Source organism: Sinorhizobium sp. 22678, from assembly GCF_052044265.1.
Taxonomy (GTDB): Bacteria; Pseudomonadota; Alphaproteobacteria; order Rhizobiales; family Rhizobiaceae; genus Sinorhizobium; species Sinorhizobium meliloti_A.
In genome coordinates, this window is the sequence record NZ_JBQEMS010000021.1 from 55,883 (window position 1) to 101,505 (window position 45,623).

Consider the following 45,623-nt stretch of genomic DNA (forward strand, 5'->3'; position numbering starts at 1 on the left):
CGCCTATACTGCACTGCAGTATACCCTGCCACGACATCGGCTGCGCCGACGTCCCCAAGATATTTTACAAGATCCCTCCCAAGCGGCGGCCGACGGGCCGCGAGCCAAGGTAACGCATGTCCGAAGACGTCCTTTCCGCCGATATCGGCCCCACCCATATAGGCAAGTCCCGCAACAGAGTTTCCGCGGCGGAAATCGCGCTGGCTGTCGGCGGTTTCGGTATCGGTACCGGCGAATTCGCCATTATGGGTCTGTTGCCTCAGGTCGCAGACGACCTCGCGGTGTCGGTGCCGGCGGCCGGCGCCGTCATCAGCGCCTATGCGCTCGGGGTCGTCGTCGGGGCGCCGTTGATCGCGGTGCTTGCGGCGCGGTTCGCCCGTTTTCATGTGCTGCTGGTCCTGATGGCGGTCTTTGCGTTGGGCAATTTCGCGTCCGCATTTGCTCCAAGTTTCCAGCCGCTCGTCGCCGCGCGCTTTTTCGCGGGCCTGCCGCACGGCGCCTATTTCGGCGTGGCGGCACTGGTCGCGGCAGGACTTGCGGCACCGAACCAGCGGGCGCGCGCGGTCGGGCGGGTCATGATGGGGCTGACGATCGCCACCCTTTTCGGCACGCCGCTCGTCGCCTGGTTCGGCCAGGCGCTCGGCTGGCGCAGCGCCTTTGCGATCGTCGGCGGCATCAGCCTTATGACGATGGTCCTGATCTGGCTTCACGTGCCGCGGGACAGGGGCGATCCGCAGGCGACGCCGCTGCGGGAATTGAGCGCGCTGGGAAGCCTCCAGGTCTGGTTGCTGCTGGGCATCTGTGCGATCGGCTGCGGCGGGATGTTCGCCGTCTTCACCTATATCGCACCGGCGCTGACCCAGGTCGCGGGCGTTTCCGTCGCCAATGTACCCGTCATGCTGTCGGTCTTCGGCGCAGGCATGATCCTCGGCAATATCGTGGGTTCGCGGCTCGCCGATTGGTCGCTTACGCGCGCCATCGGCATCGCGCTCGTCTTCAACGTCTTCGCCTACATCCTCTTCTATTTCACCATGACGAGCCCCTGGATGGCGATCGTCAACGTGCTTTTCATCGGCGGTGGCTTCGCCGTCGTTCCGGGCGTCCAGACCCGGCTGATGGACGTCGCCGGAAAGGCGCAGACGCTCGCGGCAGCCCTCAGTCATTCCGCCTTCAATCTCGCCAATGCCCTTGGCGCCTGGCTCGGCGGCATTGCCATCGCCGCCGGCTATGGCTGGACTTCGCCGGGGCTCGTCGGCGCCGTGCTCGGTATCGGCGGTTTCGCCATATTCCTCGCCTCGGTGCTCGTGGATCGCCGGAGAGGGGACGCGTAGCCTGACTGCGTGCGAAACCGCACGCGCTTTCCTCATCCGCTCTAATCTCCCTGTCACGTCCCTTTGCTAGGTGAAAATGCGCGCGTTCCGGCGTAAAGGGCCGATTCGGAGCCGGCCGCCATCATTGCGCCGGAAACCGCGTCCAGCGGAGCGGAACGGGCTGGCAAGGTTGCGGGTTTGTTGTAAGGTTCGAAGAGACGGAGGAGAATTGGTGCAATTGGGCAATCGCGAACGAGAGAATCTACCTGTGGAGCCGCGGCTCTTCGGGCAGCCGGCCCATTCACGCTCCGCCCTCGTCGTGCCGATTTCGGCGGCCCGGTGGCTGCTCGTTCTCATTCTGCTTTGCGGCGTCTATTTCTTCCATGGTTTCCTCGTGCCGGTGCTTGCGGCGGTGGTCATCGGGTTCGCGAGCTGGCCCATCTATTGGCGGCTGCTTCAAGGCGTGAACGGCAACCGCACACTTGCTGCGACGATCGCCATCATTTCCGTCGTCGCCTTTATCGTCGTGCCGATCTCGCTTGTCGCGATCTATGCCGTTGACGAAGTGCGCGATTGGCTCGTCTGGGCGGTTGCGACCAATGCGAACGGCGCCCCGGCGCCTGCCTGGCTGGCGACGATCCCGGCGGTGGGCGCCTGGCTCGGCGAACAATGGGTCAAATATGTCGGTCACCCCGGCGCTCTCGGGGAATTGGTGCAGCTCGTGAGCGGCTCCAATATCGGCAATATCTATCGCGGCGTGCTCGTGGTCGGTGCCTCCGCCTTCCAGTCCTTCCTGACGCTCCTTTTCATGCTGATCACGCTCTTCTTCGTCTATCGTGACGGCCAGTCCTTTTCGAAGCAGCTCGACCATCTTGGCGAACGGATCTTCCCGATGCGCTGGGAGAGGCTGTCGCGCGTGGTGCCTCTTACGATCAGTTCGACGGTCACCGGCATGGGCATCATCGCGATCGGCGAAGGCATCGTGCTCGGCGTCGCCTATTGGCTGGCCGGCGTGCCGTCGCCGGTGACGCTCGGCATCATCACCGGCGTCATGGCGCTCGTTCCGGGCGGCGCTCCGCTCTGCTTCACCCTGGTCTCGGTCTATCTCGTTGCAAGCGGCTCGCCCGTCCACGGCGTCGCGCTGTTCACCTGGGGTACGACGGAGCTCTTCATCGTAGACAAGACATTGCGCCCGAGGCTCGTCGGCGGCCCGATCAAGCTGCCCTTCCTGCCGACGTTTTTCGGCCTGATCGGTGGCGTCAAGACGATGGGGTTTCTCGGTCTCTTCGTCGGCCCGGTCCTGATGGCGCTGCTGGTCGCCATCTGGCGCGAATGGCTTCGCGAGGTGACGAGCCAGCCGGAGCCGACCGTCAACGGTATACCCAGGGTGGATATTTCCGCCAAGTGAGACCGAAGCCGGCCACGCGGCGATATGGCATTTGCATGGAAGTTGTTTTAAGACAGACTGCAATCCTTCATTTGTAGGCCGTACCTCTCGAACATGAGTGTCGCACCCGACGGCGAAGACGCAGACAGGCCGGGCGCGAATCGTCGCCCCATCGCCGCGCGCGACAGCGGCTACGCGCGGCGCTTGACGGCGTTGCTTCTGAAGACTTCGGTCACGCCGAACCAGATCTCGCTTGCAAGCGTCGTCTTTGCCGCGCTGGGGGCAGGGGCCCTCCTTTCCGCAGCCCGCTGGCCGTTCCTTTATCCCGTGGCGCTCGCCGCTATCCAGTTGCGCCTCCTTTGCAATCTTCTCGACGGCATGGTGGCGGTCGAGGGCGGGCGCGGTTCGCCGGTGGGAGCGCTCTACAACGAGTTTCCCGACCGGGCCGCCGACACCTTGCTCATCGTTGCACTCGGCTATGCCGCCGGCGCGGGATGGCTCGGCTGGGCGGGAGCGCTTGCGGCCGCCTTGACGGCCTATGTGCGCGTCTTCGGCGGGTCGCTCGGCCAGGGCCAGGACTTCCGCGGTCCCATGGCGAAACAGCACCGTATGGCGTTGATGAGTCTCGCCTGCGTGCTGGCATTCGCGGAAGCGATTCTGATGACAGAGCGCCTCGTGCTTTACGCCACGGCTTGGATCATCCTTGCCGGCGCGCTCGTCACATGCGCGACCCGCACCAGGGCCATCGTCGCGCGCATTCGGGAAGGCGCGAACCCGTGATCGACCTGGCATTGATCGGCCTCACGCGGTTCATCGTCGGCGGGCAGGCGCACTGGATGGGCTCGCACCCGGAAATGCGCCAGCGCATATATTTCGCCAATCACGCGAGCCATCTCGACACGCTGCTGATCTGGTCGGCGCTGCCGCGTGCGTTGCGCGCGTCGACGCATCCGATCGCCGCGGCGGACTATTGGGGCAGGGGGGCCGTGAGGCGTCATATCGGGCTGAAGGTGCTGAACGGCGTGCTCGTCGAGCGCTCGACGCAGGGGCCGCCCGGAGCGGCTCTCGCGCCCTTGCGCAACGTGCTCTGCGAGGGTGAGTCGCTCATCCTTTTCCCGGAGGGCACGCGCGGCAGCGAACGGTTGCCGGGGCCGTTCAAGAGCGGGCTCTACTGGCTGTCTCAGGAATTTCCCGACGTGGAACTGATCCCGACCTATCTCGACAATCCCTCGCGCGCCTTTCCCAAGGGAACCTTTTTGCCCGTCCCCATCAGCTGCACGGTGCGTTTCGGACCGCCGGTCGCGCGCCACACCGGCGAAGAGAAGGAGGCTTTTCTGGAACGCGCCCGCGCAGCGGTCGCCGCACTTGCGCCGGAACCCATCGGATGAGGCCGCCATGTCCTTGAACGACAAACTCTTTATCCTCTTCGCCGGCATAGTCGCTCTTCTCGGAGCGGCATCGCTGATCGGCTTCGTGCTGTCGCGCCGCGCGACGTCCGAAACGGGGCGGGCGACGATCGACAATCTCAATGCCCGTATCAGGGCATGGTGGGTGATGATCGCCATATTCGCGGTGAGTTTCGCTCTCGGCCGCGGCGTCACGCTCGTGCTCTTTGCTCTCACTTCCTTCTACACGCTGCGCGAGTTCGTCTCGCTGACGCCGACGCGTGCCGCCGATCACCTGCCGCTCGTCGCTTCCTTTTACGTTCTGCTGCCGCTGCAATACTGGCTGATCTCGATCGACTGGTATGCGCTTTTCACCATTCTGATACCGGTCTACGGCTTCCTCCTCCTGCCGAGCCTTTCCGCGCTGAAGGGCGACACGGAGCAGTTCCTGCTGCGCGTCTCGCGCATCCAGTGGGGGCTGATGCTGACGGTCTATTGCATCAGCCACGCACCGGCCCTCCTGGCGCTCGACATCCCCGGCCGGCCGGGCGAAGGCTTTCTGCTGCTCTTCTTCCTCATCACCATCGCGCAGTTCAGCGATGTCATGCAGTATGTCTTCGGCAAGCTTTTCGGCCGGACGAAGATCGCACCGGTCGTCAGCCCGTCGAAAACGGTCGAGGGACTTGCCGGAGGCGGGCTTTCGGCCGTGGCTGCCGGCGCGGCCTTGTGGTGGATAACGCCCTTCACGCCGTTGCAGGCGGCCGCCATGGCCCTCGCCATCGTCGCCATGGGCTTTCTCGGCGGACTGGCGCTCTCGGCCGTGAAGCGCTCGATGGGCGTAAAGGACTGGGGCTCGATGATCAGCGGGCATGGCGGCGTACTCGACCGAATGGATTCGCTGAGCTTCGCGGCACCGGTGTTCTTTCACCTGACGCGATATTTTTACACGTGATGGGTGACGGCGGATCACGGTTTCGTGTTCCTCCATGAGGGAAGGATTGTACCCGTCGAAGAGTCGTTTCTCCTGCCGCGCCGTCGAAAGACTGCTGCGGTCCAACACGCATAAAAAGGAGAAGCCCTTGCGAATTGCGTTTCTGATTGTTCTGACAACGATTCTTGCCACGCCTGCTTCGGCGCAGGACACCGCACTCCATGACCCTTCGATCAGCCGCGATGCCCAGGATGGGGTGATCCGTCTGTACGGTGCAGGCGGTCCGCACACCGCCATCCGGAAAGTCGCGGACGTCTGGACGAAGGAGACCGGCCGCAAGGTCGAAATCACCGCCGGGCCGGAGAAAACATGGTCGAAAAAGGCGCAGGCCGATGCGGACGTCATTTGGGGCACCTCCGAGCAGGCGATGACTGCTTTTCTCGAGACGTATCAAGGATTTTCGTCGGATCAGGTCGCGCCGATTTACCTGCGTCCCGCAGTGATTGCCGTGAAAGCGGGTAATCCCAAGGGGATCGCAAAATTCGAGGACCTTCTGGCGGTCGGGACGAAAATCGTCGTAACCGAGGGGGCTGGCGTCGCCAACACATCGGGGACGGGTGTATGGGAGGACATCGCGGGCCGCCTCGGCCGGCTGGAGGATGTCGCGGCGTTCCGCAGGAACATTGTCGCTTTCGAACATGGTTCGGGCGCGAGCTTCAAGGCGTTCAAAGCGTTGGATGCAGACGCCTGGATCACCTGGCCGAATTGGCCGGTTTCGAACCCCGACACCCTGGAAGCGGTGATGCTGTCGAGCGATCGGGCAATATGGCGCGACTTGAGCGTCGCGCTGGCCCCCGACGCCGATCCCGAAGCAAAAGCGTTTCTGGACTATCTGATCTCCGATGAAGCGCAGAAGATCATGTCCCGCGAAGGCTGGATACGCTGATCTGATTTGCTGTGCCAGCGCGGCCCCCCAGTCGCGACGGCGTGATCATGGACGACCGTCCGCTTAAAAGATCAGCGGCGTCCGCGGGGGCGATCGATAATGCCGGGGCGTGGCTATCTTTCCTGCCGCCACGCTCACGGCTTTCAGCACGGTCGGACGGCCGAAAAGAGATTTCCCTTCTTTGCACATCCTGCGATCACCGCGGCCGGAGAGGCATACAGCAACGGTTAGAAGACGCTTAAGTCAGCAGCCCGTGTATTGCCGAGCTTTCGATAGAGCCATATGTCAGCCAATCAACCGGGCGACCCAGGAGCCGCCCAAAAACACTCTGATCTCTGAAGAAATGGTGCCGCTTACGTGACTCGAACACGTGACCCCATCATTACGAATGATGTGCTCTACCGACTGAGCTAAAGCGGCCCTTGGGGCGGTTCCGCGAACGTCGCGGAACGAATGTGAGGCGCTGATAAACGCAAAGCGGCGAGATTTCAAGCCATCAGTTTCGAGAACTTGAAAATTCCTGGGCCGGCGGCCCTTCGGAATTGGAATCGAAGCCGAGACGTGCGCGTGCGGCGTCGTATTCCTGTTCCAGCCGGTCGATAAGGCGGGCGACGGTGCCGACTTCGCGCACGGCGCCTATCCCCTGGCCGCAGCCCCAGATGTCCTTCCATGCCTTGGCGCCTTCCGTTGCCGTGCCGAAGTCCATCTTGGAGGGATCGGCTTCCGGCAGATTGGCCGGGTCCATCCCGGCGGCAAGGATCGACGGTTTCAGGTAATTGCCGTGTATGCCGGTGAAGTAATTGGAATAAACGATGTCGGCGGCGTTGCTGTCGACGATCATCTGCTTGTAGGCATCGCTCGCGCGGGCCTCTTCCGTGGCGATGAAGGGCGACCCGATATAGGCCATGTCGGCCCCCATCGCTTGCGCAGCGAGCACTGCGCCGCCGGTGGCGATCGCGCCCGAGAGCAGAAGCGGCCCGTCGAACCAGGCGCGGATTTCCTGCACGAGCGCGAAGGGCGAGAGCGTTCCCGCATGGCCGCCAGCGCCTGCCGCGACTGCGATCAGCCCGTCTGCGCCCTTGCGGATCGCGGAATTCGCATGGCGGTTGTTGATGACGTCGTGGAGAACGACACCGCCATAGGAATGGATGGCGGCATTAACCTCCGGCACGGCCCCTAGCGAGGAGATGACGATCGGAACCTTGTACTTGACGCAAAGCATCAGATCCTGTTCGAGCCGGACGTTCGATTTGTGTACGATCTGGTTCACCGCGAAGGGTGCCGCCGGGCGCTCGGGGTGTCTGGCATCGTGGTCGGCCAGTGTCTCGGTGATCTCCGCCAGCCATTCGTCGAGCTGCGATTGCGGGCGGGCGTTGAGCGCCGGAAAGGCGCCGATAATGCCGGCCTTGCATTGTGCGATCGTCAGCCGGGGATGCGAGACGATGAAAAGCGGCGCCCCTACGATCGGCAGCCTCGTTTTCCCTGACAGGATTGGCGGCAACGACATCGAAAAAATCTCCATCCCAACTTTGACGTTCTCGTAAACGTCAAAACTGATAGCAGCAACGGACGCGCTTGCCTACTGCATCGTTCCTGAAGTCCACCGGTCCGCAAGGACATGCAGCAACCGCGAGGGCAATAGCGACCTTTGCGCCTCCGATAAGACGCCGAGACACCGCAAAGCGGTGCGCGCTCCGGCAATTCGGCCACGCTCGCCCATGTTTTACCTGGGGAACACCGGACGAAGCCGCGGCTGCACTTGCGAATTCGCAATGCAGCGGTTACCCAATTCTTAATAAAACCAACGGCGTGTGACGGGAAGAGGCGGGGCTCGTCGCCAGAAAGGCACATCCGGCAGCGTATTGCGGCAACCGGAAGACTTCGCGCAGAAGGATTTGACGTGAGCGGACTTGAGACAGCGATCAGGAATGCGCTGGAAAGAGCGGATCGAAGCAATGCGGAGATCCGGGCGCGCATCTATCAGTCGGCGCGTCAGGCGCTGGAAAACGGTCTGCAGAAGCAGCAGATCGAAGATCCGGAGGTCATCTCCGTGCAACGTCACCGGCTCGAAGCGGTCATCCGCGCGATCGAGATGGAAGAGCGCGCTGCCCTTAAGGAGCGCGCTCAGACTCCGGTGGTGAGCCTTGGCGAGGTGAAGGCGAGGGGCGAGAGGGTAGAGCGCGCTCCCGAAGCGCCAGCACCCGCCGCGCCACGGAGCGAGCCGGCATTGAAGCCGGAGGGAAGCCCCCCTGCACAGGCGGATGGCGGGCTTGGCGCTTTGCGTCCCGAACGCGACGGCTCGCCGGCGGCTTTCAGAGCGGCGGCGGACGAGGGAAGAATAGAACCCGCGCGCAAGCCTGCTCCCGATCCGGGCGTCGCCGACCAGCGACCGCGCAAGCGCAGGCGCAGCCGGTTCTTCTCCTATGCGATGATCGTTGCCACGCTTGCAGCGGCGGCCGGTGTCGCCGTCTGGTGGGTTCAGACGAACGACCTGCTCCGGCCGCCGACGGACACCGGCGTCGCCAATCCGCCCGCGACGGTGGATGCGGAGGATTTCGACGGAGCGGCCGGCCTGCAGACCCTCGGCGCCCAGGAGGGCTTCTCCGGCGATTGGATAGAGGTCTTTGCTCCCGGAGAAACTGCGGCGGTCACGCCGGGGCCGCGCGCCAGCGCGGAACCGTCCGGCGGTGATGCAGGCGAGAGCCTGCGGTTGATTTCGGCAGCGGCCTCCAAGGAGGGCGATGTGGCGATCGAAATTCCCGCGGATGTCCTTGCCCAGCTGTCGGGCAAGTCATCGACACTCGCCCTGACGGTCCAGGCGGCTCCGGGCAAGGCAACCGAATTCTCGGTCGAATGCGATTTCTCGACGCTCGGCGACTGCGGCCGGCACCGCTTCACCGTACACGACGAGCGGGTCGACATGCTGTTGAAGATCAATTTCGAGCGCGGCTCGGCACCCAGCAGCCCTGGAAAACTGGTGATCAACAGCGATCTCAGCGGCGGCGGCAACAGCCTCGATCTCTTTGCGATCCGGGTGCAGCCGGGCGGCTGATCGTCAGCGCGTCGGAATCACCTGAGAAAACCGGAGCCGGAGCCGAGGATCTTCTCGTCGACATCGCCGATCGCCGTCTCGTCCTTGCCGTCATAGTCGAGCTTCGTCAGCATGTGGCGGATCACGTTGATGCGGGAGCGGCGCTTGTCGTTCCCGCGGATGACGGTCCATGGCCCGTGCTCCGTGTGCGTTTCCTTCAGCATACGGTCGCGTTTTCCGGTGTAGTCGTCCCACTTGTTCAGCGCCGCGATGTCCATCGGCGAAAGCTTCCAGATCTTCAATGGGTCGTGGCGCCGGTCATGGAAGCGCTTCAGTTGCATCTCCCGGCCGATATTGATCCAGAACTTGAAGAGATGGATGCCCTCGTTCGCGATCATCTCCTCGAAACGCGGCGTCTCTTCGAGGAATTGCTCGTACTGGTCGGCGGTGCAAAAGCCCATCACCGGTTCGACACCGGCGCGGTTGTACCAGGAGCGGTCGAATAGGACGAACTCGCCGGCGGTCGGGAAGGTTGCGACATAGCGCTGGAAATACCACTGACCCCGTTCGGTCTCCGTCGGTTTCGTCAGTGCGACGACGCGCGCGGAGCGGGGATTCATATTGGCCGTCGTCGCGTGGATCGCACCACCCTTGCCGGCGGCGTCGCGACCCTCGAAGACCGCCATTACGCGCGTGCCGGTCGCCTGCATCCAGAACTGGACCTTGACCAGTTCGATCTGCAACTTCGTCAGCGTTTCTTCGTACTCCTCCCGATCGAGCTTTTTCTTGTAGGGATAATCGTCGGAGCCGAAGGCTTCCTCGTCGATCCATTTCGGCAGGTCCGGATCGTCGATGTCGAAGATGCGGCTTCTGCCGTCAATCTCCAGTTCGACCGCCCGGCTCCCCGGCCTTGCTTCGGCCGGTGCTTCGTGGCGTGCCATCTGTTTCCTCCCGCTCGCTCGATTTCTCCGGAGGAGGCCATAATTACATTGCGGATTCAAGCATGTCGTGAAAATCATGTCATGAAGCAGCGCTATCTCTGCGCCCTTATGGCCGGATTCTGATGGAGGATTTGAGGCGGTTACCCTCACTTCTGCGGCATCCGGGCCGCTGGCTGGATCAGCAGCAGTCGTCGAGGTGCAGGAGGCAGCGAATTGAGGAACGAGGGTATCGTGTTGGATGGCGCGAAGGTGTTCTGGCGCACCCTGCTGCCGAGGTTGAAGGCGGAACGCGGGCTTCTCGGCCTGTCCGTCGTGCTCGCCTTCCTTGCCGCACTGGCGGGCATCCATCCGCTGGCCGTTCTGCCTTTCTGGATCGTGCTCGTCGCGGCCATCCTCAACCGGGGGGCACCGCCCGTCCAGGCAGCGCCGGCAAGCGGCGGCGCTGCCGTGGAAACCAAGGCCGACCCGCTCGCTCCCCTGCTCGACGCGCTCGACATGCCGGTGCTCGTCGTGGCGGCCGACGAGACCGTCGTCTTCCAGAACGTTGCCGCAGAGAAGGCTTTCGGAACCATCCCCCAGGACAGCTATCTTTCCGCCCGCGTCCGTTCGCCCGGCATTCTCGACATGGTGCGCGAGACGATCGCGACAGGCAAAGTCAACCAGATCGAGCATGCGGAACGGCTGCCTTCGGAGGCGGTCTACGTGGTTCGCGTCGCGCCCGCGGACATAGGTTCCGAAGTTTCCGGCCGGCGCATCTTCCTGCTGACGTATCGCGATATCTCGCAGGCCCGCCGCATCGACCGGATGCGCTCCGACTTCGTCGCCAATGCCAGCCATGAGCTGCGCACGCCGCTCGCATCTCTGCGCGGCTTCATCGAGACGCTGCAGGGCCCCGCCCGCGACGACCGGAAGGCCCAGGAGAAATTCTTCGGAATCATGCACGAGCAGGTCACGCGCATGAGCCGGCTCGTGGACGACCTCCTGTCGCTGTCGCGGCTCGAGTTGAAGTCGCACATCGCGCCGGACGATGCCGTCGATCTCGGGCCGCTGCTCGGACACGTGCGCGACAGCCTGGCGCCGCTTGCGGGGGAACTCGACGTGACGATCGCGCTGGAGGTTCCGCAGACGCCGGTTTTCGTCCAGGGGGATCGGGACGAACTGGTGGAGGTCTTCGAAAACCTTATAGAGAACGCCTGCAAATACGGGCAGGAAGGCAAGCAGGTCGATGTCCGGCTGACCGGCGGGAACGGTCATCAGGCGGAGGTGACGGTTACCGACCACGGCCCGGGAATACCTGCCGAGCATGTCCCGCGCATCACCGAGCGCTTCTACCGGGTCAATGTCGAGGCGAGCCGGTCGAAGAAAGGCACCGGCCTGGGCCTCGCCATCGTCAAGCATATCCTCACGCGTCACCGCGCCCGCCTGCTCATCCATTCGGAGGTGGGGAAGGGCACGGTCTTCAAGGTCCGCTTCTGACACACCACGCCGCGCTGAAATATTCCTACGAGGAAATCAGGAAGTATTTTCAGCATGTTAGCCTGTCATAAATGTTTCACCGAATTGACATAAAAGCTGTAGCCATCGGCGGCTAACTAGGGGCGGCCGATGAAACGGCGAAGAGAGCGCTGAACCCTGGCGCACCAACACAAGCCCATTCCGGGAGAACATTCATGAAATCTCTTAAACTCACTGTAGCGGCGCTGGTTGCATCCGCCGCCTTCGCGGGCGTTGCTGCGGCTCGCGACCAGATCCAGGTCGCCGGCTCCTCGACCGTTCTTCCCTATGCCAAGATCGTTGCCGAGAATTTCGGCGAGACCTTCCCCGACTTCAAGACGCCGGTGGTCGAGTCCGGCGGCTCCTCTGCCGGCCTCAAGGAATTCTGCAAGGGCGTGGGTGAAGACACGATCGATATCGCCAACTCTTCCCGCAAGATCAAGGACAGCGAAGTCGAGGCCTGCAAGGCTGCCGGCGTGACCGAGATCCAGGAAGTGAAGATCGGCTATGACGGTATCGTCTTCGCCACCGACGCCGGCAATGCCGACCTCGCCCTGAAGCCGGAGCACATCTACAAGGCGCTCGCTGCCGAAGTCGTCGTCGACGGCAAGCTCGTCGCCAATCCCTACAAGAAGTGGTCGGAAGTCGACGCATCGCTGCCGGACGCCGAAATCGCCGCCTATATTCCGGGCGAAAAGCACGGCACGCGCGAAGTCTTCGAAGAGAAGATCCTTGCCGCCGGCTGCAAGGACACCGGCGCTCAGGACGTCATCAAGGCCGCCGTCAGCGACGAGAAGCAGCAGCACAGCAAGTGCATCGCGGTGCGCAAGGACGGCATGGCCGTCGATATCGACGGCGACTACACCGAGACGCTGGCACGTATCGACTCCAACAAGAACGGCATCGGCGTCTTCGGTCTCTCGTTCTACGAAAACAACGCCGACAAGCTGAAGGTCGCGACCGTCAACGGCGTCGTTCCCTCGACCGAGACGATCGCTTCCGGCGAGTATCCGGTTTCCCGCCCGCTGTTCTTCTACGTCAAGAAGGCTCACATCGGCGTGATCCCGGGCCTCAAGGAATATGTCGAATTCTTCGTCGACGATCAGATGATCGGCCCCGACAGCCCGCTTGCCGAATACGGCCTCGTTGCCGCTCCGGACGCCGAGCGCGAGGAAATCCGCACGTCCTTCGAGGCAGGCAACCTGCTCTGATCATGACAGGCTCCGGCGCTTCTCAGCGCCGGAGCCGCATTCTTCCGAATTTGTCGGGGCTTACGACAAGCCTGTCGCGGAGACGTGCCGATGAGTACTTCGCTCCTTCTCCTGATCATCGCTTTGATCGGTTTCATTGCGTTTCTTGCCGGCCGTGCGCGCTCGTTCGCCCGGTCCGGAGGCAAGCTCGCCAGCCTGCATTCCCTGCCCGGATATCACGGCAGCTACGTCGCCATCTGGGCGATGCTGCCGGCTCTTCTTCTGCTTGCGGTATGGCTCGTCGCAGCTCCGATCTATGTCGATTACTCCGTTCGCTCGTCTCTTCCGGAACCGGTCCAGAACCAGGGGGCAGCCACCGTTCAGCTCGCGCTCGGTCAGGTCAAGTCCGTGGCCGCGGGCTTCGAACGCCTGAATGCGGGCGAGATCGCTGCAATCGAGAACGGTTCGACCAACATGCGGGAAGCCCTGGCCGCCAAGGGCGTGGCGCTTGCCGGCGAGGGCGAGCCTTACATGATCCAGTCCGCCCAGCAGTTCAATGCGATGCGGCAATATAGCCGCTGGCTGATGAGCGCCGTCGTGCTGCTCGTTTCCGTTGCCGGCGGGCTCTACGCGATCCGCAATATCGACGTCCGTTTCCGTGCCCGCAATCGGGTGGAGCGCGTCATGCTCGGCTCGCTCATCTTCGCCTCTTCCATAGCCATTCTGACGACGGTCGGCATCGTCGCCTCGATGCTCTCGGAGGCGGGCCGCTTCTTCACCATGGTATCGCCCTTCGAGTTCTTCTTCGGCACGGTCTGGGATCCGCGCTTCGCTGCGGCCGGAAGCGGCGGCGCCTCCGGCCAGTTCGGCCTGCTGCCGCTCCTTGCCGGCACCCTGTATATCGCCTTCGTGGCGATGCTTTTCGCGGTGCCGATCGGGCTTTTCGCCGCCATCTACATGGCCGAGTATGCGAGCCCGCGGCTGCGTTCCACAGCCAAGCCTCTTCTGGAGGTGCTCGCCGGCATCCCGACGATCGTCTACGGCTTCTTCGCGCTTGTCACCGTCGGGCCTTTCCTGCGCGACATCTCGGCGCAACTGAACGGTCTCGTCACCGGCAACTACCAGAACTTCATTCAGGCCCAGAGCGTCATCACCGCCGGCATCGTCATGGGCATCATGCTCATCCCGTTCGTTTCGTCGTTGTCCGACGACATCATCACCCAGGTGCCGCGGGCGCTGCGTGACGGTTCGCTCGGCCTCGGTGCGACGCGCTCGGAAACGGTGAAGAAGGTGATCCTGCCTGCAGCACTTCCCGGCATCGTCGGGGCGCTGCTTTTGACGGCCTCGCGCGCGGTGGGCGAGACGATGATCGTCGTGCTCGCTGCCGGCGTCGCGGCGCGCATGCAATTGAACCCCCTCGAGCCGATGACCACGGTGACGGTCAAGATCGTGAATCAGCTGACGGGCGACCTCGAGTTCACCTCGCCGCAGACGCTGGTCGCCTTTGCGCTCGGCATCACGCTCTTCGTCATCACGCTCGGCCTCAACATCTACGCGCTCTACATCGTGCGCAAATATCGGGAACAGTACGAATGACCGAATTTGCCTCCCCGACGGTAAGGGTCTCCACCCGACCTGCCGCAAGCCGACGCGATATCGGCATCAAGCGCCGCTATGCCGCGGAGCGCCGCTTCCGTGCCTTCGGAATCAGCGCCATCGCCATCGGTCTGTTCTTCCTCGCGGTTCTCCTCTGGAGCGTCGTTTCGAAGGGCTATACCGCCTTCCAGCAGACGACGATCACGTTGCCGATCGAGTTTTCCGAGAAGGTGATCGATCCGAAGAACGAACGGGCGACCGATCCGAAGCGGCTCTATACCGCCAACTATCCGCTGCTCGTGCGGGAGGCTCTGGTCAAGCAGCTCGGCCTCGATCCGTCGAAGCGGCCGCTGGTGAAGCAGGCGACCGATATGGTCTCCGCCAGCGCCCGGACGCAACTGCGTGACATCGTCGTCGCCGATCCGTCGGTGATCGGCAGGACGGTTCCCGTCACGCTGCTTGCCGAAGCGAACATCGACTCCGCCTTCAAGGGCCAGATCGACCTGTCGGTCGACGAAGCCAAACGCAAGGTGAAGGATGCGCAGGTCGCGTGGATGAACCAGCTTGCCGAGGCCGGCGTGCTCAAGAAGAGCTTCAACACCGGCATCTTCACCTTCGGCGCATCCAGCCGGCCTGAAGCGGCGGGTGTCGGCGTCGCCCTTCTCGGCTCGCTCTACATGATGCTGATCGTGCTCGTGCTGTCGCTGCCGATCGGCGTCGCCGCCTCCATCTATCTCGAGGAGTTCGCGCCGAAAAACCGGCTGACGGACCTGATCGAGGTGAACATCAACAACCTGGCGGCCGTACCTTCCATCGTCTACGGCCTCCTCGGGCTTGCCGTCTTCATCAACTTCGCGGGCATGCCGCGCTCGGCAGCACTCGTCGGCGCCTTCGTGCTGACGCTGATGACGCTACCGACGATCATCATCGCGACCCGGGCGGCCCTGAAGGCAGTGCCGCCGTCGATCCGCTCCGCCGCACTCGGCCTCGGCGCATCGAAGATGCAGACCATCTTCCATCACGTGCTGCCGCTTGCCATGCCCGGCATCCTGACCGGCACGATCATCGGCCTCGCCCATGCGCTGGGCGAAACGGCGCCGCTGCTTCTGATCGGCATGGTCGCCTTCGTGGTCGACTTTCCGGGGTCGCCGCTGGAGCCATCCACGGCGCTGCCGGTACAGATCTACATGTGGGCGAACGAGGCAGAACGTGCCTTCGTCGAGCGTACGTCCGGAGCGATCATCATTCTCCTGATCTTTCTCATCTTCATGAATCTCGGCGCAATTCTCTTGCGGCGTCGCTTTGAGCGTCGCTGGTAGTGGGGTAAGGACTATGAACATCATGTCGGAAGCTGCAGTCGAAAAGGCTCTTGAGCAGAAAATGAATACGGTGCCTTACAAGATGATCGGCAACGATGTGTCGGTCTATTACGGCGAAAAGCGTGCGCTCTTCGACGTCAACCTCAATATCCGCGAGAACACGGTCACGGCGCTGATCGGTCCGTCCGGTTGCGGCAAATCGACGTTTCTGCGCACTTTGAACCGCATGAACGACACGATCGAGAACTGCCGCGTCACGGGCAAGATCACGCTCGACGAGGACGATATCTACGATCCGTCGATCGACGTGGTGGAATTGCGTGCCCGCGTGGGCATGGTGTTCCAGAAACCCAATCCGTTCCCGAAGTCGATCTACGACAATGTCTCCTACGGCCCGCGCATCCATGGCCTGGCACGCACCAAGACCGAGCTCGACGAGGTCGTGGAAACGAGCCTGCAGAAGGCCGGGCTCTGGAACGAGGTGAAGGATCGGCTGCAGGAGCCGGGCACCGGGCTTTCCGGCGGCCAGCAGCAGCGCCTCTGCATCGCCCGCGCCGTTGCCGTCAGCCCGGAAGTCATTCTGATGGACGAGCCCTGCTCGGCGCTTGATCCGATCGCGACCGCGAAAGTCGAGGAACTCATCCACGAATTGCGGGCGAATTTCACGATCGTGATCGTCACCCACTCGATGCAGCAGGCGGCGCGCGTGTCGCAGCGCACGGCCATGTTCCATCTCGGCAATCTCGTCGAGGAGAACGATACCGATAAAATGTTCACCAACCCGGACGATCAGCGCACCCAGGACTACATCATGGGCCGCTTCGGCTGATGGCCGGAGAGGGGCGGAGTTTTTCCGTCCCTCCCGGTCAAGACCGAACGAGGCCCATTCAGAACAGCGCGTCCCCCGAGGAAACGAATATGTCTCACGCACACATCATGTCCGCCTTCGACGAAGAGTTGAAGTATCTCACGCGCCGCATCTCCGAGATGGGCGGTCTCGCCGAGCAGATGGTGGCGGACTCCGTCCGTGCGCTCGTCAATTCCGATCTCGCCCTGGCCCAGAAGGTGATCTCCGACGACACCATTCTGGACGACGCGGAACGGCAGATCGGCGAAAAGGCGATCGTCACCATTGCCAAACGCCAGCCCATGGCCTCGGATTTGCGGGAGATCATGGGTTCGATCCGCATCGCCGCGGACCTGGAGCGCGTGGGCGACCTCGGCAAGAACACCGCAAAGCGGGTGATTGCCGTGGCCGGTTCAGGCATACCGCGCAAGCTTGCGCGCGGCCTCGAACACCTGGCCGAGCTCGCGCTCGTTCAGTTGAAGGAAGTCCTGGACGTCTACGCGTCCCGTTCGCCGGAAAAGGCGAACAGCATTCGCGAACGCGATGAAGAGATCGATGCGATCTACACGTCCCTGTTCCGGGAACTGCTGACCTATATGATGGAAGATCCGCGCAACATCACGCCGTGCACGCATCTTCTCTTCTGCGCCAAGAACATCGAGCGTATCGGCGATCACGCGACCAATATCGCCGAAACGATCTACTATATGGCGACAGGCGCCCAGCCGCAGGGCGAACGGCCGAAGGACGACATGACGTCGACATTGGGTTCCGTGACGGACTGAGATCGCCCGGCATCCGGTGCCTATGCAGAATTGTTCCGGCCGCCTCGGTGCGGCCTACCACCGTGTGCGGCGGCATGACGGCTGTCGTGCGTAGGAAGGAGTCCTACTGAATGTTGCCGAAGATTGCCGTAGTCGAAGACGAGGAAGCCCTGAGCGTTCTCCTGCGCTACAATCTCGAGGCGGAAGGCTTCGAGGTCGATACGATCCTTCGCGGCGACGAGGCGGAGATCCGCCTGCAGGAGCGCCTGCCCGACCTTCTCATCCTCGATTGGATGCTGCCCGGGGTTTCCGGTATCGAGCTCTGCCGCAGGCTGCGCCAGCGGCCGGAAACGGAGCGCCTGCCGATCATCATGCTGACCGCGCGCGGCGAGGAAAGCGAGCGCGTGCGGGGCCTTGCCACCGGCGCCGACGATTACGTCGTCAAGCCCTTCTCGACGCCGGAACTGATGGCGAGGGTCAAGGCGATGCTCAGGCGCGCCAAGCCCGAGGTTCTGTCGACGCTCCTGCGCTGCGGCGATATCGAGCTCGACCGGGAGACGCACCGCGTCCACCGCCGCAGTCGCGAAGTGCGCCTCGGCCCGACGGAGTTCCGGCTGCTGGAATTTCTGATGTCCTCACCGGGGCGCGTCTTCTCCCGTTCACAGCTCCTGGACGGTGTCTGGGGACACGACATCTATGTCGACGAACGGACCGTGGACGTTCATGTCGGGCGGCTGCGCAAGGCACTGAACTTTTCCAACATGCCGGACGTCATCCGGACGGTGCGCGGCGCTGGCTATTCGCTGGAGAGCTGAGGCTGAAGGTCGCTGGCGCCCGTGCCGGCTTGCGGCATGGCAAAGAAAAAGGGGCCTTTCCGGCCCCGATTTTCGTCGTGCATCCAGAGCGGGATGAGCAAGGCGCCTCAGCGCATGCGCCGGCGCTCGGCGGAGGGCTGGTAGGCCAGCCGGGCATGGAAGGTGCAATAGGGAGAGGCTTCCGGGGAGTCGTTGCCGCAGAAGTGGAACTCTTCCTTGAGCGGGTCGCCGATCGGCCACTTGCAGGTGCGTTCGGTAAGCTCCGTGAGCTCCAGCCGCCGCGACATCGGCAGGACGATGTTCCTGTCGATCTGCAGCTCCTGGTCCATTTCCAGGCCGACTGCGAGCTCTTCCTTGAGCGCGGTCGCACCGGCCGTGCGGGTCACGGTGCGGGTTACGGAACGCGCAGCATAGTTCGGTGCGCGCGGGGCAGACGTCGCCCGTTTGGGCCGGGCTGCAGCGGTCGTGCTTCCGCCGGCCTTGGCGCGCCCGGGCAGGCTCAGCCGATGAACCTTTCCGATGACCGCGTTGCGGCTGACGCCGCCCAACTGCGCCGCGATCTGGCTGGCGCTCAAGCCCTCCGACCACAGCTTCTTCAGTTTCTCGACCCGCTCGTCAGTCCAGTTCATCTCTGCACTCCCCGTTCTCGGCGTTGGGATGGCGGAATCCGTCACCGCTCTCCGGGAAAACCCGAAGATTCAACGCGATAATACTTTTGGTGACTAGGTCCGCCGCATGCGTCTAGTAATTGAATGTTAACCTACCGGCAGGGTGACTCCGTGGCAAGAGTCGCCGGAATCGCGCCGAATCGATTTCGCGGTTTTCCCCAACTTGCTGTCGGAGCGTTGCATTTTTGCAAGTCCCAGAGTGCGATTTTTTCGCGCTTCGGAATCGGCATCCGCCAAGCGCCTGCAAACCTTGGTTTTGTTGACATCGCGGTGCGAAATGGGAATAGTGCCTGTCGCCGCCGCAAGGCGGCATTTTTGATTTTTATCGGGCCGAATGGTCCGTGCCGCCGGAATGAAGGAGAGCTCGACATGGCCGCAACCACGCCGCTTTACGACACCTATCTGCGCGCGCCGTTGCGTTTCGAGCGAGGTGAAGGCGTTTGGCTGATCGCCGAAGACGGCACGCGCTATCTCGATTTCGCTGCCGGTGTCGCGGTGAACTCGCTCGGCCATGCCCATCCTCATCTCGTCGAGGCGCTGAAGGCGCAGGCCGACAAGGTCTGGCATCTGTCCAATCTCTACGAGATTTCGGGGCAGGAAAGCCTTGCCCGGAGGCTGACCCAGGTGACCTTCGCCGATCGGGTGTTCTTCACCAATTCCGGTGCGGAAGCGCTCGAATGTGCGATCAAGACGGCGCGGCGCTATCATTTCGCCAAGGGACACGTCGAGAAGTTCCACGTCATCACCTTCGAAGGTGCTTTCCACGGCCGCACGCTCGCAACGATCGCCGCCGGCGGACAGCAGAAATACATCGAGGGCTTCGGGCCGAAGGCGCCGGGCTTCTATCAGGTCCCCTTCGGCGATATCGCGGCGGTCAAGAACGCGATCAATGAAGAAACCGCGGCGATCCTCGTCGAGCCGATCCAGGGCGAGGGCGGCATTCGGTCGGCATCGAAGGAATTCATGCAGGGGCTGCGCGAACTTTGCGACGAGTTCGGCCTGCTTCTGATCCTCGACGAGGTCCAGTCCGGTGTCGGCCGGACCGGCAAGCTCTTCGCTCATGAATGGGCGGGCATCAAACCGGATATCATGGCCGTAGCCAAGGGCATCGGCGGCGGCTTCCCGCTCGGCGCTTGCCTCGCGACGGAAGCGGCGGCCGCCGGCATGGTGGCGGGCACGCACGGTTCGACCTATGGCGGCAACCCGCTCGCAATGGCGGTCGGAAATGCCGTGCTCGACGTCGTTCTCGCCGAAGGCTTCCTCGATCAGGTGCGCGAGGTTGCTCTCGTCTTCCGTCAGGGGCTCGCCTCGCTGAAGGATCGTTTTCCGGACGTGATCGAGGAAATCCGCGGCGACGGGCTGATGCTCGGCATCAAGGCCAAGGTGCCCTCCGCGGACCTTTTGAAGGCGATCCGCGCCGAGAAGCTGCTCGTCGTCCCGGCCGGCGAAAACGTGCTGCGCCTGTTGCCGCCGCTGATCACCACCCCCGCGGAGGCGCGCGAAGGACTGGCACGGCTCGAACGCGCCGCGGAGGCGGTGAGTGGCAAGAGCGGCAACGCCGCGGCTTGAATGCCCCGACGTTTCGAATCGATCCGGCCCGGGCGGGGCCGACAAACGGATTCTACGACAGGAAACAAGGCAGTATGACCAGACACTTCCTCGATCTCTCGGCCATGACGGCCACCGACCTCAGGACCATCATCGACGATGCCCGCGTCCGCAAGTCGGCGACCAAGGCAGGCACTGCCGAGAAGCCGCTTGCCGGCAAGATGCTCGCGATGATCTTCGAGAAGCCGTCCACCCGCACGCGTGTTTCCTTCGATGTCGGCATGCGCCAGCTCGGCGGCGAGACGCTGTTTCTGTCGGGTACGGAAATGCAGCTCGGCCGGGCGGAGACGATCGGCGATACGGCGAAGGTCCTGTCGCGCTATGTCGACGCGATCATGATCCGCACGACCGATCACCGCCGGCTTCTGGAAATGGCGGAGCATGCGACCGTGCCGGTCATCAACGGGCTCACCGACGATACGCACCCGTGCCAGATCATGGCCGATATCATGACTTTCGAGGAGCACCGGGGACCGGTCAAGGGCAAGACGATCGCCTGGACCGGCGACGGCAACAACGTGCTTCACTCGCTGATCGAAGGCTCGGCGCGCTTCGGCTACCGCATGAACATGGCCGTGCCGCTCGGCTCCGAACCGCATGACAAGTTCCTGAACTGGGCGCGCAACAACGGGGCCGAGATCCTGCTCAGCCACGAGGCGGAGCAGGCGGTTGCCGGCGCACACTGCGTCGTCACCGACACCTGGATCTCGATGAACCAGGAACATCGCGCCCGCGGTCACAACGTCTTCCAGCCCTACCAGGTCAACGGCGCACTGATGAAACATGCAGCGCCGGACGCGCTGTTCATGCATTGCCTGCCGGCGCACCGCGGCGAGGAAGTGACCGATGAGGTCATCGACGGCCCGCAGTCGGTGGTCTTCGACGAAGCCGAGAACCGGCTGCACGCACAGAAATCGATCCTCGCCTGGTGCATGGGCGCGGTGTGACGGCTGAAGGCGTTCTCTTGAAATCTGGACGGTGCAACACGATTTAGAGCGGTGAGCGGGGCCTTCCGATCATCAAATCGGCCAGTCGCCCCACGCCGGCTATCCTGCGCTTGGCGCCCTGCGGGGTTCTTTAAGGCAGAGCAAATGCCGGCGGAGAAATTCGTCCATGACGGGATCAAATGGAATGGCGGGCGGTTGTACCGGTGCGCGCCGGTGCACTCGATGCAAGCCGTGTCGGAAATCAAAAGAAACGAGCGGTTTCCATCCGCATCCCGCATGCAGTTTTTGGAATGGGTCATGGCCACATCCCGGATTGAATCGATCCGCGTGACCATGGTCGAGGCAAGGAGCAAGCGATGACAGAGACAGCGCCGGGACTTGGCGAGTTCGATTTTGCCGGTGACGATCACGTCGTGCCCTTTCAGGTCGAGGGACTCGACGTGCGCGGCCGCGCCGTCCAGCTTGGTCCGATGCTCGATGCCATTCTCGAGCGGCACGGTTACCCGCTTCCTGTCGCGCGGCTTGTCGCCGAAACAGTGGTGTTGACGGTCCTGCTCGGCACGTCTCTGAAATTCGAAGGCAAGCTGATCGTTCAGACACAGGGCGATGGACCGGTCGATCTTGTGGTTGCGGATTTCTCGACGCCGGACCGCGTCCGCGCCTATGCGCGCTATGATGAGGAGGCGCTTGCCGACGCCGAAAAGAGCGGGCGCGTCCAGCCTCATGAATTGTTGGGCAACGGCGTCCTCGCCTTCACGATCGACCAGGGTGCGCACACGCAGCGCTACCAAGGCATCGTCGCGCTTGACGGGGCGACGCTCGAGGACATCGCCGGTGCCTATTTCCGCCAGTCGGAGCAGATACCGACCAGGGTGCGCCTCGCCGTTGCCGAGCTTCTCGACAAGGACGAGAACGGCAAGCCGCGGCACCGCTGGCGCGCCGGCGGCATGGTCGCGCAGTTCCTGCCCGACGCGCCGGACAGGATGCGCCAGGCGGATCTGCCGGGCGGCGACGGTGACGAAGGCCACGAGGATTTCTTCGACGAGGACGACCTCTGGGCGGAAGCCAAGGTGATGGTCGAGACGATCGACACCGATGAACTCACCGATCCGACGGTCGGTACCGAGCGATTGCTGTACCGTCTGTTCCATGAGCGCGGCGTGCGCGTCTATGAGCCGCAGGCGGTCTACGATCGCTGCAGCTGCTCGCGCGAGAAGATCAAGGACGTTCTGGTGGGGCTCGGCAACGAGGATATCGAAGCCAGCGTCGAGGACGGCCTGGTCAAGGTGACCTGCGAGTTCTGCTCGACGACCTACCGCTTCGAGGCGAGCGAAGTCCGCCCGCAATAGGGCAGCCGCGTTGAATTGCGCGCTGAATCAATTAAGCGTGCGGACGAGGCCCGGTGAATCGAGCGAGAAGGCGGGAATGGCGACATCGAAAGTCTCCCCGCCTTCCGCCTCCATGCTGTAATGGCCGAACATCACGCCCGAGGGCGTATCCAGCGGGCAGCCGGAGGAGTACTCGTAGGTATCGCCGGGGTTGAGCAGCGGCTGCTCGCCGATCACGCCGGGGCCGCTCACTTCGTCCACCTGACCGTTCTCGTCGGTGATGTGCCAGTAGCGGGTCATCAGCCGGACCGCGCGCCCGGAATGGTTCGCTATGATGATGCGATAGCCCCAGACATAGCGGCTGTCGTCGGGATCCGACTGTTCTTCCAGGTAGTACGGCTCGACCGTCACTTCGATGTCGCGTGTCAGCGCGCGGTACATGTTCAATACCCTGTTTCAAATCCGTACGCGTATTCTACAGCAATATGGTTTCGTCAAGAATAACGGCGAGATTGTGCGAGTGGTATCAAATTTCCCAGGAGGCAGCGGCAATGCTTGACGGCGTGCTTCGCAGGCGGCTCGATCCGGTTCTGGACAGGTTCGGCGCCGCACTGGCCGGCCGCGGGGTCAGCGCCGATGCCGTCACCATCCTCGGCCTTTGCCTTGGCCTTGCGGCAGCCCTGCTCATCGGTCTCGGCGCTTACCTGCCCGCCGCCGCTCTGATCCTTGTGAGCCGGCTCTGCGACGGCCTCGACGGAGCCGTCGCCCGCGCGAGCCGGAAAACGGATTTCGGCGGCTTTCTCGACATCGTTCTCGATTTCACCTTTTACGGGGCCGTCCCACTCGGTTTCATCATCGCAGATCCGGCCGCGAACGGTCTTGCCGGCGGATTTCTGCTCTTCGCCTTCTATGTCAACGGCGCGAGCTTCCTCGCCTATGCCGTGATGGCCGAGAAGTGCGGCCTGACGACCGAGGTGCGCGGTGCGAAGTCGCTCTACTTCACGACGGGGCTCGCAGAGGCGACGGAGACGATCGTCCTTTTTCTGCTGTCGTGCCTGTTGCCCGGGTGGTTCCCCTTGTTCGCAACCGTCTTCGCGCTCGTCTGCCTCTATACCGCGCTGTCGCGGATCGTTCTCGCAAGACTGACGTTTCGGCGAGACTGACGACAAAGCCCGCTGACGCGGGCTTTGTCATGGTGTCGGTCAGGCGTTTACGCCCTTCAGCGCCCTTGCGAAATCCTCGATGAGGTCTTCGCTGTCCTCGATACCGGCCGAGAAGCGCACCGTTCCGGCGGAAATGCCGAGTTCGGCGCGGGCTTCGTCGGTGAGGTTCTTGTGGGTGGTCGTCGCCGGATGGGTGATCAGGCTCTTGGAATCGCCGAGATTGTTGGAGATCCGGATGATTTCAAGCGCGTTCTGCAGGGCGAAGGCTGCTTCCTTGCCGCCCTTGAGCTCGAAGGCGACCAGCGTCGAGCCGCCGCTCATCTGCTTCGCAATGATGTCGGCCTGCGGGTGATCCTTGCGGCCCGGATAGATGACGCGGGCGACCTGCGGCTGCTCCGCGAGGAAATCGGCGATGCGGCGGGCGCTTTCGGTCTGCTGCTTGACGCGGAGCGGCAGCGTCTCGATCCCCTTCAGCAGCGTCCAGGCGTTGAAGGGCGACATGGCCGGGCCGGTGTGACGGAAATAGTCGTGCAGGTTCTCGTCGATCCACTGCTTGTCGGAGAGCACCACGCCGCCGAGGCAGCGCCCCTGGCCGTCGATGTGTTTCGTCGCGGAATAGACGACGACATGGGCGCCAAGCTCCAGCGGTTTCTGGAACAGCGGCGTCGCGAAGACGTTGTCGACCACCACCTTGGCGCCGATCTGATCGGCGAGCTTGGCGACGCCGGCGATGTCGATCACTTCAAGCGTCGGGTTGGTCGGGCTTTCGAGGAAGAAGACCTTGGTGTTCGGACGTACCGCGTCTTCCCAGTTCTTGAGATCGCGACCGTCGACCAGGGTGCACTCGACGCCGTATTTCGGCGCCAGCGTTTCCACGACCCAGCGGCAGGAGCCGAAGAGCGCCCGGGCCGCGACGATGTGGTCGCCCGCCTTCACCTGGCACAGGATTGCCGCGGAAACCGCCGCCATGCCGGAGGCTGTGGCGCGCGCGTCTTCCGCCCCTTCGAGCATGCACATGCGCTTCTCGAACATGTCGTTGGTCGGACTGCCGTAGCGCGCATAGATGAAACCGTCGGTCTCGCCCTTGAACCGGGCCTCCGCCGCTTCGGAGCTGTCGTAGACGAAGCCCTGCGTCAGAAAGATTGCTTCGGAGGTCTCGCCGTACTGGGAGCGGAGCGTTCCGCCGTGGACGAGTTGGGTTGCCGGGCGCCAATTCTTGCTCATGAGAACGTCACTTTCAAAAACAAAAAAACCGGCCGCGAAACGACCGGTTTGACACCCGGCCTTTTTAGCTACTTGTTTAACGTGGCTGCAAGCCGACCGGCCAAATCACCACGGGATAAAGCTCCAATACTGCCTGGCCGCGCTTGCGTCAATTCCCGGAGTTTGGTTTTGTCTGGCAACTGTAAATGAGGATCGGAATGGGGCGCGACACAGGGATTTTGGCCGACCGCGCAATTGCAGCGCTGTATGCCTCGGGACAACTGAAGAGCGAGAAGGCGCTGGATGATGACCAGATTCAGCCGGCCAGCCTCGATCTTCGCCTTGGATCCAAGGCGTTCCGCGTCCGGGCGAGCTTCATGCCCGGCCCTTCGCATCTGGTCGCCGACAAGCTCGACCGGCTCAAGCTGCATGTCGTCGATCTGAGCGAAGGCGCCGTGCTTGAGACCGGCTGCGTCTACATCGTGCCGCTGATGGAAAGCCTGTCGCTGCCGGCAGACATGTCGGCCTCCGCCAATCCGAAGAGCTCGACCGGCCGGCTGGATATCTTCACACGCGTGATTACCGACCGGGCGCAGGAGTTCGACAAGATCCCGGCGGGCTACAGCGGACCGCTCTATCTCGAAATCAGCCCGCGAACCTTTCCGATCGTCGTCAGGCGCGGTTCGCGGCTTTCGCAGATACGCTTCCGCATAGGCCACTCGGTTCTTTCCGAGCAGGAACTGCTGGCCTTGCACGAAAGCGACGTGCTCGTCGCCAGTGACCGGCCGAACGTTTCCGGCGGCGGCATTGCCCTTTCCATCGATCTCAAGGGTACCGGGCCGGACGGCCTGATCGGCTACCGCGGCAAGCATCACACATCGGTGGTCGATGTCGACAAGAAAGCCCAGCATGCCGTTTTCGACTTCTGGGAGCCGCTCTACAGCCGCGGCCGCGACGATCTCGTGCTCGACCCGGACGAGTTCTATATCCTCGTGTCGCGCGAAGCCGTCCATGTGCCGCCGCGCTATGCCGCCGAAATGACACCCTTCGACCCGCTCGTGGGCGAGTTCCGCGTCCATTATGCCGGCTTTTTCGATCCCGGCTTCGGCCATGCGTCGGCCGGCGGCAGCGGCAGCCGGGCGGTGCTCGAGGTCCGCAGCCACGAGGTACCGTTCATTCTGGAGCACGGGCAGATCGTCGGCCGTCTCGTCTACGAGCACATGCTGGAACGTCCGGAGGGACTTTACGGCCTCGATCTCGGCTCCAATTATCAGGCGCAGGGGCTCAAGCTCTCCAAGCATTTTCGCGCCGAGTGAGCATTGTGCTTGACAGATCGCGGCTGTTGAGGAAATTTCCGGTTCTGTCGCGGGTGTAGTTCAGTGGTAGAACGCCAGCTTCCCAAGCTTGATGTCGTCGGTTCGATCCCGATCACCCGCTCCAATTCCTCCTTTCATAGAGGCGCCATAGCGCTGCGGATTCTCTGGGTATTAGTACTGTCGGCCGTTTTCGCCCCGGGGTTGGCTTTGGCACAGCCGAAGGAACTGCCCCGGCTGTTCGATGCCCGCGAACGGATTGCCAAGCCGGACCTCAGCGGCCTTGCCAGGCTTCGTTTCCTGACCACCGTCGACTTCCCGCCCTTCAACTTCATCGACCAGTCGGGCAAGCTGTCGGGCTTCCATGTCGACCTCGCCCGCGAGATATGCCGTGAGCTGGAGATCGAAGCCAAGTGCCAGATCCAGGCAGTGACCTATCCGGAGCTCATGCCGGCCCTCGAACAGGGGCAAGGGGAAGCGATTGCCGCCGGCATTGCCGTGACTTCGGAGCTGAGGCAGCGTTTCGCCTTTTCCCGCGCCTTCATGCAACTGCCCGCCCGCTTCGTCGTCAACACCAAGGCCGCCGGCGCAATCACCGGTCCTGCCGATCTCGCCGGGAAGCCCGTCGGCGTCGTCTCCGACACCACGCATGAGGCAATGCTGAAGGCGTTTTTCCCGAAGCTTGAAGCCAAGAGCTTTCCGGACCGGGACGCGCTGCTCTCCGCGCTTCGCGGGGGAACCGTCGCGGCCGCGTTCTCCGACGGCATGCAATTGTCCTTCTGGGTCTCCGGCAACCTGGCCGGCGGATGCTGCGCCATGCTGGAGGGCTCCTATTTTTCCCAACGCTTCCTGGGCGAGGGACTTACGATCATGAACCGCAAGGCCGAGCCGGCGCTGACCCAGGCGATCGACCACGCTTTGCTGGCACTCTCACGCAGCGGCAGGCTTGAGGAGATCTATCTTCGCTATTTCCCGAACGGGATTTATTGAGGCGGCTCCACTCGCGGCTATGCCCTAGCGACGCCGGAAGGGGAGTATCAGCGACCACAGGAGCTTCACGGGTGCAACGCGCCCGTAGGCCTTCAGCCCGGTCTCGATCGCATCGTCGCCGCGCGATGGATGGGCGACGTAGGTCGAGAACAACCGATCCCAGACCGAAAGATTGAAGCCGTAGTTTGAATCGGTCTCCCGCTTTTCCACGGAATGGTGGATGCGGTGCATGTCGGGCGTGACGATGACCTGGCGCAACCGCCTGTCGGCGCCTTTCGGCAGCCGCAAATTGGCGTGATTGAACATCGCCCCGGCATTGAGCACGATTTCGAACAGGAGAACGGCAAGTGCGGGCGCGCCGAGCAGGATGATAACCGCGCTCTTCCAGATCATCGACAGCAGAATTTCGAGGGGATGAAAGCGAAGGGCCGTGGTGACGTCGACACCGGGATCGGCATGGTGGACGCGGTGGATGCGCCACAGGACAGGTATCTTGTGAAACACGACGTGTTCAAACCAGATGGCGAAGTCCAGCGCGATGAAGGCGATCAGGCCGGCAAGCGGCGGGGTCACGCCAAGAGCCGGGAGCACGCCGTAGCCGCGCCCCTGAGCCCAGATAGCAACGCCGGTAGCGGCAGCGGGAAAGGCGACGCGAAGCAGGAGGGAGGATAGGACGAGAATAGACAGGTTGGTGACCCAGCGGCGTGCCTTCAGTGCCCGCACCAGCTCCGGCCTCTCCAGCCGCGGATGAATAAGCTCGAGCACTGCCAGCGCGGCGAAGGCGGCGGCAAAGGCCGCGAGCCGCCAGACCGGTTCGGCGAGACCGAAATAGAGCATGCATCGATCCCCGTTGCATCGACCCCGCCCGTTCCGTGCCGGAAACGGGCAAGGACCTTTTTTCAGAAGCCTACTTGCGGAAGCGCGCGATGGCTCCGCGCTCGATTGCTGCGCAGGCGAGCTTGTCGAGGCCCAAACGGTCCCGCAGCAGCTGCAACAACCGGATTTCCTCGTTGCGGATACGCTGATCGGCAGCAGCGATCTCGACCGCAAGGGCATAGGCCGTTTCATAGAGCCGCTGCGGCAACGCTTCGCGAACCATTTCGAGCGCCACGTCGAGGCCCTCGGGGGCCGCAAGCTGGGCGGCGCATTCGCGGCCGATATGGATCAGATGGTCTTCGTCGAAACCGTCGAAGGCCGGGAGGAACCGCACGAGCACGCCGATGCGTGCAATCTCGTCGTCGGTCATGTTCCGGTCGACGGCGGACATCATGACCATGACGTGGACAAGGGCTTCGTGCTGGCTGAGACTTGCGGACATCCTGCTTCTTGATCCTTTCATCATCCACATTGGGGCCGCGATACACGACGGGTGCATAGCGGGTTGGGCGGACCTGCAGTGGTGGGTGACAGTTAAGGACTTGCTCCAAGCCTTACAAGTCCGGCGCGGCGTCTTCCGGGGCGATGCTCGCAGCCGGATCGTCGAGCGCGAGAGGCGCTCGGGCAAGATCGCGCGGGTCGTCCCCGAAGAAACCGAGCCTGGCGCCCCGGGCGGCCTCGGCCTTCGCCTCGAGCGCCGTGCCCGGCAGCGGCGTCGCCCAGCCGTTGCCGACGAGCCATTCGGCCACGTCCCGGCCGCCGACGCTGCACCGCGCGTTCAAGGTCTCCGAGGAGCCATCCGCCGCTTCGCAGACGAGTGCGCGGCCCCGCAAAAAGTTGCGGAACGCCGTACGCGCGACCATGCCGCAAGGCCAGCTCCTGCCATTCGCTTCGCAGACCTTGTCGGGCGTTTCGGGTTCGATATCCTTGAGCTGCAGAGTCGTCTCGCCGGACCGGACAAGCCCGGCGGCAAGCGCAACCGGGCGCGGGAAGACGGCGGAAGCGGGCTTTTCCTTTTCCTCAGGCTTTGAAAGCGGCGGTCTCGGTGCGATCCGTTCCAGGGGTTTGGCAATTCCGTCTTCCGGCTGGGCGAAGAGACCCGGCTCGACCGGCCTGGCCGCCACGCGCGAGCCCTTGCCTGGGGCGGCATCCGGTTCGGGGGGAGGAGGAGCGGCTTCGGTCTCGGCGGGAGGCTCCACCGAAATCGGCTCGTCGACCGCTGCTTCCGGCGTTTCGAGCACGAACTCAGGCGTTGCGACGCTGTCGCGGTTGCGGATGATCGCGGCCCCGGCCATCAGAATGCCGGCATAAAGGGCGAGGGCGGCAAGCCCGCCGGCGATGGTGAAGAGCCTCGGCCGCATCGAAGAATCCTATTGGCTGGCCCAGATGATCCGGGCAATCCATTCCACGTCGTTCATCTCGAAATTGCGGTTGGGATGGTCGGGGTTGAGCGAGACGAGTTCGATGCCGCGGGGCGTCTGCCGGGCCAACACCTTCGCCATCACCTCGCCCCCGCGCGTCTTGACCACGACGCGGTCGTTGCGGCGCACCTGCGCGCTCGGGTCGACGATCAGGACATCGCCGTCGCGGTAAAGCGGCAGCATGCTGTCGCCCTGAACCTCCAGAGCGTAGGCACCGCCCTGCCGCCGCTCGGGCGTGGGGAATTCGATCGTGTCCCAGCCCTGGCCGACCGGAAAGCCGCCGTCGTCGAAAAAACCGCCGGCGCCGGCCTGCGCGAAACCGATCAGCGGAATGCCCGGCGCTGCCGATGCTTCCTCCCTTTCGCGGCCGACGGCATTGGGCTCCATCAGCGCCAGGAACTGATCGACGCTCGCCCCCGTGGCATGCAATATCTTCGCGATCGACTCGGTGGAGGGCCATCGGTCGCGCCCGTCGGTGGACTGGCGCTTCGACTTGTTGAACGAGGTGGGGTCCAGGCCGGCCCGCCGTGCAAGGCCCGACGGCGAAAGCCGGTGGCGCTCTGCCAAGGCGTCGATCGCGCGCCAGATGCTGTCATGTGAGAGCATGTCGACCCATCTTCGGAAGGAGAGACGATGCGGGCGGCACAGCAAGCCGTTCCGCGGTCTGCTAATACATTAGCCAAGCGCCCCGCGACCGTAAAGCACAGCGAGGAAAATAGTCCTTCCTATCCGATCAAAGGACGGCATACAGCAGATGCAGCGGACTTCGGGGGTGAACTCTTGAGCAGCTGTGCTAAATAAAACAGCGTCACTCCGGGCCAAGAGGCGTGCTTGCTTGCAAACCTGAGATCGGAACGGCATCTCGTTGCCGCTTTTCTCGCTGCTCTTGCCGGCGTCGCGGTCGAGCATCATCTGCTCGAGGCCGGTCGCGCCGCATCGCTCATCGGTGCGGCCCTGATGGTGGCGGCGATCGTGCTTGCTTCCATGCGGGTCGCCCATCATGCCGAGGTACTTGCCGCCAAAGTGGGTGATCCCTACGGCACGATGATCCTGACGCTTTCGGCGGTGCTGGTCGAGGTCGTCATCCTCGCCATCATGATGACCGGCGAGACCTCGCCGACGCTGGTGCGCGATACGATCTATTCGGCAGTAATGCTCGATATCAACGGGATCCTCGGACTTGCGGCGCTGCTCGGCGGCCTCAAACACGGCGAGCAGCCCTATAACGACGATTCCGCGCGCACTTACAGCGTCATGATTCTCACGGCCATGGGCATTTCCATGCTCGTCCCCGAATTCGTGCCGCAGTCGAAATGGCATTACTATTCCGCCTTCACCATCGGCGCGATGATCGTGCTCTATACGTTGTTCCTGCGCATGCAGGTTGGCGTCCACAGCTACTTCTTCAGTTACAGCTATCCGCGCGCCAAAGCGGGAACCGCGGCAAGCCGGCTCGAGGACGAGCCGGTGCTTCCTTCCGTCGTCGTGCTCATCCTGGGCGTGGTGGTGATCGGCTTTCTCGCCGAAATCATGTCCGGGCTGCTGTCGGCCGGGATCAAGGGCACGGCGGCGCCGCCGGCCCTGGCCGCGATCGTCGTCGCGGCGATCTCCGCTTCGCCCGAGGTCATGACGGCAATGCGCGCCGCGCTCGCCAACCGCATGCAGGCAGTGGTGAACATCGCGCTCGGCGCTTCGCTTTCGACCGTGATCCTGACCGTACCCGTCATGGAGGCGATTGCCCTTTATACGGGCCAACCCTTCATCATGGCCATGTCGCCGGTGCAGACGGTGATGGTTGCGGTGACGCTCATCGCCGCCGCTATCAATCTCAATGACGGTCAGACCAATGCCATCGAAGGCATGACGCATTTCGTGCTGTTCGCCACCTTCATCATGCTGTCAGCCCTCGGGCTTTAGAGCACTTCCAGGAAAAGTGTGTAACGGTTTTCCGTCCGGAAGTGCGTTGGATCAAGAGCACTTCCAGGAAAAGTGTGTAACGGTTTTCCGTCCGGAAGTGCGTTGGGTCAAAGATTAGTGCTCAGGCCGGCTGCTCTTCCATCGCCTTGCGCGCCACAACGCGGTCATAGGCGGCTTGAAGCGTTTGCCGCACGGAGGGTCCCTCCGGTCTGGCCTCGCCGAGGTGTTCGGCGCGCAATTCCCGCATGAAACGCTCCCAGAGCTCGGGGCCGCCCTCCTCCATCAGTTGGGCGCGGATGCTGAGTTCCTCGGTGACCGGCAGGTAGCGCCGGCCCCAGGCGCCGAGATGGGCCATGATCGGCACAAGCGCGATCGCCATTTCCGTCAGGCTGTAGATCGCCTTCTGCTTGTGGCTCGGATCGTCCGCTTTCGTCAGCATGCCGATCTCGACAAGCGTTTTCAGCCGGTCGGCGAGGATGTTGGTGGAAATCCCCTCCTGCGAGCGCAGGAGCTCGCGGAAGTGGCGTTTGCCGCCGAAAATCATGTCGCGAATGATCAGGAGGCTCCATTTGTCGCCGAATACTTCGAGCGAGAGATTGATCGGGCAACCCGAGCGATGGTCATCGGTCATTTTGGTCTCTGCAAAACGCGAGCGGAGCATCCGCTCTAAAACTGCTTGCATTATTGCACCAGTGAAGTTAGCCTGCAACCGCTTTCATTTCGCAACCAGTTTCCCAGCGAGGAGGAAAAGATCATGACCAAAGCTTCTGTCGCCCATGCGGATTTCACCATCGAACGCGTTTTCAATTCACCCCCGGAACAGGTGTTCGAGGCCTTCGCCGATCCTGCTGCGCACGACCGCTGGTTCGTCAAGGCCGACAACTGGCCGGTCGCCGAATATAGCCACGACTTCCGCATCGGCGGCCGGGAAAGCGGCCGGTTCAGCCAGGACGGGAAGGTTTTCTATTTCAATGAAACGATCTATCTCGACATCGTCGAGAACCGGCGGATCGTCTCGGCCTATACCATGGCGAAGGACGAGCAGCGGCTTTCCGCGTCGATCGCCACCGTCGACCTCATACCGGAAGGCACCGGCACACGCGTCGTCTTCACGGAGCAGGGGGCATTCCTGGATGGGCTCGACAAGGTGGAATATCGCCGCGAAGGCTGGGAGCAGCTGATCGGATTTCTGGCGGCCGAGCTCGGTGAGAAGGCTGAAGTGGCCTGAAGCCTTGAATACGTTTCTCTCCGGTCATTCGCGGTTACCGAGAACGACCGGAGAGACAATCTTTGCGCCGTGCGGCTAACCTGGCGGCTTATGCCGCCTTCTGCCCCGCGCCATAAGGATCGAAGCGCCCGTAGAAGGTCTCGCCCTTTTCGGCCATCTCCTTCAGAAGCGGCGTCGGCCGGAAGTGGTCGCCATGGTCGGCCGCGAGCTTTTCGCAGAGCTCGACGAAGGCTTTTGCGCCCATGCCGTCGATGTAAGAGATCGTGCCGCCGGTGTAGGGGGCAAAGCCGAAGCCGAGGATCGAGCCGACATCGGCTTCGCGCGGATCGGTGACGATGCCCTCCTCGATCGTGCGCGCGGCTTCGAGTGCGATCGTCACCAGCAGGCGCTGCTTGAGCACGCCGACCTCGATCTCGCCGGCATCCTTCTGCGGGTAGAGCTCCTTCAGACCCGGCCAGAGATATTTCCTGGCCGGCTTTGCCGGATACTCATAGAAGCCCTTGCCGTTCTTGCGGCCGCGCCGGTCGAGCTCGTCCACCATCTTGTCGATCAGCGCCATGTGTCTGGGATCGACGGCCTTCTCGCCGAGATCGGCGACGGCCGCCTTCAGGATCTTCTGGCTGAGGTCGATCGCCACCTCGTCGTTGAGCGACAGCGGTCCGACCGGCATGCCGGCCATCTTGGCGGCGTTCTCGATCATCGCCGGCGGTACGCCCTCGATCAGCATGTCATAGGCTTCGTGGATATAGCGGAAGACGCAGCGATTGACATAGAAGCCGCGCGTGTCGTTGACGACGATCGGCGTCTTCCTGATCGCCGAGACATAGTCGAGCGCGGCCGCGAGTGCACGGTCTCCGGTCTCCTTGCCGAGGATCACCTCCGTCAGCATCATTTTCTCGACCGGCGAGAAGAAATGGATGCCGATGAACCGGTCCGGCCGTTTGGAATTCCTGGCGAGGCCGGTGATCGGCAGCGTCGAAGTGTTGGAGGCGAAGATCGCGTCCTCGGCGATCACCGCTTCGACCTTCTCGATCACGTCCTTCTTGACCTGCCGGTCCTCGAAGACCGCCTCGATGACGAGGCCGGCATCCTTGAGATCGCCGTAGTCCGCCGAAGGTGTGATGCGCGAAAGCAGCGCTTCGCCTTCCTCTTTGGTCAAGCGTCCCTTGCCGATCGCGTCCTTGACCAGGCCTTCCGAATGCGTCCTGCCCTTTTCGGCAGCTTCCATGTCGCGGTCGATGAGGGTGACGGGGATGCCGCCTGCCGCGGTTACATAGGCGATCGAGGCGCCCATGAAACCGGCGCCGACGACGCCGATTTTCTTGAGCTCGGTCTTCGGTACGCCGGCCGGCCGGCGCGCGCCCTTGCCGAGTTCCTGCATCGAGACGAACAGCGACCGGATCATCGAAAAGGCTTCGGTCGTCTGCAGGATTTCGGTGAAATAGCGCTGCTCGATCTTCAAGGCCGTATCGAAGGGAACCTGCAGCCCCTCATAGACGCATTTCAGGATCGCGATCGCGCCGGGGTAATTGCCATAGGTCTCGCGGCGCAGGATGCCGGAGGCGGCCGGCCAGAGCTGCGCGGAGGCGGGCGTCCAGATGCCGCCGCCCGGGAGCTTGAAGCCCTTCTCGTCCCAGGGCTGCACCGGCTTCAGGCCGTTCTTGATCATCGCCTTGGCGGCCTCCATCAGTTTGTCCGGGTCGACCACCTCGTGAACGAGCCCCATGGCCTTTGCTCGCGCCGGCGTAAGCGAGGAGCCGGTCGTCATCATCTGCAACGCGTCCTGCGTATTGGTCAGCCGTGGAACGCGCTGGGTGCCGCCGGCACCCGGGAAAATGCCGACCTTGACCTCGGGAAGCGCGATCTTCACCGATTTCGCATTGGAGGCGACACGGCCGTGGCACGCGAGCGACATCTCGAAGGCGCCGCCCATGCAGGTGCCGTTGATGGCCGAGACCCAGGGCTTGCCCGAGGTTTCGAGCTTGCGGAAGAGACCCGTCATCCGGCCGACGAGGTCGAAGAGTCTCCGGGCCGCGTTGTCCGGGTCCTTCTTCTTCTCCTCCGCCTGGAAAGTGAACATCGACTTGATCATCGAAAGGTCGGCGCCGCCGGAGAAGGAGGATTTGCCGGAGGTGACGACCACGCCCTTGACGGCAGGATCCGCCGTCGTCTGATCGATGATGGCGTCGAGTTCCGTCATCACCTCTTCGGTGAAGACGTTCATCGACTTGTCGGGCATGTCCCAGGTGACCAGCGCGATGCCGTCGGCGTCGGTTTCGATCTTGAAGTTCGTGTAAGACATATTCTCTCTCCCGGGATCGGATCAGACGCGTTCGATGATCGTGGCGGTGCCCATGCCGGCGCCGATGCAGAGCGTCACCAGCGCCGTGTTGAGGTCGCGGCGCTCCAGCTCGTCGAGCACGGTGCCGAGGATCATCGCCCCGGTCGCGCCGAGCGGATGGCCCATGGCGATCGCGCCGCCATTGACGTTGATCTTGTCGTGCGGGATGTCGAAAGCCTGGCAGTAGCGCAGCACGACGGCCGCGAAGGCCTCATTGAGCTCGAAAAGATCGATGTCGGAGAGCTTCATGTCCGCCCGCTTGAGGAGCTTCTCGGTGACGTCGACCGGCCCGGTCAGCATCAGGGCCGGGTCGGAGCCGATATTGGCGAAGGCGCGGATGCGGGCGCGGGGTTTGAGCCCCATGGCTTCGCCGCCGGCCTTGGAGCCGATGAGCACGGCCGCGGCGCCATCGACGATGCCGGAGGAATTGCCGGCGTGGTGGACGTATTTGATGCGCTCGATCTCCGGATGCGCCTGGATGCCGACGGCCTCGAAGCCGCCCATCTCGCCGGGCATCTGGAAGGAAGGGTTTAGCGAGGCAAGTGCCTGCATGTCCGTGCCGGGGCGCATATGCTCGTCGCGGTCGAGGATGACGAGGCCGTTCTGGTCCTTGACCGGGACGACCGAGTTCTTGAAATAGCCCTTCTCCCATGCATTGGCGGCGCGCTTCTGGCTTTCCACCGCATAGGCGTCGACGTCGTCGCGCGAGAAACCGTATTTCGTGGCGATCAGGTCGGCGGAAACGCCCTGCGGCATGAAATAGGCGGGCAGGTTGACCGAGGGGTCCATGAACCAGGCGCCGCCCGACATGCCGAGGCCGACGCGGGACATCGACTCCACGCCGCCGGCGATCACGATATCGTCCGCTCCTTGGGCGATCTTCGCGGCGCCGAAATTGACGGCGTCGAGGCCGGAGGCGCAGAAGCGGGAGATCTGCATGCCGGGCGCACGCGTCGAATAACCCGCCTCGAAGGCTGCGGCTTTCGGGATGACCGCACCCGCATCCATGACCGGGTCGACGCAACCCATGATGACGTCGTCGACCGTCGAAGTGTCGAGCCCGTTGCGATCGCGCACGGCCTCGAGCACCTTGGCGGCGAGCCGGACGGAGGGCACCTCGTGCAGCGCACCGTCCTTCTTGCCACGGCCGCGCGGCGTGCGCACGTGGTCGTAAACGAAGACTTTCGTCATCTCTTGATCTCCCTTTCGGCGGCGTTTCCTCGGGCCGCGCATTATCAATCGGAGCGGGATTCGGGCGGAAAGGCCGCTTCTCGCTTTCGATCCGGCTCCAGTCTGAAATCAGAACGCGGCCGCGTCCAGCGCCATCATCGTGTCGGCGCCCGTTTCGATGCGGATCTTGCGCAGCGCCGTTTCAGGCAGGATGCGCTCCATGAAGAACCTCGCCGTGATCAGCTTGTTCTTGAGATAGTCCGCGCGCTGCGTTTCGCCAGCGGCAAGCTTCTCCTCCGCCGTCTTCGCCATCTTCGCCCACATATAGCCGAGGACGACGAGGCCGAAGAGATGCATGTAGTCGGTGGAGCCGGCTCCGGCATTGTCGGGTTTGGCCATGGCGTTCTGCATGAACCACATGGTCGCGGCCTGCAGGTCGTTCAGCCCTTTCTTAAGGGCCTTGGTGTAGCCGGAGAGCTTTTCGTCGCCGCGGTTCTCCTCGCAGAAGTCGCCGATCTCCTTGAACAGAGCCATGACGGCGCGGCCGCCGTTCATCGCGAGCTTGCGACCGACCAGGTCGAGCGCCTGGATGCCGTTGGCACCCTCGTAGATCATGGCGATGCGGGCATCGCGCACGTACTGGCTCATGCCGTGCTCTTCGATATAGCCGTGGCCGCCGAATACCTGCTGCGCCATCACCGCGTGATCGAAGCCCTTGTCCGTCAGCACGCCCTTGAGGATGGGCGTCATCAGGCTGAGGATGTCGTCCGCCGCCTGGCGCTCCTCTTCGCTGTCCGAACGATGGGCGATGTCCGACTTCAGTGCCGTCCAGAGCGTGAAGGCGCGGCCGCCTTCGTTGAAGGCCTTGATCGTCATCAGCGTGCGGCGGATGTCCGGATGGACGATGATCGGATCGGCCTTCTTGTCCGGCGCCTTGGGGCCGGACAGGGAGCGGCCCTGGATGCGCTCGCGCGCGTAGCTCGCAGCATTCTGATAAGCGACTTCGGCAATCGAAAGCCCCTGCATGCCGACGGCAAGCCTGGCCTCGTTCATCATCACGAACATGGCGCTGAGGCCCTTGTTCTCCGTGCCGATCAGATAGCCGGTCGCCCCGTCATAATTCATGACGCAGGTCGCGTTGCCGTGGATGCCCATCTTGTGTTCGATCGCGCCGCAGGAAACGCCGTTGCGTTCGCCCGGCTCGCCGCTGGCGTCGAGCTTGAATTTCGGCACGATAAAGAGCGAGATGCCCTTTACACCGTCGGGCGCACCCTCGATGCGCGCCAGCACCAGGTGGACGACATTTTCCGCCATGTCGTGCTCGCCGGCGGAGATGAAGATCTTCTGGCCGGAGATCCTGTAGGAGCCGTCGCCGTTCGGCACGGCCTTGGTGCGCAGCAGGCCGAGGTCGGTGCCGCAATGGGGCTCCGTCAGGTTCATCGTGCCGGTCCAGGTGCCGTCGACCATTTTGGGCAGATAGGTCCGCTTCTGGCCTTCGGAACCGTGCACCAGGATCGCCGCGATCGCCCCCTGCGTCAGGCCCGGATACATCATAAGCGACATGTTGGCCGCGGACATGAATTCGCCGACGGCGGTGTGGAGCGTGTAGGGCAGGCCCTGGCCGCCGAATTCTTCCGGGGCGGCAAGACCAAGCCAGCCGCCTTCGCGATAAAGGTCATAGGCTTCCTTGAAGCCCTTGGGCACGGTGACGGAGCCGTCCTCGTGCCGCTTGCAGCCCTCCCGGTCGCCGGAAAGATTGATCGGGAAGAGGACCTCCTCAGCGAGCTTTGCGGCCTCGCCGAGGACTGCGGCCGTCATGTCCGGCGTCGCATCCGCAAAGCCCGGGAGATTGTGGTAGCGCTCGATGCCGAGCACGTCGTTGAGGATGAACAGGGTATCGTCGACCGGAGCCTTGTAGATGGGCATGCTTTTCCTCGCCTTGATGTCCTTTCGGGCCGCGCCGCACGCAGACCCGCTTCCCACTGTGTCGAGCGCGCACCGGTGGCGGTGTGCGACTTGGACGGATGCTATCGAATTTTGACGTTTCCGTAAACGTCAAAAGTTCCCGCAAGGCGAAAGTTTCGCTCCTGCGGTGCGCCGCTCCACATGCCATATGGCGGGGGACGGCGGCGTAGCGGGCGACAATAATCGTTAAAAATCGGATCGGTTAACGGCTTATTTACCACGTTTAATGAATTGTGCGCTTTGAGATGGTCAAAGCTGCAACCGGTCCCGTCTTTGCATTGTTGCGGTTTTGCCCACATCGGCGGTGCCGCCGAAATCTGAGCGAAAGCCGGGGAAGCCCGGGCTCCTTCGGCGGCTTCGATGACGGTCGAATTAATAGGGCCAAAGCGACACAGGGGCGAAGAGGCAATGAACGGATCGCGATCCACTTCTCAGCGCATGGGCAGCCCGTCCTATGGCGACCGGCCGTCGCTCGATGCCCTGAACCGCACCATCGAAGGGCTCGAAGCGCGCATCGAGGGGCTCATGAGCAGCGTCAGCCGCGAGACGCGGCAACCCGAGCGGCCGCGTCCGGCCCCAAGCGAAGCGGTCTCCGAAATCATCGACCGCCAGCGGGCGCTCAATGCGGCGCGCGAGCGGTCGCCGCTGCGCGAACGCGCTGCGCCGAGCGACCTCGATCGCCTCGCTCCCCCCCGCCTCGCGGCAGAGCCACGCTACCAGCCCTCTCAGGCAGCAGCCGCGCCATCGGGACGCTCTTCGGCTGCAGCGGATATTGCAGAGGCGCTGGTCGGTCTGCGGCATGAGCTGAAGCGCGATCTCGATGACGGCCTGTCCCGCGAGATGCATGCGCTGCGCTCGGAAATCCGCGGCATCAAGGCCGAAGCCGCCCAGGACCGCCGTTTCGCCGAGGACGTGCGGCACGATATCGAGCGGCTTTCGGCCGGCATCAAGGAACTTGGCCGGCAGGCTTCGCCCGCCGAGGCCGATGCGCTCAGGATCGAATTCGATGACCTGAGGTCCATGCTCGAAGGCCTCGCGCGCGAAGACAGCATGCGCCGCATGGAAAACCGATGGACCGGCGTCGAGGATCGGCTGAACGCCTTCGACCAGAACCGCGACGATGAGCTGGTGGCGCTCGCCTACCGGCTCGACGAGATCAAGGCGCAGATCAATTCCCTGGACAGGGGCACCGGGATCGAGGTGCTGGAAAGCAAGCTCGTCGCGGTCGCCCAGGCGATCGAGATGCTCGGGCGCCAGATCCAGCCGGACGAGAGGCGCCTGGCGCCGCAATTCGCCGACCTCGGCAAGCGGCTCGATGAGATCAGCCGGGCGATCGCCGCAGGCAGCGGTAATGTGGCCGGCACCGACGGTTCGTTCGTCGATCGTCTCGAGAACAGGCTCGGCGATCTGTCCCGGCAGATCGGCACCCTCTCCAATCCCGCCGATTCCGGTCTCGGCGCGCGGATCGAGGCGCTGGCAGCTCGCGTGGAGGACCTTGCCGGCGAGAAGGCGGCGGCCAGATTGGAAGAGCGCCTGGACCAGCTTTCCGCGGTGCTGGAGCACAATCGGCAAGGTGCGGAGCCGGATCTTACGGATCGGCTTGCCGACATTTCCCGGAAGATCGAAGCCCTCTCGGGCGACAGCGTCACCGATGCGCTGGCCGAACGGCTCGACGATCTCGCCCGCCGTATCGATGGGCTCGCGCGAAATGTCGAGCCTACGGCGGACCCGCGCTTCGATCGCCTCGAGGATCGCTTGGCAGGTATCGCCCAGCGCCTGGAGGAGACGCATGCCGCGCCGTTCGACGACCGGCAGGCGCTGCGCAATCTCGAAGCTCAGATCGGAAATCTCTCGACTCTGATCAGCCAGTCCCACGGTGAGACGGCAGGCGTGCCTGCGGAATTCGAGAGCCGGATGAACACGCTGGAAGACTATCTCGCCACCAGCGACGAATACATCATCGAAGCTGCTCGGCAGGCTGCGGAAGCCGTGATGGAGGCATATTCCAGAAACACCGCACCGCAGATGGCGGCGAGTACCGACATGGCGGCGATCTCGGCGCTCGCCGAGGATCTGCGTACATTGGAGGAGCTCAGCCGTTCGAGCGACGAACGGACGGCACGCACCTTCGAGGCGCTGCATGAAACGCTCGTCCATATCGCCGAGAAACTGGAGCGGCTTGAAGAGCGGGAGCCCCTGGCTTCTCATGGTCCGATGCCCAAGGCTGCGCCCGTCGAAGCCGCGGGCACTTCGACGATGGCGGAAAGCGACAAGGACGTGGAACGCGCGCCACAGGCGTTCGCGGCCGCAAGCGAAACCTCCATCCACGCACCGGTGCCGGCTGCAGCTGAGGCGAATGATGCCGCCGAAGTCGCAATGGTCGAAGACGGCGAGATCAAGGTGGAGGCCCGTGCGGCGAAGACGAGCCTGCTTGCCGGTCTGACTCGGCGCTTCGCGCCGAGGCAGAACGAGGGAATGCCGATCCAGGCGCGGCAGATGGTCGAGCCCACCCCCTCGCTCGACCCCTCCGAAATGCTCGCTCCCGAGGACGCCAATCAGCTCCTCGAGCCGGGCTCCGGCGTGCCGGACGTCAAGAAGATACTCGAACGTGTCCGTGCCGGTCAGATGGCCCGTGGCGCGCAGGAGGCGAACGACGGCGAAAAGGCGGACTTCATCGCCGCCGCGCGGCGCGCGGCGCAGCTGGCCGTCGAGGAATCCGATACGCTCAATCGCGTCAAGGAAAGCAAGGCACCATCCGCCGTCGGCGGCGCGCTCGCCCGCCACCGCCGTCCGATCCTGATCGCGGTCGGTGCCGTGCTGCTCGCGATCATGTCCTATCCGCTCGTCAGCACGGTGCTGAAAGGCAAGGAGGCCCCAAGCACTCCGCCGGTTGCAGCGATCGAGCGCAAGGCAGAGGTTGCGGAGCCGAAGGCCGCCGTCGACCGCCTCGTCCAAACGGCAGCTACCGCGAAGGCTGGAGAAGAGCCGAGGGCTCCCGCTGGCATGGAGAAGACGGATGCGCCGCCGATAGCGGCAAAGCAGCCGCCCAAGCAGCCAACCGCTGCCGAAGCCGGCAAGGTTGACAAGGCCATTGGTGGCGCTGGCGACGGCCAGGCGGCCTTGATGCGGCCGGCGGAGGCACGAACGCCTGGACCCGTCTCGACCTTGCAGCCGCCTTCAGGAAGTTTAGCCGCTGAGCCGGCCAGGATGAGCGAGATCGTTCTGCCGGAGGGCTTCGGACCGCCCGCGCTCGTAACCGCGGCCAAGGGCGGCGATCCTCTCGCCTTCTATGAAATAGGCGCCCGCTTCACGGAAGGGCGGGGGGTCGAGGAAGATCGGGCGGAAGCCGTCAAGTGGTATCAGCGCGCCGCCGACGCCGGCGTGGTACCGGCCGCGTACCGGCTCGCCAACCTTTATGAGAAGGGCGCGGGCGTTCAGCGCGACGCAGCAAAGGCCAAGGCGCTCTATCTCAAGGCGGCTGCAGCCGGCAACGCCAGTGCGATCCACAATCTCGCCGTCATGCTCGCCGGCGGCCGGGACGGCGGGCCGGATCTCGCCGAAGCGGCCAGATGGTTCGAGAAAGCCGCCAGTCTCGGCGTTCGCGACAGTCAGTTCAACCTCGCCGTCCTCTATGCGCGGGGCGACGGTGTGGCCCGCAATCTGGAAGAATCCTATAAATGGTTCGCTATCGCGGCCCGCGATGGCGACAAGGACGCGGCAGAAAAGCGCGACGAGATCGCCAAGGCGCTGAAGCCCGAGGAGCTTTCCAGTGCCAAGGCGAAAGTCGACGCCTGGAAGGCTCGGCCTCTCGACGCCGAAGCAAACACGGTGGAGGTCCCGGATGCCTGGGTCGGTCCGCCGACCAAGACGGCCACCGTCGATATGACCAGAGCCGTTCGCAACATCCAGGCGATCCTCAACAATAACGGCTTCGATGCCGGCAAGCCGGACGGCCAGGTAGGCCAGAAGACGATTGCCGCCATCAAGGCCTTTCAGAATTCGGTCGGCCAGGAGCCGACGGGTGAGATCACCGATGGGCTGGTCCGGGAGCTCCTGAAGCGGAACAGCTGAACCGTTTCGGCCGTACCGCGCATGACGTGGTGCCACAAGGTCGCAGGCGTGCCTGCGGGGCCGCGCATGTGCCTGAAAAGGTTGACAGCTCTGGTCCGGGAGCGCATGAGAGAAAGTGTCGCCCGTTTCTCCCTCGGGGGCGCGAACGGTCCACCCATATACCCCCCGTCCGTGGTTAATCATGTACCACTTCGAAGGACAGCGCCGTGCGCCTCTTCGAGCGCGTGAGGCTTGAGAATAGTGAAACATTGCACAATTCCTCAATTGTTTGCGGTTAGGAATTGTGGAGGAGCAATTTCCGCCCGCAATGCGGGCCGCTGGCATATCGAGGTTCGGCCGTGACGGTCTATCTGCCCATTGCTGAGTTGTCGGTGAACATCTTCGTCATTCTCGGCATGGGCGCGGCCGTCGGTTTTCTGTCCGGCATGTTCGGCGTCGGCGGCGGATTTCTGATCACTCCGCTTCTGATCTTCTACAATATTCCGCCCGTCGTGGCGGTGGCGACCGGCGCCAACCAGGTGGTCGCCTCGTCGATATCAGGGGCGATCGCCCATTTCCGCCGCGGCACCATCGATATCAAGCTCGGCACGGTGCTCTTGTGCGGCGGCCTTGTGGGCGCGACCGTCGGCGTCTGGCTGTTCTCGCTGCTCAGGAGCGTCGGCCAGCTCGATCTGGTGATCTCGCTGCTTTATGTGGTGCTTCTCGGCTCGGTCGGCGCGCTGATGCTGTGGGAGAGCATCGGCGCAATGCGCAAGGCAGCGAAGAACCAGCCGGCGCAGCTCAGACGGCCCGGGCAGCACAATTGGATCCACGGCCTGCCGCTGAAGATGCGCTTCAAGAAGTCGAAGATCTATCTGAGTGTCATCCCTGTGGCGACGCTCGGCTTTTCCATCGGCGTGCTGACGTCGGTGATGGGCGTCGGCGGCGGCTTCATCATGGTGCCGGCCATGATCTATCTGTTGCGCATTCCGACCAGCGTCGTCGTGGGCACATCGCTCTTCCAGATCGTCTTCGTCTCCGCCTATACGGTGATTGTTCAGGCCTCGACCAACTACACCGTCGACATCGTGCTGGCCTTCGTGCTGATGATCGCCGGCGTCATCGGGGCGCAATATGGCGTGCGCGTCGGCCAGCGGCTGCGCGGCGAGCAGCTCAGGGCACTGCTGGCGCTGCTCGTTCTCGCCGTCGGCATCCGCCTGGCGGTCGAGCTCGTCATCCCGCCGAAGGACATTTACTCGGTCGTATCCGCGGGGGCCGGTTTCTGATGCGCTCGCTTCTCGTTCACCCGATCGTCGCCCTGGTCCTCGCCGTCGCCACCCCGGCCGCAGCGCAGGTTCTGGAGCGCCAGGTCACCAACTTCACCGAGAAGCTCGAGATCGGCATTTCGACGGAAGAGATTGCCATCACGTCCGATTTCCGGGGCGCCGACCTGACGATCTTCGGCGCCATCGATGGATTCGACGCCAGCCTCCTGGCGCAGGGCAAGTACAATATCATCGTCGTGCTGGAAGGGCCGAAGGACAACGCCACGGTGCGAAAGAAGGAGCGGGTATTCGGTATCTGGGTCAATACCCAGTCGATGACCTTCGAGCTCGTGCCGGAGGCCTACTCGCTTTCGAGTACCCGCGCCATCGAGACGATCGCGCCGCGGCGCGACATCGCCAATATGGGCATCGGCGTCGACCATATGCGGCTGGTGCCGCTCGGCTTCGTCGGCGACGGCAGCACGCTCGGCGAGTTCCGCAACGCCTTCCGGACGATTCGCGAGACGAGCGGCGTCTATCAGCGCGATCCGGGCGGGGTGCAGTTCATCAGTTCGAGCCTGTTCAAGGCTTCGGTGCGGCTGCCGACCAATGTCCCGAACGGCATCCATGTCGTACGCGCCTATCTCTTCCGCGACGGCGTCTTCGTCGCCGCCAAGGCTCTTCCGCTCAGGGTGGTGAAGACCGGCCTCGAACAGGCGATTACCCGCGCCGCGCACGATCAGCCGCTGATCTACGGCCTTCTGGCCGTAACCCTCGCCGTCGTCACCGGCTGGGGTGCCAGCCTGCTCTTCCGCAAGGAGTGAGGGAGCCGGCAAACCGAGTTGGCGTTCCATTTTGCGTTATGGCGGTTTAAGGAAGCACGGGCATCGGCGGCAAGCGATGCGAAACTTGAGGAAACCCCATGAAACCGATTTTCGTGCAACTGCAATGCGCCCCCGGCAAGACCTATGAGGTGGCCGACGAGATCTACCGCAGGGAGATCGTCTCGGAGATGTATTCGACCAGCGGCGACTATGATCTGCTACTGAAGGTCTATGTCGAGGAAGGCCAGGATATCGGAAAGTTCATCAACGACAATATCGCCAGCGTTCCGGGCATATCCCGCTCGCTGACGACGCTGACGTTCAACGCGTTCTAGAGTCTGTCAGGTTTATGTTGAAACATATCCTGCATGCCTGAGATAGGCGGCGCATTCGTGCGGGTTGAAGGCTTTGAGGACTTCGCCGAGGCGTCTCCATGTCGCGTCGACGCTGCGCTCGTCGGATTTGCGCAGCAGGGTCTTCAGTTTGGCGAACATCATCTCGATCGGATTGAGGTCGGGGCTGTAAGGCGGCAGGAAGAACAGATGGGCGCCGGCATCGCGGATGGCGTTGCGCGCAGGCTTGCCCTTATGGCTGCCGAGATTGTCGAGGATGACGATATCGCCGGGACTGAGGGTTGGTGCCAGGCATTGCTCGACCCACGCGGTGAAGGCAATGCCGTTGATCGGGCCATCGAGCACGAAGGGCGCGACGATGCGGTCGTGGCGCAGCCCGGCGAGGAAGGTCAGCGTCTTCCAATGGCCATGCGGTATTCTGGCGAAAAGCGGCTGGCCGCGCTGACACCAGCCGCGGGTGCGCGTCATGTTGGTTTTGACCCAGGTTTCGTCGACGAACACCAGGCGGCGCGGATCAAGTCGATGTTGATGGGTCTTCCAGCGGCTTCGGAACCGCGCCACCTTCGGCCTGTCCTGTTCGCTGGCGATCAGCGTTTTTTTTAAATGTCTTGCCTTCGCGGCGCAGGAAACGCCAAACGGTGTCGTGAGAGACATCGATCCCGGCCGCCTTCAGATCGGCGGCAAGCGCCCGCACCGTCCAATCGGGCTTGGCCGCCAGCCGACGGTGAACCTCATCGGCCGCCGCGCCCCGCAGCATGGGTTTGACATGGCCACCCATCTTGGCCGGCGCCAAACCGCGGCCGGACCGGTCGAGCTGGCCGATCCGCACCGCCGTCGCCGCTGATATTCCAAAGCGCAACGCTGCCGCCCGCACCGTCATGCCTCCTGCCAAGGCGTCGGCGACGCGCTGGCGTAAATCAAGAGAAAGAGGTCGCGCCATCATTGCTGGCCTCCTCACCAGCAATGATCTTGAATCACAATCGAAGCAAAAAGGGAATCCCGGTTCGATTCAGCTTAAGGCTGACCGACTCTAGGGC

At 63.4% G+C, this 45,623-nt stretch carries 41 protein-coding genes, 2 tRNA genes and 1 riboswitch; of the genes, 28 read left to right on the plus strand and 15 right to left on the minus strand.

All coding sequences use genetic code 11. The features are described from left to right. The first annotated feature begins 116 nt into the window (after positions 1 to 116). The 6 genes from ACTJKL_RS24950 (at position 117) to ACTJKL_RS24975 (ending at position 5,959) form a co-directional block, all read left to right on the plus strand. Positions 117 to 1,331, plus strand: a complete 1,215-nt coding sequence (locus ACTJKL_RS24950) for an MFS transporter (RefSeq protein ID WP_440854071.1) — start codon at positions 117 to 119, stop codon at positions 1,329 to 1,331. A 211-nt stretch (positions 1,332 to 1,542) separates the two neighbouring features. Beyond that, on the plus strand, positions 1,543 to 2,718 hold the full coding sequence (locus tag ACTJKL_RS24955; RefSeq protein ID WP_100670022.1) for an AI-2E family transporter: 1,176 nt from the start codon (positions 1,543 to 1,545) through the stop codon (positions 2,716 to 2,718). Between the two features lie 93 nt (positions 2,719 to 2,811). Continuing rightward, a complete protein-coding gene (locus tag ACTJKL_RS24960) occupies positions 2,812 to 3,477 on the plus strand; it encodes a CDP-alcohol phosphatidyltransferase family protein (RefSeq protein WP_440854072.1) in 666 nt (221 codons plus the stop codon). Further along, on the plus strand, positions 3,474 to 4,085 hold the full coding sequence (locus tag ACTJKL_RS24965) for a lysophospholipid acyltransferase family protein (RefSeq protein WP_100669691.1): 612 nt from the start codon (positions 3,474 to 3,476) through the stop codon (positions 4,083 to 4,085). The genes ACTJKL_RS24960 and ACTJKL_RS24965 overlap by 4 nt, the downstream gene beginning before the upstream one ends. A 7-nt stretch (positions 4,086 to 4,092) precedes the next feature. After that, positions 4,093 to 5,034, plus strand: a complete 942-nt coding sequence (locus ACTJKL_RS24970) for a phosphatidate cytidylyltransferase (protein WP_440854073.1) — start codon at positions 4,093 to 4,095, stop codon at positions 5,032 to 5,034. A 127-nt stretch (positions 5,035 to 5,161) separates the two neighbouring features. Then, the gene (locus ACTJKL_RS24975) at positions 5,162 to 5,959 is read left to right on the plus strand and encodes an extracellular solute-binding protein (RefSeq protein WP_275596841.1); all 798 of its coding nucleotides are present in this window, start codon (positions 5,162 to 5,164) and stop codon (positions 5,957 to 5,959) included. A gap of 344 nt (positions 5,960 to 6,303) precedes the next feature. On the opposite strand, the gene ACTJKL_RS24980 is transcribed toward ACTJKL_RS24975, so the two are convergent. After that, positions 6,304 to 6,379 (minus strand) — tRNA-Thr (locus ACTJKL_RS24980). A gap of 76 nt (positions 6,380 to 6,455) precedes the next feature. After that, entirely contained in the window at positions 6,456 to 7,466 is a 1,011-nt protein-coding gene (locus ACTJKL_RS24985) for an NAD(P)H-dependent flavin oxidoreductase (protein ID WP_440854074.1), read from the minus strand. A 393-nt stretch (positions 7,467 to 7,859) separates the two neighbouring features. Between ACTJKL_RS24985 and ACTJKL_RS24990 the strand changes: the two genes are divergently transcribed. Further along, positions 7,860 to 9,011 (plus strand): biotin transporter BioY, encoded by a 1,152-nt coding sequence (locus ACTJKL_RS24990; protein ID WP_440854075.1) that lies wholly within the window; start codon positions 7,860 to 7,862, stop codon positions 9,009 to 9,011. A gap of 17 nt (positions 9,012 to 9,028) precedes the next feature. On the opposite strand, the gene ppk2 is transcribed toward ACTJKL_RS24990, so the two are convergent. Continuing rightward, positions 9,029 to 9,931 (minus strand): polyphosphate kinase 2, encoded by a 903-nt coding sequence (gene ppk2 / locus ACTJKL_RS24995; protein ID WP_440854076.1) that lies wholly within the window; start codon positions 9,929 to 9,931, stop codon positions 9,029 to 9,031. Positions 9,932 to 10,144: 213 nt separating this feature from the next. Between ppk2 and phoR the strand changes: the two genes are divergently transcribed. The 7 genes from phoR to phoB all read left to right on the plus strand — a co-directional run bounded on the left by phoR (position 10,145) and on the right by phoB (position 17,956). Then, entirely contained in the window at positions 10,145 to 11,407 is a 1,263-nt protein-coding gene (gene phoR, locus ACTJKL_RS25000) for a phosphate regulon sensor histidine kinase PhoR (RefSeq protein ID WP_440854077.1), read from the plus strand. Positions 11,408 to 11,601: 194 nt separating this feature from the next. Continuing rightward, positions 11,602 to 12,636, plus strand: coding sequence for a substrate-binding domain-containing protein (locus ACTJKL_RS25005; RefSeq protein ID WP_100669686.1), 1,035 nt, complete (start codon positions 11,602 to 11,604; stop codon positions 12,634 to 12,636). A 90-nt stretch (positions 12,637 to 12,726) separates the two neighbouring features. Beyond that, positions 12,727 to 14,211, plus strand: coding sequence for a phosphate ABC transporter permease subunit PstC (gene pstC / locus ACTJKL_RS25010; protein ID WP_411923401.1), 1,485 nt, complete (start codon positions 12,727 to 12,729; stop codon positions 14,209 to 14,211). Then, a complete protein-coding gene (gene pstA, locus ACTJKL_RS25015) occupies positions 14,208 to 15,530 on the plus strand; it encodes a phosphate ABC transporter permease PstA (RefSeq protein WP_338277959.1) in 1,323 nt (440 codons plus the stop codon). The genes pstC and pstA overlap by 4 nt, the downstream gene beginning before the upstream one ends. Positions 15,531 to 15,543: 13 nt before the next feature. After that, positions 15,544 to 16,359, plus strand: a complete 816-nt coding sequence (gene pstB / locus ACTJKL_RS25020; protein ID WP_100669683.1) for a phosphate ABC transporter ATP-binding protein PstB — start codon at positions 15,544 to 15,546, stop codon at positions 16,357 to 16,359. 89 nt (positions 16,360 to 16,448) lie between these two features. Continuing rightward, positions 16,449 to 17,162, plus strand: a complete 714-nt coding sequence (gene phoU, locus ACTJKL_RS25025) for a phosphate signaling complex protein PhoU (protein ID WP_003530180.1) — start codon at positions 16,449 to 16,451, stop codon at positions 17,160 to 17,162. 110 nt (positions 17,163 to 17,272) lie between these two features. After that, positions 17,273 to 17,956: a phosphate regulon transcriptional regulator PhoB gene (phoB, locus tag ACTJKL_RS25030; protein ID WP_003530178.1), complete on the plus strand. Its 684-nt coding sequence runs from the start codon at positions 17,273 to 17,275 to the stop codon at positions 17,954 to 17,956. Between the two features lie 107 nt (positions 17,957 to 18,063). Here the strand turns inward: phoB and ACTJKL_RS25035 are convergent, their stop codons facing one another. Further along, positions 18,064 to 18,585, minus strand: a complete 522-nt coding sequence (locus ACTJKL_RS25035; protein WP_440854078.1) for a GcrA family cell cycle regulator — start codon at positions 18,583 to 18,585, stop codon at positions 18,064 to 18,066. Between the two features lie 408 nt (positions 18,586 to 18,993). Here ACTJKL_RS25035 and ACTJKL_RS25040 point away from each other — a divergent pair, with 408 nt between their 5' ends. The 4 genes from ACTJKL_RS25040 (at position 18,994) to ACTJKL_RS25055 (ending at position 22,528) form a co-directional block, all read left to right on the plus strand. Further along, positions 18,994 to 20,193, plus strand: coding sequence for an aspartate aminotransferase family protein (locus ACTJKL_RS25040; RefSeq protein ID WP_440854079.1), 1,200 nt, complete (start codon positions 18,994 to 18,996; stop codon positions 20,191 to 20,193). A gap of 74 nt (positions 20,194 to 20,267) precedes the next feature. Then, positions 20,268 to 21,179: an ornithine carbamoyltransferase gene (gene argF, locus ACTJKL_RS25045; RefSeq protein ID WP_018094107.1), complete on the plus strand. Its 912-nt coding sequence runs from the start codon at positions 20,268 to 20,270 to the stop codon at positions 21,177 to 21,179. A gap of 144 nt (positions 21,180 to 21,323) precedes the next feature. After that, complete coding sequence (locus tag ACTJKL_RS25050; RefSeq protein ID WP_100669680.1) at positions 21,324 to 21,539, plus strand: hypothetical protein; 216 nt, start codon at positions 21,324 to 21,326, stop codon at positions 21,537 to 21,539. Continuing rightward, the gene (locus ACTJKL_RS25055; protein WP_100669678.1) at positions 21,536 to 22,528 is read left to right on the plus strand and encodes an Hsp33 family molecular chaperone; all 993 of its coding nucleotides are present in this window, start codon (positions 21,536 to 21,538) and stop codon (positions 22,526 to 22,528) included. Before ACTJKL_RS25050 ends, ACTJKL_RS25055 begins: the two co-directional genes overlap by 4 nt. A gap of 27 nt (positions 22,529 to 22,555) precedes the next feature. Here ACTJKL_RS25055 and apaG read toward each other — a convergent pair whose 3' ends face one another. Next, a complete protein-coding gene (gene apaG, locus ACTJKL_RS25060; protein ID WP_018094110.1) occupies positions 22,556 to 22,948 on the minus strand; it encodes a Co2+/Mg2+ efflux facilitator ApaG/CorD in 393 nt (130 codons plus the stop codon). Positions 22,949 to 23,058: 110 nt separating this feature from the next. On the opposite strand from apaG, the gene ACTJKL_RS25065 reads away from it, so the two are divergent. Then, positions 23,059 to 23,670 (plus strand): CDP-alcohol phosphatidyltransferase family protein, encoded by a 612-nt coding sequence (locus ACTJKL_RS25065; RefSeq protein ID WP_440854080.1) that lies wholly within the window; start codon positions 23,059 to 23,061, stop codon positions 23,668 to 23,670. 39 nt (positions 23,671 to 23,709) lie between these two features. On the opposite strand, the gene ACTJKL_RS25070 is transcribed toward ACTJKL_RS25065, so the two are convergent. Beyond that, positions 23,710 to 24,894 (minus strand): O-succinylhomoserine sulfhydrylase, encoded by a 1,185-nt coding sequence (locus ACTJKL_RS25070; protein ID WP_100669676.1) that lies wholly within the window; start codon positions 24,892 to 24,894, stop codon positions 23,710 to 23,712. A 43-nt stretch (positions 24,895 to 24,937) separates the two neighbouring features. After that, positions 24,938 to 25,016: riboswitch (SAM riboswitch) on the minus strand. 75 nt (positions 25,017 to 25,091) lie between these two features. On the opposite strand from ACTJKL_RS25070, the gene ACTJKL_RS25075 reads away from it, so the two are divergent. From ACTJKL_RS25075 to ACTJKL_RS25085, 3 genes are all read left to right on the plus strand, one after another. Continuing rightward, entirely contained in the window at positions 25,092 to 26,189 is a 1,098-nt protein-coding gene (locus ACTJKL_RS25075; protein WP_440854081.1) for a 2'-deoxycytidine 5'-triphosphate deaminase, read from the plus strand. Positions 26,190 to 26,238: 49 nt separating this feature from the next. Beyond that, a tRNA-Gly gene (locus tag ACTJKL_RS25080) sits at positions 26,239 to 26,313 on the plus strand. A gap of 77 nt (positions 26,314 to 26,390) precedes the next feature. After that, entirely contained in the window at positions 26,391 to 27,176 is a 786-nt protein-coding gene (locus tag ACTJKL_RS25085; RefSeq protein ID WP_234819185.1) for a transporter substrate-binding domain-containing protein, read from the plus strand. Between the two features lie 24 nt (positions 27,177 to 27,200). Here the strand turns inward: ACTJKL_RS25085 and ACTJKL_RS25090 are convergent, their stop codons facing one another. The 4 genes from ACTJKL_RS25090 to ACTJKL_RS25105 form a co-directional block, all read right to left on the minus strand. Next, positions 27,201 to 28,013, minus strand: a complete 813-nt coding sequence (locus ACTJKL_RS25090) for a sterol desaturase family protein (protein ID WP_440854082.1) — start codon at positions 28,011 to 28,013, stop codon at positions 27,201 to 27,203. A gap of 70 nt (positions 28,014 to 28,083) precedes the next feature. Next, positions 28,084 to 28,494 carry a tellurite resistance TerB family protein gene (locus ACTJKL_RS25095; protein ID WP_100669672.1) on the minus strand — a complete coding sequence of 137 codons (411 nt, stop codon included), beginning with the start codon at positions 28,492 to 28,494 and terminating at the stop codon, positions 28,084 to 28,086. 112 nt (positions 28,495 to 28,606) lie between these two features. Then, complete coding sequence (locus tag ACTJKL_RS25100; RefSeq protein WP_440854083.1) at positions 28,607 to 29,413, minus strand: thermonuclease family protein; 807 nt, start codon at positions 29,411 to 29,413, stop codon at positions 28,607 to 28,609. Between the two features lie 9 nt (positions 29,414 to 29,422). Further along, positions 29,423 to 30,079 (minus strand): S24 family peptidase, encoded by a 657-nt coding sequence (locus ACTJKL_RS25105; RefSeq protein ID WP_100669669.1) that lies wholly within the window; start codon positions 30,077 to 30,079, stop codon positions 29,423 to 29,425. Between the two features lie 225 nt (positions 30,080 to 30,304). On the opposite strand from ACTJKL_RS25105, the gene ACTJKL_RS25110 reads away from it, so the two are divergent. After that, positions 30,305 to 31,390 (plus strand): calcium:cation antiporter, encoded by a 1,086-nt coding sequence (locus ACTJKL_RS25110; protein WP_018094119.1) that lies wholly within the window; start codon positions 30,305 to 30,307, stop codon positions 31,388 to 31,390. A gap of 121 nt (positions 31,391 to 31,511) precedes the next feature. On the opposite strand, the gene ACTJKL_RS25115 is transcribed toward ACTJKL_RS25110, so the two are convergent. Further along, positions 31,512 to 32,021 carry a winged helix-turn-helix transcriptional regulator gene (locus tag ACTJKL_RS25115; RefSeq protein WP_275596826.1) on the minus strand — a complete coding sequence of 170 codons (510 nt, stop codon included), beginning with the start codon at positions 32,019 to 32,021 and terminating at the stop codon, positions 31,512 to 31,514. Positions 32,022 to 32,144: 123 nt separating this feature from the next. Between ACTJKL_RS25115 and ACTJKL_RS25120 the strand changes: the two genes are divergently transcribed. After that, positions 32,145 to 32,618 carry an SRPBCC family protein gene (locus tag ACTJKL_RS25120; protein ID WP_275596825.1) on the plus strand — a complete coding sequence of 158 codons (474 nt, stop codon included), beginning with the start codon at positions 32,145 to 32,147 and terminating at the stop codon, positions 32,616 to 32,618. A gap of 88 nt (positions 32,619 to 32,706) precedes the next feature. Here the strand turns inward: ACTJKL_RS25120 and ACTJKL_RS25125 are convergent, their stop codons facing one another. From ACTJKL_RS25125 to ACTJKL_RS25135, 3 genes are all read right to left on the minus strand, one after another. Beyond that, positions 32,707 to 34,920: a 3-hydroxyacyl-CoA dehydrogenase NAD-binding domain-containing protein gene (locus ACTJKL_RS25125; RefSeq protein WP_440854084.1), complete on the minus strand. Its 2,214-nt coding sequence runs from the start codon at positions 34,918 to 34,920 to the stop codon at positions 32,707 to 32,709. Positions 34,921 to 34,941: 21 nt separating this feature from the next. After that, a complete protein-coding gene (locus tag ACTJKL_RS25130) occupies positions 34,942 to 36,150 on the minus strand; it encodes an acetyl-CoA C-acetyltransferase (protein ID WP_440854085.1) in 1,209 nt (402 codons plus the stop codon). Positions 36,151 to 36,258: 108 nt separating this feature from the next. After that, the gene (locus tag ACTJKL_RS25135; RefSeq protein WP_338277995.1) at positions 36,259 to 38,055 is read right to left on the minus strand and encodes an acyl-CoA dehydrogenase C-terminal domain-containing protein; all 1,797 of its coding nucleotides are present in this window, start codon (positions 38,053 to 38,055) and stop codon (positions 36,259 to 36,261) included. 447 nt (positions 38,056 to 38,502) lie between these two features. On the opposite strand from ACTJKL_RS25135, the gene ACTJKL_RS25140 reads away from it, so the two are divergent. The 4 genes from ACTJKL_RS25140 to ACTJKL_RS25155 all read left to right on the plus strand — a co-directional run bounded on the left by ACTJKL_RS25140 (position 38,503) and on the right by ACTJKL_RS25155 (position 44,568). Further along, a complete protein-coding gene (locus ACTJKL_RS25140) occupies positions 38,503 to 42,165 on the plus strand; it encodes a peptidoglycan-binding protein (RefSeq protein WP_440854086.1) in 3,663 nt (1,220 codons plus the stop codon). A 338-nt stretch (positions 42,166 to 42,503) separates the two neighbouring features. Then, on the plus strand, positions 42,504 to 43,430 hold the full coding sequence (locus ACTJKL_RS25145) for a sulfite exporter TauE/SafE family protein (RefSeq protein ID WP_018094125.1): 927 nt from the start codon (positions 42,504 to 42,506) through the stop codon (positions 43,428 to 43,430). Beyond that, complete coding sequence (locus ACTJKL_RS25150; RefSeq protein ID WP_338278000.1) at positions 43,430 to 44,233, plus strand: TIGR02186 family protein; 804 nt, start codon at positions 43,430 to 43,432, stop codon at positions 44,231 to 44,233. The genes ACTJKL_RS25145 and ACTJKL_RS25150 overlap by 1 nt, the downstream gene beginning before the upstream one ends. 98 nt (positions 44,234 to 44,331) lie before the next feature. Then, on the plus strand, positions 44,332 to 44,568 hold the full coding sequence (locus tag ACTJKL_RS25155; protein WP_018094127.1) for an Lrp/AsnC ligand binding domain-containing protein: 237 nt from the start codon (positions 44,332 to 44,334) through the stop codon (positions 44,566 to 44,568). Positions 44,569 to 44,580: 12 nt separating this feature from the next. Here the strand turns inward: ACTJKL_RS25155 and ACTJKL_RS25160 are convergent. After that, positions 44,581 to 45,526, minus strand: a protein-coding gene (locus ACTJKL_RS25160; protein ID WP_440853413.1) for an IS630 family transposase whose coding sequence is annotated in 2 segments (ribosomal slippage) — positions 44,581 to 45,186 and positions 45,188 to 45,526 — 945 coding nt in all. Because the reading frame shifts where the segments join, the coding sequence is not laid out codon by codon here. Positions 45,527 to 45,623 lie beyond the last annotated feature (97 nt).

Excerpts from the sequence above, each read along its gene's own strand:
- ACTJKL_RS25105 (WP_100669669.1), bottom strand. The coding sequence starts at position 30,079 with ATGCTCTCACATGACAGCATCTGGCGCGCGATCGACGCCTTGGCAGAG.
- ACTJKL_RS25150 (WP_338278000.1), top strand. The coding sequence starts at position 43,430 with ATGCGCTCGCTTCTCGTTCACCCGATCGTCGCCCTGGTCCTCGCCGTC.
- ACTJKL_RS25155 (WP_018094127.1), top strand. The coding sequence starts at position 44,332 with ATGAAACCGATTTTCGTGCAACTGCAATGCGCCCCCGGCAAGACCTAT.
- phoU (WP_003530180.1), top strand. The coding sequence starts at position 16,449 with ATGTCTCACGCACACATCATGTCCGCCTTCGACGAAGAGTTGAAGTAT.
- ACTJKL_RS25125 (WP_440854084.1), bottom strand. The coding sequence starts at position 34,920 with ATGTCTTACACGAACTTCAAGATCGAAACCGACGCCGACGGCATCGCG.
- pstA (WP_338277959.1), top strand. The coding sequence starts at position 14,208 with ATGACCGAATTTGCCTCCCCGACGGTAAGGGTCTCCACCCGACCTGCC.
- pstB (WP_100669683.1), top strand. The coding sequence starts at position 15,544 with ATGAACATCATGTCGGAAGCTGCAGTCGAAAAGGCTCTTGAGCAGAAA.
- ACTJKL_RS25115 (WP_275596826.1), bottom strand. The coding sequence starts at position 32,021 with ATGACCGATGACCATCGCTCGGGTTGCCCGATCAATCTCTCGCTCGAA.
- ACTJKL_RS25090 (WP_440854082.1), bottom strand. The coding sequence starts at position 28,013 with ATGCTCTATTTCGGTCTCGCCGAACCGGTCTGGCGGCTCGCGGCCTTT.
- ACTJKL_RS25120 (WP_275596825.1), top strand. The coding sequence starts at position 32,145 with ATGACCAAAGCTTCTGTCGCCCATGCGGATTTCACCATCGAACGCGTT.
- ACTJKL_RS24960 (WP_440854072.1), top strand. The coding sequence starts at position 2,812 with ATGAGTGTCGCACCCGACGGCGAAGACGCAGACAGGCCGGGCGCGAAT.
- ACTJKL_RS25040 (WP_440854079.1), top strand. The coding sequence starts at position 18,994 with ATGGCCGCAACCACGCCGCTTTACGACACCTATCTGCGCGCGCCGTTG.
- ACTJKL_RS25070 (WP_100669676.1), bottom strand. The coding sequence starts at position 24,894 with ATGAGCAAGAATTGGCGCCCGGCAACCCAACTCGTCCACGGCGGAACG.
- ACTJKL_RS25065 (WP_440854080.1), top strand. The coding sequence starts at position 23,059 with ATGCTTGACGGCGTGCTTCGCAGGCGGCTCGATCCGGTTCTGGACAGG.
- ppk2 (WP_440854076.1), bottom strand. The coding sequence starts at position 9,931 with ATGGCACGCCACGAAGCACCGGCCGAAGCAAGGCCGGGGAGCCGGGCG.
- ACTJKL_RS25135 (WP_338277995.1), bottom strand. The coding sequence starts at position 38,055 with ATGCCCATCTACAAGGCTCCGGTCGACGATACCCTGTTCATCCTCAAC.
- argF (WP_018094107.1), top strand. The coding sequence starts at position 20,268 with ATGACCAGACACTTCCTCGATCTCTCGGCCATGACGGCCACCGACCTC.
- ACTJKL_RS24950 (WP_440854071.1), top strand. The coding sequence starts at position 117 with ATGTCCGAAGACGTCCTTTCCGCCGATATCGGCCCCACCCATATAGGC.
- ACTJKL_RS25035 (WP_440854078.1), bottom strand. The coding sequence starts at position 18,585 with ATGAACTGGACTGACGAGCGGGTCGAGAAACTGAAGAAGCTGTGGTCG.
- ACTJKL_RS25055 (WP_100669678.1), top strand. The coding sequence starts at position 21,536 with ATGACAGAGACAGCGCCGGGACTTGGCGAGTTCGATTTTGCCGGTGAC.
- ACTJKL_RS25050 (WP_100669680.1), top strand. The coding sequence starts at position 21,324 with ATGCCGGCGGAGAAATTCGTCCATGACGGGATCAAATGGAATGGCGGG.
- ACTJKL_RS25130 (WP_440854085.1), bottom strand. The coding sequence starts at position 36,150 with ATGACGAAAGTCTTCGTTTACGACCACGTGCGCACGCCGCGCGGCCGT.
- ACTJKL_RS25140 (WP_440854086.1), top strand. The coding sequence starts at position 38,503 with ATGAACGGATCGCGATCCACTTCTCAGCGCATGGGCAGCCCGTCCTAT.
- ACTJKL_RS24970 (WP_440854073.1), top strand. The coding sequence starts at position 4,093 with ATGTCCTTGAACGACAAACTCTTTATCCTCTTCGCCGGCATAGTCGCT.
- ACTJKL_RS25100 (WP_440854083.1), bottom strand. The coding sequence starts at position 29,413 with ATGCGGCCGAGGCTCTTCACCATCGCCGGCGGGCTTGCCGCCCTCGCC.
- ACTJKL_RS25005 (WP_100669686.1), top strand. The coding sequence starts at position 11,602 with ATGAAATCTCTTAAACTCACTGTAGCGGCGCTGGTTGCATCCGCCGCC.
- ACTJKL_RS25075 (WP_440854081.1), top strand. The coding sequence starts at position 25,092 with ATGGGGCGCGACACAGGGATTTTGGCCGACCGCGCAATTGCAGCGCTG.
- pstC (WP_411923401.1), top strand. The coding sequence starts at position 12,727 with ATGAGTACTTCGCTCCTTCTCCTGATCATCGCTTTGATCGGTTTCATT.
- apaG (WP_018094110.1), bottom strand. The coding sequence starts at position 22,948 with ATGTACCGCGCGCTGACACGCGACATCGAAGTGACGGTCGAGCCGTAC.
- ACTJKL_RS25095 (WP_100669672.1), bottom strand. The coding sequence starts at position 28,494 with ATGTCCGCAAGTCTCAGCCAGCACGAAGCCCTTGTCCACGTCATGGTC.
- phoB (WP_003530178.1), top strand. The coding sequence starts at position 17,273 with ATGTTGCCGAAGATTGCCGTAGTCGAAGACGAGGAAGCCCTGAGCGTT.
- ACTJKL_RS24985 (WP_440854074.1), bottom strand. The coding sequence starts at position 7,466 with ATGTCGTTGCCGCCAATCCTGTCAGGGAAAACGAGGCTGCCGATCGTA.